Below are 57,419 nucleotides of genomic sequence, written 5' to 3' on the forward strand. Positions count from 1 at the left end.
GGACCGCGGACCTTCCGCCTGCTCGCCGCCGCGGTGCTGCTGCCGATCGGGCTATGGCTGCTGCTCCGTCGGCCCGCGCTGCTGCCACGTGAAACGGCGATGTCACCGCGTACCATCACCGGCCTGGCTCTGGTCGTGGGCCTCATCGGCGGCATCTACGGCATCGGTGGCGGTTCCATCCTGGGGCCGGTGCTGGTGGGCAGCGGGATGTCGGTGGCCGTGGTCGCTCCCGCGGCGCTGGCCTCCACCTTCGTCACGTCGTGCGTCGGCGTCGGGACCTACGCGTTGCTGTCCCTCGGCTCGAGCGACCACGTCGCGCCCGACTGGCCGCTCGGATTGCTGTGCGGGCTCGGCGGTTTGATCGGCGGCAACCTCGGTGCACGTCTGCAGCCACGTTTGCCCGAGGCGACGCTGCGACGGCTACTGGGAACGCTCGCGGTCGCCCTGGCAGTTGCCTACCTGGTGCAGGCCGCCCGATAGGCGCAGTGGACCTACGTGCACAGGGCGGCAAAGTGCCGGCCGCGAGTTGATCGCTTCAGTTTGATGGCTCGGGTGAGAGCAGGTCCTCCTCGAGGAACGCCCGAATCCGCGCGGCAATCACCGGCCAGTCGGGGCCGAGCCAGACGAAGTGGCTGGGGGCGTTGCTGACGATGAGTTCAGCGCGGCGGATCACGTCCGCGAAGGACTGCGAGTGGTGGAAGGGAACGCCGCGGTCGGTGCGGGTGGCGATCACAAGTGTGGGTTGGTCGATTTGGGTGGTCACGTCCGGCGTGGGGCGCAGGTCGTTGCGGAACCCACGCCCGGAGCGCATGTGCGCGAAAAGGGCGAGCAGCACGGCGCGGTCCTGCGCCGACAACGCGGTCGCGACCTCGCCACCCGGTCGGGTGGACAGCCGTCCCAGCATCATCCGCAGCCCGGTGCCGGGTGCGACGCGGATGAGCCCGCGTACCGCTGCCCAGGTGAGGCGTTCGGTCCGGCCGGCGAACGCCAGGTGCGAGCCCAGGCGGGTACAGCGGTCCGGATAGGGCAGCCAGCTCACGGCGCTGATGAGGATCAAGCGCTCGACGAGGTCAGGATGGCGCGCCGCCATCGTCGCGGCGGTCGGCCCGCCCCCGGAAATACCCACGACGGCGGTGACCCGGTCGATGCCCAGCTGGGCACACAGCGCCCGGACCACGTCGGTACAGCCCTGCACCGATCTGCCGGTGGACAGCGGCGTGCGGCCGTAGCCCGGACGCGAGGGCACCAACACCGTGGCGCCGGCTTCGGCGAAGACCTCCTCGCCCAGTGCCAGCCCGGCCCGCACGTGCCCGCCGTGGAACACCAGCACGACCGCTTCACCGCGTCGTTCCAGCCGGTACTCGATCTGGCCGGTGGGCAGGCTCGCCACTGTCGTCGGACGGAGGAGGTCGAGCATCGGGACTGTGCCTCCGGTGGCCGGTGGCCGCAGGGGCGTGGCCGGGCACAATGTTAGTGGCTAACATTGTGCCGTGACCACCGCATCCCCGGCCGGCGGGAAGCGCGAGCGGACCAGCGCCCGCCTGCTGCTCTGTGCCCTGGCGCTGTTCGAGTCCCAAGGCTTCGAGGAGACGACGGTCGCGCAGATCGCGGAGACGGCCGGGGTCGCGCCGATGACGTTCTTCCGCCACTTCGCCGCCAAGGCACAGGTGCTGCTGGACGATCCCTATGACCCGGTCATCGCCGCGTCGATAGCCCGCCAGCCGAGGCGGTTGCGCGCGTTGGCGCGAACCACGGCCGGGCTGCGCCAGGCCTGGGCGGAGTTGCCCGAGCCGATCAGCGAGATCCAGCGCAGGCGGGTCCGGGTCGTCGCGACCACGCCGTCGCTGTGGGGCGAGATGCTCGCCAGCAACGCCAGGACCGAGCAGTTGATCGTCGACCAACTGGTGCGCGACGGCACGGACCGGCTCACCGCCCGGGCCGCGGCGGCGGCCACCCTGGCCGCGGTCGCCGCCGGGCTCGTCGAGTGGTCCCAGCAGGACGACGGTTCCATCGGTGACGCGGTGACGCGCGCGCTGGGCGTGCTTGACGGCGCCGATGGCTGAGTTGGGATGTCGCGAATTGAGCCGGGTCTTTCCGGGTGGCGCCGGGGTGCACAGCATCGACCTGCGGGTGGCGTCCAGGACCGTGCACGCCCTGGTCGGGCTCAACGGTGCGGGCAAGACGACGCTGCTGCGACTGCTGTTGGGCATGCTCCGACCGGACTCCGGCACCGTGGCGTTGAACGGCCGTGAGCTGAGCCGACTGCGACCGGCCGACTGGATGCAGGTGGGACACCTGGTCGGCGCGCCACTCGCCTACCCCGAGCTCGGGGTGCGGATGAACCTGGAGTTGGCGGCCCGGCTGGCCGGCGTCCGGCGAAGCGAGATCCCGGACGTGGTCGATGCCGCCCTGGACGAACTCGAGTTGGGGCCCTACGCCGACAAGCGGGTCGGCGTGCTCTCGCAGGGCAACCTGCAACGAGTCGGCCTCGCGGTCGCGTTGCAGCACTCGCCGCAGGTGATCGTGCTCGACGAACCGTCCAGCGCGCTCGATCCCTCCGGGGTCGTCCTGCTGCGCGAGTTGCTCCTGCGCCGGGTTGCCGCCGGAGCGGCCGTCCTGGTCTCGAGTCACCACCTCGACGAGGTCGCCCGGATCGCCGACGTGATCACTGTGGTGAACGGCGGCGAGGTGGTCGGCGAACTCGAGCCCGGCAGCCCCGACATCGAGCGTGCCTTCTTCGCCCGGGTGCTCGCCCATGACGAGAGCAGGGCGCGATGACACCGGCGCTGTTCGTGGAGTATCGCAAGGTCGCCTCCTCCGTCGTGGTGCGTTCCGCCACCGCGCTGCTGGTGCTCGGCATCGTCGGGATCTCGGCCTCCCTGAGCTTGGCGATTGCCCGAGGTGACGAGCAGGCGCGCGCCAAGCTCGGGCCCCTCGCCGACAAGCAGGGCTGGGATCAACTCACCGGGATGACCGCGATGATCAGCGCTCCCGCGGCGCTGCTCGGCTTCGGCACCGTGCTCAGCTGGATGATCGGACGCGAATTCGCGGACGGAACGATCTGCGGTTTGTTCGCGCTTCCGGTTTCCCGCCGTGCGCTCGCCACGGCGAAGCTCATCGTGTTCGGTTGCTGGACAGCTGCGGTCGCGGTCATCGTGGCCGTCTCGTGCGCCGCCCTCGGGTTGGCCCTCGGCTACGGCCTTCCTCAGGACGCAGACATCGCCGGATTGGTCCGACTCCTGGCGGTCGGACTACTCACCGGCCTGCTCGCCGCGCCGGCCGGCTGGGCGGCGACGCTCGGCCGCGGACTGCTCCCGGGAATCGCCACCACGGTCGTCATGATCGCGCTCGGCCAGATCTTGGTGGCGGCGGGCGTCGGGGCATGGTTCCCGGTCGCGGCCCCCGCACTCTGGGCGGTTTTCCCGGACGACGTCTCCGAGCTTCAGCTGACCCTGGTCCCGATCACCGCACTCGTCGTTGCCGCGATGACTGCCCGGGCCTGGCAGCAACTCCAGCTCGACAAATAACGCCGAGAGGACACCCGCGGAATCCACGAGCGTCTACTGGTGGCGATGAGACGTAAAGCCGTGCCCGGGCGGCGAGGAATGAGACCGCAACTGAGACCGGACGACCGGCGCCTGCGGTCCGCCCGGCCGACCAGCCCTCTTTGTGTGGTGGGACCTGCTGGTATCGCCAATAGGACCGGGCTAAGCTTAGTCTATGCCGACGGTGAACATGCATGAGGCCAAGACGAATCTCTCCAAACTGGTGGAGCGAGCTGCAGCAGGCGAGGACATCGTGATTGCGCGGGCCGGGGTTCCGGTCGCCCGGCTGGTCCCGGTCCGGCATCACCAGCCCGTGACCCTGGGGCTGCTGCAGGGTCGTATCCGCATTGCGGCGGATTTCGACGCCCCGCTTCCCGACGACGTCCAGCGCGCCTTCGACGGCCTCGGCTCGTGAAGCTCCTGCTGGACACCCATGTCGTGCTGTGGGCCTGGGGCGATCCCGACCGAATAAGTGCGCCGGCCCGGCAGGCGATCCTCAACCCCGCCAACGCGAAAGTGGTGAGCGCAGCCAGCGCGTGGGAGGCGTCGGTGAAGTCCGCGGCGGGCCGCCTGAACCTGCCGGAGGATTTCGGCGACTCCCTGCGGGCGAGCGGCTTCGAGCCGTTGGCCATCACGGTCGAGGATGGGTTGGCTGCGGGCGCACTGCCACCGCACCACGGCGACCCTTTCGATCGCATGCTCGTCGCCCAGGCCCAGGGCGGTGGCTTCACCCTCGTCACCCGCGATGAACAACTCACGGCTTATGACGTGGCGATCCTGCGGGCTTAAGCGCGCCACACGCAATCAGCTGGGTGGGCCTAGATGGACTTGAACCATCGACCTCTTCCTTATCAGGGAAGCGCTCTAACCGAGCTGAGCTATAGGCCCCGGGTGCGGCAGGACCATACCCCACCGCGCCGGCCGGGCCGAAATCGCCCGGAACGTCGAACGGGCCCCGACGCTTTCGCGCAGGGGCCCGTTTATCCGCCGACCGGAGGGTCGTTACTCCTCTTCGGCCAGGGTGACCTCGACGCCACCGACCATGTCGGTGGACAGGTTGTACAGGTAGGCGCCCAGGGTGGTCAACGCGGTGATCATGATCGTGTCGACCAGCGCCACGATCGTCGCCATGCCCATGACGCGGGGCAGTGAGAAGAACGCGACGACGTCGAACCCCTTGGAGTTCTGGTTACCGCTGACGTCGCTGACGGTGCTCGCCACGGTGGAGAAGAAGCCCATGAAGTCCAGGGCCAGCCACAGCAGGCCGATCGCCACCAGCAGCACGATGCCCAGCGCCACGGAGAACAGGAAGGAAACCTTCATCACCGACCACGGGTCGATGTTGACGATCTTCAGCCGGGCCCGGCGCACCCGCGGCCCACCGCGGCCGGTGTCGGCGCCGCGCGCGCGGCCCAGCCGCGACTTGGGCACCGGTGCGTCGCTGCTCACCGGCTTGGCCGGGGCGGGCACGGTCATCCGCTCCGGCATGACCGGCGCGTCCATCGGCCTGGTCTCGAACCTCGGCTCGGGCCGGGTCATCGGCGCGGTCTCGGCGAACGTGACCGCCTCCGCCTCCTCGGCCTCTGCCTTCTCGGCGTTGGGCTTACGGCCCCACCGTGCCTTCTTGGGTGCGGCCTCGGCGTCCGCCGTCTCGGCGGACGACTCCGACGCGGCCGTGACGTCGGCAACCGGCTGAGCGCTGCGCGATGCCGCGTAGTCACTCACGCTGTCCGCCACCACGATCGCCACCGCGGCACCCGAGTCGTCGGCGTTCGGCTCCCCCGAGCCGTCGCCGACCTTTCCCAACCCGAAGGCGCGGCCGAATCCCCCGCGCATCTTCTCGTCAGCCACCGCTTGTCAGTCCTCCTCTGGGGCGCCTCCCCCGGAGCCCCCCTGGTCCGTCACGACCGCAGGCGCGTCGCCATCCACGTCCGAACCAGTTCCCCCGGGTTCGGCGTCCGAGTCCTCATCAGCCAAGGCCTCGGCGTTTCGTGCGATCGCTACCACACTGTCGCCATCGGCCACGTCAATCAGCCGTACACCCATGGTGGCACGTCCGGTACGCCGAAGCTCGGTAGTTGTGATAACCGTACGAATGACGCCGCCATTTGAGGTAATTGCGAACAATTGATCACCCTCGACCACGACGAGAGCCCCGATCAGTTCGCCACGATCGTCCGTTGTGCGCGCTGCCCGGGTGCCGAAACCGCCCCGCTGCTGCACGCGGTATTCGTCCACCGCGGTCCGTTTGACATAACCGTTCGCCGTCGCCACAACAAGGTCCGAGTCCGGCCGAACCAGAGCGAGGGACAACACCCGGTCGCCGTCGCGCAGCGCCATCGACCGCACCCCGCCGGTGGCCCGACCCATCGGACGTAGCGCCTCGTCGTCCGCGGTGAACCGGATCGACATGGCCCGGCGGCTGACCAGCAGCACGTCGTCGGTGGGGGCCACCAGCAGCGCGCCGATCACCTCGTCGTCCTCGCGCAGGTTGATCGCGATCACCCCGCCCTGCCGTGGGGAGTCGTACTCGGTCAGCGCGGTCTTCTTGATCTGGCCGCCGCGGGTCGCCAGCACCAGGTACGGCGCCACGGTGTAGTCGCGCAAATACATCACCTGCGCGATGGTCTCGTCGGGTTGGAAGGCCAACAGATTCGCCACGTGCATGCCCTTGGCATCACGTCCGGAATCGGGCAGTTCGTAGGCCTTTGTCCGGTAGACCCGGCCCTTGTTGGTGAAGAAAAGAATCCAGTGGTGGGTTGTCGTGACAAAGAAGTGCTCGACGATGTCGTCCTGGCGCAGCGTCGCCCCGCGAATGCCCTTACCGCCGCGGCGTTGCGACCGATACAGGGTCGCGCTGGTCCGCTTGGCGTAACCGCCACGGGTGATGGTGACGACCACATCCTCCTCGGCAATGAGGTCCTCCATGGAGACCTCACCGTCCCAGGGCACGATCTGCGTGCGCCGCTCGTCGCCGTACTTCTCAACGGTGGCGGCGAGCTCATCGGAGATGATCTGCCGCTGCCGCTCCTCGGAGGCGAGGATCGCGTTGAAGCCGGCGATGCGCTCCATCAAATCGTCGTACTCGTCGATGATCTTCTGGCGCTCCAGGGCGGCGAGCCGACGCAGCTGCATGTCCAGGATCGCGGTGGCCTGCGCCTCGTCGATCTCCAACAGCGCCATCAGGCCGGTGCGGGCCTCCTCGACGGTGGGACTGCGTCGAATCAACGCGATGACCTCGTCGAGCGCGTCGAGCGCTTTGAGGTAGGCCCGCAGGATGTGCGCGCGCTCTTCTGCCTTGCGCAGCCGGTACCGCGTGCGCCGGACGATGACCTCGATCTGGTGGGTCACCCAGTGCCGGACGAACGCGTCCAGCGGCAGCGTGCGTGGCACGCCGTCTACCAGCGCCAGCATGTTGGCGCCGAAGGTGTCCTGCAACTGGGTGTGTTTGTAGAGGTTGTTCAGCACCACCTGCGCGACCGCGTCGCGCTTGAGCACGATCACCAACCGCTGGCCGGTGCGCGCGCTGGTCTCGTCGTTGAGCTCGGCGATGCCCTGGATGCGCCCGTCGTTGACCAGCTCGGCGATCTTTGTCGCCAGGTTGTCCGGATTCACCTGGTAGGGCAGCGCGGTGACCACCAACTGGGTGCGGCCCTTGGCATTCTCCTCGACCTCGACTACCGCCCGCATGGTGATCGAGCCGCGGCCGGTGGTGTACGCATCGCGAATGCCGCGCAGGCCCACGATCAGCGCGCCGGTCGGGAAGTCCGGGCCCTTCACCCGCTCCAGCAGGGCCTCGAGCAGCTCCTGCTTGGACACCTGCGGGTTACTCAGATACCACTGCACACCCTCGGCGATCTCCCGCAGGTTGTGCGGCGGGATGTTGGTCGCCATGCCGACCGCGATGCCGGCCGAGCCGTTGACCAACAGATTCGGGAACCGCGCCGGCAGCACGTTGGGCTCGGACTCGCGCCCGTCGTAGTTCGGCGAAAAGTCGACGGTTTCCTCGTCGATGTCCCGCAGCATCTCCATGGCCAGCGGGGCCAGCCGGCACTCGGTGTACCGCATGGCCGCGGCCGGGTCGTTGCCCGGCGAGCCGAAGTTGCCGTTGCCGTCCACCAGCGGCATGCGCATCGACCACGGCTGGGCCAACCGCACCAGGGCGTCGTAGATCGCCGAGTCACCGTGCGGGTGGTAGGAGCCCATGACGTCGCCGACGATGCGGGCGCACTTGTTGTACCCGCGGTCCGGGCGGTAACCGCCGTCGTACATCGCGTACAACACGCGGCGGTGCACCGGCTTGAGGCCGTCGCGTACATCGGGCAGCGCGCGGCCCACGATCACGCTCATCGCGTAATCGAGGTAGCTGCGCTGCATCTCGACCTCGAGCCCCACCGGCTCGATGCGACCGCCGGGCGGCGGAGCTGACGTCAGGTCAGATGTCAAGGAATCGCACGTCCTTCGCATTGCGCTGGATGAAGTTGCGGCGGGACTCGACGTCCTCGCCCATCAGCACGCTGAACAACTCATCGGCCATCGCCGCCTCGTCCAGAGTGACCTGGAGCAGCACCCGAGTGCCCGGGTCCATGGTGGTGTCCCACAGTTCCTTGGCCGGCATCTCACCCAGACCCTTGAACCGCTGGATGCCGTCGTCCTTGGGGATCTTCCGGCCGGCCTGCACGCCAGCGGCGAGCAGTGCGTCGCGCTCCCGGTCGGAGTAGGCGTACTCCACGTTGTCCTTACCGCCGGGCCATTTCAGCTTGTACAACGGCGGTTGGGCGAGATAGACGTATCCCCCTTCGACCAACGGCTTCATGAACCGGAACAGCAGGGTGAGCAGCAGCGTGCGGATGTGCTGACCGTCGACGTCGGCGTCGGCCATCAGGATGATTTTGTGGTACCGCAGTTTGAGTACGTCGAACTCATCGTGGATGCCGGTGCCCAGCGCGGTGATGATCGCCTGCACCTCGGTGTTCTGCAGCACCCGGTCGATGCGCGACTTCTCGACGTTGAGGATCTTGCCGCGGATCGGCAGGATCGCCTGGGTCATCGGGTCGCGGCCACCGACCGCGGAGCCACCGGCCGAGTCACCCTCGACGATGAAGACCTCGCAGCGCTCCGGCTCATTGGACTGACAGTCCCTCAGTTTGCCGGGCATTCCGCCGCCGGTCAGCAAACCCTTGCGGTTACGGGCCAGATCCCGGGCCTTGCGCGCCGCGATCCGCGCGCTGGCCGCATCGATCGACTTGCGCGCAATCTGCTGGCCCTCTTTGGGATTCTCCTCGAACCAGCGGCCCAGACGTTCGTTGAGGATCGTCTGCACGAAGGTGCGCGCCTCCGTGTTGCCCAGCTTGGTCTTGGTCTGCCCCTCGAACTGAGGCTCACTCAGTTTGACCGACACGATCGCGGTCAGGCCCTCGCGAATGTCCTCGCCGGTGAGGTTCGCGTCCTTCTCCTTGAGCAGGTTCCACTGCCGACCGAACTTGTTCACCAGGGAGGTCAGCGAGGATCGGAAGCCCTCCTCGTGGGTGCCGCCCTCGTGGGTGTTGATGGTGTTCGCGAAGGTGTACACCGACTCGTTGAATGAGTGGTTCCACTGCATCGCGATCTCCACCGCGATGTGCCGATCGGTGTCCTCGGCCTCGAAGGACAGGATCGTCGGGTGCGAGGGCGTCTTGGATTCGTTGAGGTGGCGGACGTAGTCGACGATGCCGCCGTCATAGCAATAGGTGAACGAAAGCGGCGCCCCGGTCTCGGGGTCGGCGTGTTCGGCACGTTCGTCGGTCAGCGTGATGGTCAGGCCCTTGTTGAGGAAGGCCATTTCCTCCAGGCGTCGACGCAAGGTCTCGAAGTCGTAGTCGGTGGTCTCGAAGATCTCCGGGTCCGGCCAGAAGGTGACCACGGTTCCGGTGGCATCGGTTGCCTCGCCCCGGGCGAGCGCGGCCGTCGGGGCGCCGCCGGAGTACGTCTGCCGCCACACGTAACCGTCGCGGCAGATCTCCACATCCAGCCGGATGGACAGCGCGTTGACCACCGAGACGCCCACGCCGTGCAGACCACCGGAGACCGCATACCCGCCGCCGCCGAACTTGCCGCCCGCGTGCAGCGTGGTCAGCACCACCTCAACCGCGGGGCGCTTCTCCGCCGGGTGCTCGTCGACCGGGATCCCGCGGCCGTTGTCCACCACGCGCACCGCGCCGTCGGCCAGGATTGTCACTTCGACGGTGTCGCAGTAGCCGGCCAGCGCCTCGTCCACCGCGTTGTCCACGACCTCGTAGACCAGGTGGTGCAGGCCCCGCTCGCCGGTGGACCCGATGTACATGCCGGGTCGCTTGCGAACGGCCTCCAACCCCTCCAGCACGGTGATCGCGCTGGCGTCGTAGGAATGTCCAACTGCGGGCTTGCCATTGTTCGAAGGTTCGGCGGCCTGTTCCGGCATGACCGCCAGACGCTCCGCGATCTCTTCGCTCACGTAACCCCTAAATAACCCGTTCGACTCGCCGAACGGCGGGTCACGTCGTCAATTCTACTGGTTCTCGGGCAGGCGACCCGGCCTTCCGGGCCTCAAAACGGCGCCGAGCCGCGATCACCCCCCGTCCACGTGTCCCCCCACACGGGTGACGGTCTACCTGCCCATTGTGGCGTGGGCCACAGTTGTCCCCGGGGAACTATCCCCATCTGTGGAAAACCCTGTGGACAACGCCCCTGGTCGAGGCTGACGTCATCCGCGTCGACCACCTGAGGCCCCGAATTGTGGCCAAGGAGGATGACATCAGCGTTGGCCACCGGGCTCAGCCGTAGGTGTCCCGCGGGCCACGCCCGTCGCGTGCCCGCAGCGGCCCGTAATTCCACGACGGGGCGTCCGGGCCGCGCACATCGAGTCGGGTGACGCTGCCGTGCCCGAGTTCGACGTTCAACCGCCGCACGATGTCCGCGGACATCAACCGCAGCTGGGTGGCCCAGGCGGTGGATGCGGCCCGCACGGTGAGCACGCCGTCGGCGAATGCCAGCGGTTCGGTGTGCGCCGCCACGTCCGCCCCGACGATCGCCGACCACCGGTCCAACACACCGACCGCGGCCGCGGGCAGCTGCCAGCCGCGCTCGGTGACCAGCCGATCGAGCGTCGCGCCGAACAACAGCGGATCCCGGTCGGCGGACTCGCGTGCTTCGCGCACCGGCCGGAGCCGGCGACGCGCGCCGCCGGCCGCGCGGGCCTGCTGCTGCGCCCGGGCCAGCGCCGCCCGGGCCAGGTCCACCCCGGGCGCCGGGTCCTCGCGCGGGCCGGGCGCCTCGGTGTCATCCGACACGATTCACCGTCCCGTCGCGCACCTCGTAGCGGGCACCCGTCAACTCAGACGGTACGTCCTCGGGCACCGCGGCGGTGATCAGCACCTGCTCCGCCCCGGCGATCAGCCCGGCCAACCGGGACCGGCGGTGCACGTCCAGTTCGGCGAACACGTCGTCCAGGATCAGCACCGGATCGGTGCCGGTGCCGAGCGTCCCGCGCAGCAACTCATACGAGGCCAGCCGCAGCGCGAGGGCGAACGACCAGGACTCGCCGTGGCTGGCGTAGCCGCGCGTGGGCAACGGACCCAGCGACAGAATCAGGTCGTCGCGGTGCGGTCCGACCAGGGAGATGCCGCGGTCCAGTTCGTTGGATCGCGCCTCCAGCACCGCCGCGGCCAGCGCGGCCTCCAACGTCTCGCGGTCCGCGGCCGGATCGAGCTCGGGCCCCAGCGAGCTGCGATAGACCAACGTCGCGGGACCGCCGCCGGAGGAGACCTCGTCGTAGGCCTTCTCTACCAGCGGTTCCAACGTGCTGACCAGCGACAACCGGTGCGCGAGCAGCTCCGCGCCGGTGCGCGACAGGTGGGCATCCCAGGTCTCCAACGTGCGCAGATCCCCGCGTCCGGACCGGCTGTCGTCGCCACCGCCTCGGCTACCGCCTCGGCTGTCGTCGCCATCGCCTCGGCTACCGCCTCGGCGACCGCCTCGGCGGCCGGCCCCGGCGGTCTTCAACAGGGCGTTGCGTTGCTTGAGCACGCGGTCGTAGTCGGCGCGCACCGCGGCCAGCCGCGGCGTCACCGCCACCAACAGGTCATCGAGGAACCGCCGCCGCTCGCTCGGGTCGCCCTTGACGATGGCGAGATCCTCCGGCGCGAACAACACCGTGTTCAGCACGCCGAGCACCTGGCGCGGCCGCTGCACCGGATTGCGGTTGAGCTTGATGCGATTCGCCCGCCCCGGATTCAGCTCGATCTCCACCAGCGCGCGGCGGTCCTCGCGCACAATCGCGGCCCGGATCACCGCGCGCTCGGCGCCGAGTCTGATCAACGGTGCGTCGGCAGCCACCCGGTGGCTGCCCAACGTGGCCACGTAGCCGAGCGCCTCGATCAGATTGGTCTTGCCCTGGCCGTTCAGGCCGAGCAGCGCGCAGGGCCCCGGCGGTAATTCCAGCGTCGCGCTCGCGTAGGAGCGGAAATCGGTCAGCTCCAGGGATTCGACGCGCACGCCGCCATCGTCTCAGGCTGCGCCGACCGTCTCGGTCAACCCGAGGTGCTCACCGCGTGCCCACCGAACTGATTGCGCAGGGCCGCGATCACCTTCATCGACGGGGAGTCGATCTGCCGCGAGGCGAAGCGGGCGAACAACGCCGCAGAAATCACCGGCATTGGCACGGCGTTGTCGATGCCCTCCTCGAGGGTCCACCGACCCTCACCGGAGTCCTCGGCATACCCCTTCAACTCCGACAGGTCGTCATCGGCGTCCAGCGCACGGTCGAGCAGGTCCAGCAACCAGGACTGGATGACCGTGCCCTTGCGCCACGACTTGATCACCGCGGGCGCATCCTTCACCACGTCGCAGGCGACCATCAGCTCGTAGCCCTCGGCGAAGGCCTGCATCAGCCCGTACTCGATGCCGTTGTGCACCATCTTCGCGAAGTGCCCGGCGCCCACGCCGCCGGCGTGCACGAAGCCGAACTCGCCCTCCGGCTTGAGCGCGTCGAAAATCGGCTGCACCCGGGCCACGTCGGCGTCCGCACCGCCGACCATCAGGGCGTAGCCATTGGTGCGACCCCACACGCCGCCGGACACTCCGGCATCGATGTAGCCGATCTGCTTCGGCGCCAGGTGCGCGGCGTTCTCGACGTCGTCGGTCCACCGCGAATTGCCGCCGTCGATGACGATGTCGCCCGGCTCCAGCAGCTCGCCCAGCTCGTGCACGGTGTCTCGGGTCGGGGCGCCGTGCGGCACCATCACCCAGATCGCCCGCGGCGCCTCCAACGCCTTGACCAACTCCGGCAGCCCGGCGACCTCACTGACCTTGGGGTCCCGGTCGAATCCCACGACCTGGTGTCCGGCGGCCTCCAGCCGCGCCTTCATATTCCCGCCCATTCGGCCCAGGCCGATCAATCCCAGCTGCATCGAGGTCTCCCATCGCTCCGGTGCATCTGGTCTAGCCAGACGTCAGCCGGACAGTCGCACCGGCATCAATAGGTGGCGGTAATCCGACCCGGAGCCGGCCTCCCCGTCGGCGCTGCCCCCGGTGATCACCGCGGGCTTGGTCGAGGTGGTGAAGGCCAGCCGGGCGTGACCGGCGTCCAATGCATTCAACCCGTCCACCAGGTACGTCGGGTTGAACGCAATCGCAATTTCCGGTCCGTCCAACTGGGCCTCGATCGCCTCGGTGGCCGAGGCCTCCTCACCCGATCCCGCCTCCAGCACCAGCTCGCCCGGCGCGAAGTTCAACCGCACCGGGGTATTCCGCTCGGCAACCAGCGATACCCGACGCACCGCGTCCAGGAATGTGGCGGTCTCCACGGTCGCGTAGGACGTGGACTCCGCGGGCAGCAGGGAGCGGTATTTCGGGAACTCACCCTCCAGCAGCCGCGAGGTGGTCCGGCGGCCATTGGCGGACAGGCCGATCATCCCGGCCCCGCCGACGCCCGCGCTCAACGACAACTCAACCTCGCCGGTCATCGACTTGGCCGCGTCGGCCAGCGTCTTGGCCGGCACCAGGGCCTGCAACGCGGCACCGGGCGTCTCCGGTTTCCAGGCGAACTCGCGCACCGCCAACCGGTAGCGGTCGGTGGCCGCCAACGTCACCATGTCGCCCTCGATCTCCACCCGAATGCCAGTGAGGATCGGCAGGGTGTCATCCCGCCCCGCCGCGATCGCCACCTGCCCGACCGCGTGTGCGAGCACATCGGCGGCCACCGTGCCGGACCGGGTCGGCATCTCCGGCAGTGTGGGGTAGTCCTCGACCGGCAGCGTCAACAGGTTGAACCGGGCGCTGCCACAGGCCACCAACACCTTGGTGCCCTCGAGGGTGACGTCGATCGGCTTGGCGGGCAGGCTCTTACAAATGTCGGCGAGCAGTCGTCCGGACACGAGCACCCGCCCGTTGTCGGCGATGTCCGCGGAGACCTCTGCTCGTGCGGAGATCTCGTAATCGAACCCGGACAGGGCCAAACCGTTCTCGTCGGCCTCGACCAGCATTCCGGCCAACACGGCAACCGGGGGGCGGACTGGCAGGGTGCGCGCGGTCCACGCGACCGCCTCGGCCAGGACGTCACGATCCACCCGGAACTTCACCGGTCACCGCCTCCATTCGTCCGACGGGGGTCAGTCTGGCAGGCCCCGCGCGCGGAACCCAGGCAGGTGTGCACCTGTCGGACTTGTAGTGGCATGTCCAGAAATATCGATGTGCAGTCGTAGTACATCGGTGCGGTGGATGCTGTGGACAACGGCGTCCGTGCAGGTCGAGGCGCCGCGGTGAACGGCGATGTTGTGGACGGATCCGGGGACGGAGTCGGGGCCGCGGTGGATGGCAGCCGGCGCGGCGAACTATGCCCGGTTTGATCCCCGGGTCGGACCACACGATCCCCACCGTCGGTGCACAGGCGGCGAGTCTGGGGTATACCCGGCATCGCGAGGAGCGAAACATCGACGGCCCGAAAATCCTCTTAGGAAATTCTCAGTCCACAGGGTTGTTCACACCTGTGGGTATGTGAGATAGGACGAGAATGGGCCCGTCCGGAATTTCGAGAACGGCCGAACAACAAATCTTCAGGCGTTCCGGTTCTGCTGTTTGATCCTTGCCGTTAACTCGGTGACCTGCTGATAGACACTGTGGCGTTGGGCCATCAAATCGCGGATCTTGCGTTCCGCGTGCATGACCGTGGTGTGGTCGCGGCCACCGAATTGCTGGCCGATCTTGGGCAGTGACATGTCGGTCAGCTCCCGGGACAGATACATAGCGATCTGTCGCGCGGTCACCAACACCCGGGACCGGGACTGTCCGCACAGGTCGTCGATGGTCAGCCCGAAGTACAGCGCGGTCTGGGTCATGATCGTGGCCAGCGAGATCTCCGGGCCTGCCGCGTCGGCCAACATGTCCTTCAGCACGATCTCGGCCAGCGACAAATCGATGTCCGTCTTGTTCAGGCTGGCGAACGCCGTCACCCGGATCAGCGCGCCCTCGAGCTCGCGGATATTCGCCGAGACCTTCTTCGCGATGAACTCCAGCACCTCGGGCGGGATCACCGTGCGTTCCTGGGCGGCCTTTTTGCGCAGGATCGCGATACGCGTCTCCAGTTCCGGCGGCAGCACATCGGTGAGCAGGCCCCACTCGAACCGGTTGCGCAGCCGATCCTCCAACGTGATCAGCTGCTTGGGCGGCCGGTCGGAGGAGATCACGATCTGCTTGTTCGCGTTGTGCAGCGTGTTGAACGTGTGGAAGAACTCCTCCTGTGTCTGCTCCTTGTTCTCCAGGAACTGGATGTCGTCCACCAGGAGCACGTCCACCGCGCGGTACCGGGAGCGGAAACCCTCGGCTCGACCGTCACGGATGGAGTTGATGAAGTCGTTGGTGAACTCCTCCGAGCTCACGTAACGCACCCGCGAGCCGGAAAACAAGCTCGAGGTGTAGTGCCCGACCGCGTGTAACAGGTGGGTCTTGCCCAGCCCGGACTCCCCGTAGATGAACAACGGGTTGTACGCCCGGGCCGGTACCTCGGACACCGCGACCGCCGCGGCGTGCGCGAAGCGGTTGCTCTCCCCGGTGACGAAGCTGTCGAAGACGTACTTCGGGTTCAGCCGCGCCTCACGCTCGGTGTTGATCCCGGACAACGCCTTCCCGGTGGGCCAGGCAGCGGGCTCCGGCTCGTCGTCGTCGATGTCGTCGTCCACAACTCCGTACACCGCTGCGGCCGGGTCGAGATCCGTCGGTGCACCGTCCTCCCCCGCCGCGGACGGGCTGTCATCCACCGTCACGGCGATCCGGACGTCCTGCCCGGTGGCCCGGGACAGCGCGGAGGTGAGCTCCTCGCGCACCCGGGTCTCGATGACATCCTTGGCGAAATCGTTCGGGGCGGCGAGCACCGCCGTCCCCTCCACGAACGCAATCGGCCTGGTCAAACGCAGGAACGCGCGGTGGTTCTGGGGCAGGGCCTGTACGGCGTCGTCCACCAGCACCCGATCCCAGACGGCGGTCAGGTCTGGGTCGCGGTCGGTCACGGTGGTCCCCCATATGACGGTGGTTCGCGGCGCTGACTCATCCCTCGCTACCGCTTGCGGATGTGCCGAATTATGTCGGTTCGTCCTGGTTCTGCCGAGGGCGTTCGGCGCGTCGCCCGGGGATCATCCACAACGTCGTCCACAGGTGTGGACGAGCTGTAACACGGGCGTGACGCTGCGCCGCGCGCCAACGGTTTGACCCTGTGCAGCGGGCATGCGTACCGTGGGGCCGCCGCTTGCGCGGCGACCGGCTTGCCATGCGCAGCCGGCCCACCCAAGCCCGCGGAGATTGTCGTGAGCAAGCGCACATTCCAGCCGAACAACCGTCGTCGTGCCAAGACGCACGGGTTCCGGCTGCGTATGCGGACCCGGGCCGGTCGGGCGATCATCACGGCGCGGCGGGCCAAGGGTCGACAGAAGCTCTCGGCCTGATCCGCTGCCGTGCTGGCGGCCGCGAATCGTTTGTGTCAACGCAACGAGTTCGCGTTGGCGGTGCGCCGTGGCCGCCGCGCGGGACGCGGTTGCGTGGTCCTGCACCTGCATGTCGATGACAGCCCTCGCGAGGAACGCCGGGTGGGCTTTGTTGTCGCCCGTTCGGTGGGTCCGGCCGTGGTCCGCAATCGGGTGCGTCGTCGGCTTCGGCACCTCATGCGCGACCGGCTCAGCGCGGTGCCCGCCGGCGCGTTGTTGGTCGTTCGGGCCGCACCCACTGCCGCCACCGTGAGCCGCGCCGGCTTGGCGGCCGATCTGGACCAGGCGTTGACTGCCTTGCGCTCGGCCGAACGGACTCGGACCCCACGATGAAATACGTGTTCATGGGCCTGATCCGGGTCTACCAGGCGACCTTGAGCCTGTGGCTGGGGCCGCGGTGCCGCTTTTATCCCTCGTGCTCGCACTACGGCTACGAGGCTTTCCGTCGGCATGGCACCGCGCGCGGCCTCTGGCTGACCGCCCGCCGACTCCTCCGTTGCCACCCGTGGAATCCGGGCGGCGTCGACGAGGTACCGCCGGCCGCGGACCGGCCGCGTCGGTGGTTCCGAAGGGCGGGTAGATTGGCCCATTCCACTCCGCACGACCACGCGACAGCTGCGGGCTCGTCGACGCGCACACGCGTCCCACCGCCACAGGGAGCACGACGGTGAAGATCTTCGAGCCGCTCTACGACGGTGTTTCGTGGATTATTCTCACGTTACATAAGGCCTTCGACCACATCGGCATGAACGAGGACTGGTCGTGGTGTCTGGCCATCGTCGGCCTGGTGATGTTGATCCGGATCGCGCTCATCCCGCTGTTCGTCAAGCAGATCCGCTCGATGCGCAACATGCAGGTGCTGCAGCCGAAGATCCGGGCCATCCAGGAGCGCTACAAGGGTGACCGGGAGAAGACCTCCCAGGAGTTGATGAAGCTCTACAAGGAGCACAACACCAACCCCCTGTCGAGCTGCTTCCCGGTGCTCGCCCAGTCCCCGTTCTTCTTGGCGCTGTTCCGGGTGCTCAACGGGATCGCGAAGGGCCACGCCGTCGGGGTGCTGACCCAGGCCGATGTGAACAGCGCACGCAAGGCCACGTTCCTCGGTGCCAGCCTGTCGGACAAGTTCGTCGGCGCGAACACCACCCACGTGCAGATCGTGACGATCATCATGATCGTCGCGATGTCGGCGTCGCAGTTCTACACGCAGCGCCAGCTGATGACGAAGAACATGCCGGCCCCGGTACCGGGCCAGCCGCAGAGCCCGTTCATGCAGCAGCAGAAGCTGATGATGTACCTGTTCCCGATCATGTTCGGGGTCTTCGGCATCAACTTCCCGGTCGGCGTGCTGCTGTACTGGCTGGTCTCGAATTTCTGGTCAATGGGCCAGCAGCTGTACGTCATCCGGCGCATGCCCGCGGTGGGTAGCCCGGCGTACGAGGCCATGATGAAGCGCAAGGAGAAGCACGACCCCGGGGCGGATGCGGCCACGACGGCCAAGGCCGGCGGCGGGTCGAACGGCGCGGCACCCGATGGCGGCGGCGATGAGGGCGACGGCGGAACCAAGACCGCACGCCAACAACCGCAGCGCCAGACGCGCAGCCAGCGCAGCCCCAAGAAGCGTTGACGTCGCCGCACCGGCGGCATTGGTCGAGATTAGGGAGTCCCTGCGGTGAGCAAGGCCACTGAGTCGACGGCGCTCGACGACGAAGTCCTCGAGGACGACGACGAGCAATCCGACGCGGAGTCCGGGACAGGCTCGGGCGGACGGTCCCGCAAGCCGTCGCCGGCGCGCCTGGAGCTACTCGAGCAGGAGGGCGAGATCGCGGCGGACTACCTCGAGGGTCTGCTGGACATCGCCGATCTGGACGGCGACATCGACATGGACGTCGAGGGCGACCGGGCCGCGGTGTCCATCGTCGGCGCCGACCTCAAGCAGTTGGTCGGCAAGGGCGGCGCGGTGTTGGACGCGGTCCAGGAACTGACCCGGCTCGCGGTCCTGCGGGCCACCGGCGAACGCAGTCGCTTGATGCTGGACATCGGCGGCTTCCGCGCTGCCCGTCGCACCGAGCTGACCGAGCTGGGCGCCAAGTCCGCAGAGCAGGCCAAGGAGACCGGTGAGCCGGTACGGCTGGCGCCGATGACGCCGTTCGAGCGCAAGGTGGTGCACGACGCCGTCGCCGCCGCCGGCCTGCGCAGCGAATCCGACGGTGAGGAACCCAACCGGCGCGTGGTCGTCTACCCGTCCTGACCCATCCGGGAGCAACACGGTGATGGTCGAGCAGACGGCGGTGACCGTCCCCGCTCCGCCGCGCGGCGCCGTGGAGTTGCTGGGCGACCGCCTGTCGGTGATGGTGCGCTACGCCGAGGCGTTGGCCGGCGCGGGTGTGGTGCGCGGGCTGATCGGCCCGCGGGAGGTGCCGCGGCTGTGGGACCGGCACCTGCTGAACTGCGCGGTGCTCACCGAGGCACTCCCGCCCGGCGAACGGGTGGCCGACGTCGGCTCCGGAGCCGGGTTGCCCGGGCTGGTGCTGGCGATCCTGCGGCCGGACTTGGAGTTGGTGTTGCTCGAACCGCTGCTGCGACGCACTGTCTTCCTCACCGAAATGGCGCAGACGCTGGAGTTGCCCAACGTGACCGTGCGCCGCGCTCGCGCGCAGGACTGCCCCGATCTGCGGGGGGCGTTCGATGTGGTGACCGCCCGAGCGGTGGCGCCGTTGCCCAAGCTTCTTGACTGGTCTCTCCCCCTGGTCCGCGACGGCGGCAGACTGCTCGCGCTGAAGGGCGAGAGCGCGGCCGCCGAGGTGGCCGAGGTGCGCGCCGGCAAGCGCCGGTACGCCATGGCATCGATCGAGGTGCGGTCGCTGGGCGAGCGATTTGTGGACACGCCCACGACGGTGGTGGAGTTGCGCCTGCGCGCCGGCAATGTTTCACGTGAAACAGGTAGGTGACTGTGGTCGCAGGGTGGGTGTTCCGACCTCCGCGGGGTCCGTTGGGCGACACCGCGGACGAGCAGCCGATCGACGAGCCGCCTATCGCGTCCGCGGCGCGGGTGGCAGCGGCGGTGCGCACCGGCATGATGACGCGGCTGCCCCGTCCACCGCGGCGGCGGGTCATGGTGGTCGCCAACCAGAAGGGCGGCGTGGGCAAGACCACCACGACGGTGAACCTGGCCGCGGCCCTCGCACTGCAGGGCCAATCAGTCCTGGTGCTCGATCTGGACCCGCAGGGCAACGCCTCCACGGCGTTGGGGGTTCCGCATTCCGAGGGCACGCCGTCCACCTACGACGTGCTGATTGACGGCGTTCCTATTAAGGACGTGGTCTGCCAGGCCGCACACCTGCCGAACCTGACGTGCGTGCCGGCGAGCATCGACCTGGCCGGCGCCGAGATGCAGATGTTCGGCATGGAGTCCCGCGAGTGGCTGCTCAGTCGGGCGCTCGAGGCCTACGACCTCGAGCAGGTCGACTATGTGTTCATCGACTGCCCGCCGTCGCTCGGTCTGCTGACGCTCAACGCCCTGGTCGCGGCCGGCGAGGTGTTGGTGCCGGTGCAGTGCGAGTACTACGCGCTGGAGGGTCTGACCCAGTTGATGCGGACCATCGAGATGGTGCGCGCCGGCCTGCGTCCCGAGTTGAGGCTGTCCACCATTCTGCTCACCATGTACGACGGCCGCACCCGGCAGGCCGAGCAGGTCGCGACCGAGGTGCGCAACTACTTCGGCGGCCTGGTGCTGCGCAGCACGATCCCCCGATCGGTTCGCGTCTCCGAGGCGCCCAGCCACGGCCAGACCGTGCTCACCTACGACCCGGGCTCGCCGGGCGCGCTGTCCTATTTGGACGCCGCCCGTGAGATTGCCCGCGCCGCGTTCGACCCGCCGGAGTAGATACCGGGATCCGTCGCGATCGACGGTTACGTTTCACGTGAAACATCACCGCACCCAAGGAGCGCGGCATGACGCAGAAGAGTCGGGGCCTGGGTCGGGGCCTCGGGGCGTTGATCCCGACAGGTCCGCTGTCCAATGAGGCCGCCGAGCACCTGGTGGGCAGCCCGGGCGGGACAGCGCTCGCGGTGAAGCCGAGGGGCGCCAAGCGCCTGGACCTGGTGGTCGACGAACCGCCCGCCCCGGCGAGTGTGGACGGCGCGTACTTCGCGGAGCTCCCGGTCACGGCCATCGTGCCGAACCCGCGGCAACCGCGCAGCGTGTTCGATCCCGACGCGATGGCGGAGTTGGTGACCTCGCTGAAGGAGGTTGGCCTGCTCCAGCCGATCGTGGTGCGCAGTACCGGTTCGGGCAGCTACGAGTTGGTGATGGGGGAGCGCCGGTGGCGCGCGTGCCAACTGGCCGGGTTCGACAAGGTGCCCGCGATTGTCCGGCAGACCGAAGACGACTCGATGCTGGTCGACGCCCTGCTGGAGAACCTGCACCGCGCGGCGTTGAATCCCCTGGAGGAGGCGGCCGCCTACGACCAACTGCTGCAGGACTTCGAGTGCACACATGACGTGCTGGCCGCTCGCATCGGCCGCTCCCGCTCCCAGGTGTCCAACACGATCCGACTGTTGAAGCTGCCGCCCGCGGTGCAGCGCCGGGTGGCCGCCGGCGTGCTGTCCGCCGGCCACGCCCGGGCGCTGTTGTCCCTGGACGACGGCGACGCGCAGGAGCACCTGGCCTCGCGAGTGGTGGCGGAAGGCCTGTCTGTCCGCGCGATTGAGGAACTGGTCGCCGTCGGCGACACGGTCAAGCCGAAGAAGGCCAAGCGGGCCGGTGCGGCGAAGCGGGTGTCCGCCGCGATGGACGAGCTGGCCGGTGATCTCGCCGACCGCTGGGACACCCGGGTGAAGATCCAGATGGGCCGCGGCCACGGGAAGCTCATCGTGGAGTTCGCCTCCGCCGAGGATTTGGACCGCATCGTCGGCCTGATGCGGGCCGCGCGTTAGGCCGAATGGGTGAATGGGTCGATTAGGCCGAATGGGTGAACCCCCGGCCGGGCAAGCAAGGTAATGCGTTTGTTGGTGTTTTGTTTGCCTTCTCTTGGGGATGGCTGCGGTCTATCCTCTGCTGGTGACTCGCCGGCTGGTGAACATCACGCTGGACAACCTCGATGAGTTGCCCAGCCGCTGCCGCTCCTGCGTGTTCTGGGAGTTGGACCCGGTAGCCGGTGATCGGGCAGCGCGCGGTGGGGACACCGCGTTCGAGAAGGAGGCCTGGGTCTCCGCGACGCTGTTGGAGTGGGGCTCCTGCGGCAAGCTGGTCCAGGTCGACGGCATCACCGCGGGCTATGTCGGCTATTCACCGCCCGGCTATGTGCCCCGCTCGATCGCCTTCCCGACCAGCCCGGTGAGCCCGGATGCGGTGCTGCTGACCACCGCCTTCATCCTGCCCGAGTTCGCCGGCGGCGGCTTGGGCCGGATGTTGGTCCAGGGCGTGGCCAAGGACCTGACCCGACGCGGGGTCAAGGCCATGGAGGCCTTCGGTGACGCGAAGTGGGAAGCACCGAACTGCTTGGTGCCCGCGGACTACCTGCGCTCGGTGGGCTTCAAGACCGTCCGTCCGCACCCGCGCTTCCCGCGCCTGCGGCTGGAGCTGAAGAGCACCGTCTCCTGGCGCGAGGACGTGGAGGTAGCCCTCGAACGTTTGCTCGGTTCCATGTCCCCGGAGCCAGCCTTCCGGCCAGTCTGAGGCAGCGTCAGTTCAGCCGCCGGACAGCAGCTCGCCGATGCGCAGGACCCCCGTCGGGGCATCCTCATCCGGCGGCAGATAGAGCCGCTGCACGGCGATCACGATGGATTCGGCGACGACGTCCCGGAACGACGGGTCGGCCAACCGGGCCGCGTCGCCGGGATTGGTCAGATAACCCAGATCCACCCGCACCGTGGGCATTCGGGTGCGTCGCAGCAGGTCCCAGGTCTTCCCGTGCACGCCGCAATCGGTCAGGTCGGTGCGGGCCACGATCTCGCTGAGCAGCAGCTCGGCGAAGCGCTCGCCGACCGCGCTGGACTGCCCGTACCGGTCGGTGCCGAAGAAGTAGGTGGCCACTCCGTTGGCCGCCGGGTTCGAATGACCGTCCACGTGCAGCGAGACCACCAGGTCGGCGCGCGCCTCGTTGGCGAACATCGCCCGGGCCTCGTCGTCCAGGTCGACGCGGGCTGCATGCCGGGCGCTGACCGCGCGGGTCAGGTAGGCCTGCACGCCGGTGGCGGTGAGCCGGCCCTCGATGCGCGCGGCCAGATCCTCCACGACGCCGGACTCGGTGAGCCCATTGCCGATGTGTCCGTGGTCCAAGCCACCGTGGCCGGGATCGATCACCACGACCTTGCCGCCCAGGCGGGGGCCGGAGCGCATCACCGCCTCGGCCTCGCGCAGGTGGTGGGCGTGACCGCCGACCACCGTGCGGGTCAACCGCTCCAGCGCCCGGAAGGTCTCCGGGCCGCAGGTGCCATCGGCGTTGACCCCCAGACTCTGCTGCAGCTCGCGCAACGCGCGGGCGCTGTCCGGCCCGAAAATGCCGTCCACCTGGCCGCAGTTGAAGCCGAGATCCAACATGCGCCGCTGCAGCGCGGCCACGTCATCGCCCCGCTGCAGACGGCTGACCTGGTGGGACAGGATCCGGTCGCCCAGCCGCCAGCGGGCTTCCTCCAGCGCGTCGTAGGTCTCCCGCCCGACCAAGCCGTCGACGTTCAGCCCGCGTTGCTGCTGAAAGTGCCGAACGGCCCGGTCGCAGGCCTCGTCGAAGACGGCGTCGTTGGGGTCCTCGACGACGTCGGGGGAGTCGGGCAACAGCGCAAGGATGGCCAGCTTGCGGCGGACCTCGGCCACCGTGGGCCCGCGGTCACCCTTGCGGTGCACGGGGTACGGCCGCCGCTGACTGTCCACGCCGACCTCACCCCCCAGCTCGGGACGACGCCCACCACCGTCCGCCCAAACCGGAGCTTAGACGTACTCGGCGAGATCCTTCAGGATCAACGGCTTCGGCTTCGCGCCGATGATCTGCTTGACCACCTCACCGCCGCGGTACAGGTTCATGGTCGGAATCGAGACCACCCCGTACTTGGCCGCGGTGCGCGGGTTCTCGTCCACGTTGAGCTTGAGGATGCGGATTTTGCCCTCGCTCTCGGCGGCGATTTCCTCCAGGATCGGGGCGACCTGGCGACACGGTCCGCACCACGGCGCCCAGAAGTCGACCAATACCAGCACGTCGGCGTCGAGGACGTCGGCCTGGAAGGTCTGGTCGGTGGTGGCTGCAATCGAGCCCATGGTGTTTCTCCTCCTGATGGTCCGCCGCCGGCGGACCGGTGTTGGAACTTACGTGGGTTGGTTGGTCAGTGGTGACCGAGCGCGGCCAGGTAGCGCTCCGCGTCCAGAGCGGCGGCGCACCCGGTGCCCGCCGCGGTGATCGCCTGCCGGTAGATGTGGTCGACCACGTCGCCGCAGGCGAACACCCCGGCGAGGTTGGTACGTGTGCTGGGGCTGTCCACCAGCACATACCCCTCGGGGTCGGTGTTCACCTGCCCGGCCAGCAGCTCCGAGCGCGGCTCATGCCCGATGGCCACGAACAGCCCGGTCACGTCCAGCTTGGACTCCTCGCCGGTCTTCAGGTTGCGCACGACGAGCCCGGCGAGCTTGTCCTCGCCGATGATGTCAATCGGCTCGGTGTCCCACAGGAACGAGATCTTCGGGTTGTCGAACGCGCGCTGCTGCATGATCTTGCTGGCGCGCAGCTCGTCCCGACGGTGGATCACCGTGACGCTGCGGGCGAAGCGAGCCAGGAAGGTGGCCTCCTCCATCGCCGAGTCGCCACCGCCGACCACGGCGATGTCCTGGTCGCGGAAGAAGAAACCGTCGCAGGTGGCGCACCAGGAAACCCCGTGGCCGGACAGCCGCTTCTCGTGGGCCAGGCCCAGCTCCTTGTACTTCGACCCGGTGGCCAGGATCACCGTGTGGGCGGTGTATTCCACACCCGAGGCAACCACCTTCTTGATCTCGCCGGTGAGGTCCACCGCGGTGACGTCGTCACCGACCAGCTCGGCGCCGAAGCGCTCGGCCTGGGCACGCATCGCGAACATCAGGTCCGGGCCCTGGACTCCCTCGGCGAAGCCGGGGAAGTTCTCCACCTCGGTGGTGTTCATCAGTGCGCCGCCCATAGTGACGGCGCCCTCGAACATCAGCGGCTTGAGGTCCGCGCGGGCCGCGTAGACAGCAGCGGTGTAGCCGGCCGGACCCGAGCCGATCACGATCACGTTGCGTGGGTCGGTCACTGTTCCTCGCTACCCCTTCAGCGTCCTGGCAGGTATTTCGCCCTGCGTGCAAGCCAACCGATCCTAGGGGCCGGTTGTTCCCGAGCAATGCTCGCACCACGGGGCCGGAACGACGAAGGCCCCGCCCGGCGGGCGAGGCCTTTCGTGCAGGTGAGGGGGCTCAGCGCTCGACGGACTCGCTGCGCGAACTGGAGGCGCTGGGCGACGTGCCACCGACGCGCGGCACCGGAGTGGAATCAGTGTTCGACTGCGGAGCGGGCTTGTTCACCCGCTGCTCCCACTGGGCGGTGTCCTCGGTGGCCGGGCTGCTGTTCGAGCAGTTGCCGTAGAAGACGTAGCCGATCACCTGGTTGGCGTTGTCCTGGGCCGCGACGACCACGATGGTCGCCTTGTGCCCGGCCCACATGCCCTCGTCACCGGCCAGCGCGGGCTGGCCCAGTTGCCGCGCGCAGCGTTGCACCCGGTATTTGACCTCCGGCGCGGCGGGGCCGCGGCCGGGGGCTGAGGGGGCCATGTCGAACCGCTGGTAGCTGAGCGCCATGTTCTGCGGGTAGATCGACGGCGACGGGCCCGTGGTGGGACCGGCCGTGGGGCCCGCGTTCGGGTCGGTCTGCGGACCGCCGGCGGAGGTGGAGGTGTAGCTGCCCGACGGGGAGTCGTGCGAGGCCTGGGTGAGCAGGTCCATCACCTTGTTGGCGAAGTTGTCCTGGGTGTACTCGCTGCCCGACTGCGAGACGTAGGTGTTCTTGGCGTCTTGCGTAGTGACCTTGTTGTTGTCGGGGTTGCTCGACCCCGACACATTGCTGGGGGCCTTGGTGGTGGCCGGGCGCACCTGCTGCGCGGGCGCGGCGGTGGCCTCCGGCGCGTTCACCGCGGCCGGATCCTGGACCGGGGCCGGCTGCGCGGTGGCTGCGGGCTGGGCCGGCTTGGGGTTGGACTTCGACCCGTTGTCCTTCTTGCCGTTGTCCTTGGGCTGCTTGATCGTCGGCGGGACACCGGTGGACTTCTGCTGCGGCTTGGGCGCGATCACCGTCGGCGGGTCGCTCTTGTTCGCACCGGGCAGCACCACCGTGCCGTCGGGCAGCAGGACCTTGCCGTTCGGCATGTAGATCCAGCCGCTCTTCTCGTCGACCTTGATGCCGTGCTTGCGCTTGACGGCATCCTTCGGCGGCGTGGGCAGCGTGTCGAACGAGCGCGCCGGGGCGATGGCCTCCTGAGAGGGCCCGGGGGACACCAGGTCGGTGTGGTTACCGAGGGTCTGCACGCCCAGCGCGGCGCCGCCGATCAGCAGCACCACACCAGCGGCAACGGTGCCCACCCGACGCAGGCCGGTCACCATCACCTTGCGTCGAGTCGCCAGGTCGATGACCTTGGCGCCGCCGGCCTCGGCCTCGGCCGGGGCATTCAGGATCGGAACGGCCTCGGGATTCGGTAGGCCCCCGGGTTGAAGACGCACCGGAGGTTCGGCGGCGACCAGCTCGGCCAGCACGGCGTCGATCCGGGTTGCGTACTCGGCGGGCATTGGGCCCACCTCATCGGCGCGCAGAATCTCCTGCAGGGAGACCAGCAGCATGGCCTCGGACCGGCAGGGTTCGCAGTCATCGAGGTGGGCCTGTACCCGCCCGGCCTCGGACTCGCCAAGAAGACCCTCGGCGTGGTCCGCCAGGGTCTCTGTACTTACATGGTCACGGTAAGTCATGTCCGCTGGTCCGCTCCTTCCGCCTGCCCACTCGGTGGGCTTGGCGGTCCCCCAGTCGCCGATGTCGGGCCCCGGTGCAGAGGCACAACGTTGGCGCTCACTCCAGGTTCGACGCAGGCAGCGGCAATCTCGTTCCCTTGCCTTAAATGCGACAACAACGGAAGAAGTCGGGCCCGGCCACGGGCGCACCGACTCTTCACGGTCCCGGTCGGGACGCCAAGAATCTTGCCCGCCTCCTCGACCGGATAACCTTGGAGATCTACCAGGACCAGCGCCGCCCGTTGGTCCATGGGCAGCGTGGCGAGCGCAGCCGCGACATCCATGGACAAATCGGCGTCCTCGGTGGGGTCCTCGGAAATTGCCAGGTCCCGGCCGGCGCGGTCCTCCTCGGTGTCCTGCTCGGGCAGCGGCACCGTGCGCCGGATGCTCTTGCGTCGAGCCCGGTCCAGGCAGGCGTTGACCACGATGCGGTGCAGCCACGTGGTGATCGCGGCGTCGCCGCGGAAACCGGCGGCGGCCCGGTAGGCCGAGACCAGGGCGTCCTGGACGGCGTCCGCGGCCTCCTCCGGGTCACCCAACGTGCGCAACGCGACCGCCCACATGCGGTCCCGGTGGCGCCGGACGATCTCCCCGAACGCGTCGGGATCACCCTCGCGGTGCAAATCCAGCAGCGCGCGGTCGGTGGCCTCGATGAGGTCAGGCACGGCACCGCATCCCGGCGCCGCGCTGGGTTACGCAGGGCATACCGGGGACGAATGCGTGCGACATCGCAGCTGTCTCCCGGCGCTCGACGGACGGATCAGAAAATACGGTACTCGGCGGTTACCGCCGCGGTCCCCACCTAGCCCGGCCGGGTGCGCCGGGCACAGCAGCCTCTCAACCGCTCACCGACACCTCGGAAATGCCCCCGCGGTAGCCGCCGGCCGGGTCCTTCGGGAGCTTGGTCAGCCAGATCAGCAGGAACCGGGTACGGGTGGCGAACGACAGCCGCAGCGTCTGCTCGGTCCCCAGGTCCTCCTCGGCGTCCGCCACCAGGTAGGCGTTCAGGCCCGCCGGTGCGGTGATGGCGTTGGCGTTCACCGCGCGGACCTCCACCGAGGTGCCCTCCCGCGGGAAGATCAACTTGACCTGGCGCACGGTCTGCACCCGGCCCAGGTCCAACACCAGGCCGACGCCCGGCTTGAGCTTGCCGAAGGTGGCCGAGGTGTACCGGTCGGTGCGCCAAACGGTGTCGGGGTTGCCGTCGACCGCGAGGGAGACCTGGTCGCCGTTCTCCTGGCCGTCGCCGCCGGGAGGTGGGTCGAAGTCACGCACGTCGGCGATCCGGACGGCCTGCAACGGGCCGGTGGACGGGATCGCGTCCGCATCGCCGTTGGACCCGACCGCGCGCACGATCTGCCAACTGAGCAGCACCAGCCCCAGCACCAGCATGCCGATCACGCCGATCTGCACCCCGCGGGTGGCCGCGGACGGCTTCCAACCGCCGTCGGAGCCCGGGAACGGCGCCAGGATCTGGTTCACCGCGGCCATCGGGCCGGTCGCGTCGGGCGCCGGGCCGGGACCGGACGGCGGGCGGGGCCTGGGCAACTGACGCAGTTCCGCGGCCAACTCGCCGGGGCTGCGCAACGGGGTGCCCTCCCGGGGGTGTGCATTGAGCACCCGGTCCACGATCGCATCGACCCCGTCCGGCACCCCGGCCCGCACCTGACGGGGGGTGCAGATAGCACCGTTCTCGTACGGCGCCGCGGACAACCCGAACGCCTCACCCTCCGGCCACTTCGCGGTCAGCGCCGCATGCAGCACCCGACCCAGCGCGCGGGTGTCCGCGCGGGCGGGATCAGTGGCCGAGGTGGAGTGCAGCGCGGCCTCCACGCACAGGCCGAAGATCTTCACCTGGCCCTCGGGGGTCAGCAGCACGGTGTCCGGCTGCAGCCGCAGGTGCGCCAACCCGGCCGCATGCGCGAGCGCCAGCGCATCGGCCGCGTCGGTGATCATCCGTTGGGCGTCCATCGGATCCAGCGGACCCTCGCGGGTGAGCACGTCGCTGAGCGCACGGGCCTCGGGCAGCCATTCGTAGACGATGTGCACGGTGCCGCCGCGGTGCACCGCGTCGAGGATGCGGACAAAGCGGGCATCCTCGAAGGTGGCCGCCGCCCGGGCGGCGCCGATGGCGGCCTCGGCGAGTTCGTGGTCTTCGGGGATGAGGTACATGCCGACCGGGCGGGCCAACATCTCATCGGTCGCGTGCCAGATGGAAATGCCGTCGGCGTCGCTGATGCACTCCGAGAGCCGGTACCGGTCGGCCAGCCGAGCACCGACCTCCGGCGTGGCTCGCAGCACTTGACTATTTCCTTCCGCACCGGGCGCGCGACGTCCTCCGTGCCGTCGGCTGCCCGTGCTACTTGCCGGCCATACTAGGCACGGTTCGGTCCCGTCGCCGGGCTATTCCGACGGTGCGTTCCGCATCGATTCAGCGACCGAGCCGCGCCCGTAGCGTGGAGATCAGATCGGCCACCTCACAGATCCCCATCCGGGCCGCGATCACCAGGTAGGCGACGAGCAGCGACAGGCCGCCGACGACCACAGTGACCATGGACCCGGTGGCGCTGTTCCCCCAGTGCCGGTAGCAGATCTCACTGATGAGCAGGGTGGGCACGGCAGCTCCGACACCGGCCACGATCAACCGGTCGTAGGCGCGCAGCACCTCGGCGCCCAGGGGGCCGATGCGCCGGGACAGCTTGCGCGCGGAGATGCCGACGCCGACCAGATAGGACAAGGAGTAGCTCGCCGCCAACGCGACGGAGATCCAGCGATCCGGCAGCAGTGCATTCGCGCCGAGGGCCAGCGCGATGTTGCTGCCCGCGATCCACACGTTGATGGTCACCGGGGTGCGGGTGTCCTCGAACGCGTAGAACCCGCGCAGCAGTTGGTAGTGCACGGTGAACGGCACCAGGCCGAGCGCGAAGGCGGACAGCACGAACCCGATGTACTGCGCGTTGTCCACGGTGGTGTTGCCGTGCGCGAACATCGCAATGCACAGGCTGGGGCCCAGCACGCCGAAGCCGATGGCCGCGGGCACGATCGCGGCGCCGGTCAGCCGCAGCCCGGAGATCATGTCCGCGCGTACTTCGTCCAACCGCGCGTCGTGCACCGAGCGACTCATCTTCGGCAGCAGCGCGGTGACCACCGAGACGGTGACCACGGCGTGCGGCAGCAGCATGATCAGGTAGGCCTTGGTGTACGGGGTGAAGCCGCGGCCGGGGTAACCGGCGTCGGCGGCGTGCAGGCCCGCGGCGGTGGAAAGCTGCACCACCACGATGTAGGCGACCTGGTTGACCAGGACGAACAGCAATGTCCACTTCGCCAACGCGTAGGAGTGGCCCAGGCCCTTGCCGCGCAGGTCGAAGCGCGGCCGGTAGCGGTAGTCGGTGGTCTTCAGCGCGGGCAGCAGGGCGAGCGCCTGCACCACCACGCCGAGGGTGGTGCCGATGCCCAGCAGCCGCACCTGTCCGGCGCTGACGGTGTCCGGCGTGACGCTATGCCCGTGGGTGGCAACCAGGAACATGATCCCGGTGACGATCACCACCAGGTTGTTCAGGATCGGGGTGACCATCATCGGCCCGAACCGGCCGCGGGCGTTGAGCACCTGACCGAACATCACGTGCAGGCCGTAGAAGAAGATCTGTGGCAGGAAATAGCGGGCGAAGGTGACCGCTACGTCGTAGTCGGCCTTCGAGTCCGAATGCGAGAACGTGTACGCGTAGGACCGGATCACCAGTGGCGCGAAGATCACCGTGAGCACAGTGACGACCAACAGCACGAGTCCGATCGCAGTGATCAGCCGGTCGGCGAAGGCCTGGCCGCCGTCCGCGTCATTGCGCAACGCCCGGACCAACTGCGGCACGAACACCGCGTTCAGGGCGCCGCCGGCGAGCAGGATGTAGACGATGTTCGGGATCGTGTTCGCGACGTTGTAGGTCTCGGCGAACACCGTGGTGCCGATCGCCCAGATCATCACCAGGTCCCGGAAGAACCCGGTGATCCGGGAGCCGACCGTGCCCAGCGCCATGACCGCGCCGGCGCGCGTGACGGCGGCGTCGACCCGGGGGGCGTCGCTCACAGCTGCACTTTCTGTTCGGTGGCCCGTCGGTTCTGCCGGGCCGCCCGGACCCGGCGGATGTTGCGCAGCACGGCGATGGTGAACAGCAGGCCGCCGCCGCCGATGACCACGATCAGGCCGACGCTGCCGTAGTTGGTCACGTTCACGCGCAGCGGCAGGGGCGTGGTGAACGAGTTGCCCGCGGCGTCCAGAAGTTCCACCTCCAACCGCGCGATGCCGTTCGCGGTGGCCTCGGCCGGAATCTGCACACTCTTCTTCCGGCCGGCCGGGATGGTGACCAGGTCGGGCGCGCCGGTGCGCAATCGGCCGGGCACCAATGACCGGATCTCCGGTCGAACCGCAATGGCCTGGCTCAGCCCGTTGGAGATGGTGATCGGGATGGTGCCGTGGCTGCTGGACAGGGTCACCAGGCTGCGGCCGATGATGCGCACCTTGCCCTGGTCGCCGCGCACGTCATCACGCAGCTCCTGCAGGTAGTCCCGAGCACCGGAGGGGTCGGGTATCCACGCCGAGGACGCGGCGCGCAATGCGGCGGCCGTGTAGTTGTCGATGAGCTTGCCCGGGCTGACCATCACGTTCGCCAGTCGGTCCAGCTCCGCGGTGGTGCGCCGCAGCCGCAGCACCTGGAAGCTGCGCAGGCCGTCGGTGGGCACCGGCGCGGGATTGGTGAAGGCGGTGGCGGCCAGTTCCGGTGGCACCGGCGTGCTGCTCAACGTGGCCAGGCTGACCGTGCGCAGCCACGGGGCGGCGGCGGCCGCGGCCAGTAGCCGTTGCGCGGTACCCGGGGCCGGCGCCCATCGTCGGGGTGGGGAGATCAGCACGGATCGGCCGGCGTTGGGCCGCTCCAGGGTGATCATGGCGGTGTCCGCCAACATCTCCTGCTGGGCCAGCGTGGTCGCCCCGCGGGCGGCCAGGTCGCCGGCGAAAATCGTGGCCAGGCCGGTATCGGCGATCAACACCTCCAGCGGGCCCGCCGAGGTCGCCACCGTGGCCCGTCCGGTCGGGGTGTAGGTGAGTGTGGCCAGCGCGGGGATCTGACTGCCCGCCAGGACCACCGTGCGCGCGCCGACCCGGCGCAGCGTGGCCAGCGTGGTGGCGTCGGTGGTGGCCTGTACCGGCCAGGCCACCGTGGTGTCCGATTCCCGGCCGAGTTGCCGCGCGGTCACGGTCCGGGCCCGGGCCAGCGCGCGGGTGATCGCGTCGCTGTCCGTGCCGATGCTCAACGCGGCGGTGTCCGGGTCGGCGTAGGGCAGGGCAGCTACCGGGCGACCGTTGAGTTGGGCGCGCAGGGTGCTCAGCCAGCGTGCCGCGTTCGGATCGGCCGCGGCGTCGGAGACCGCGGTGCCGGTGCGGCGCTCGTGCGTGGCACCGAGCGCGGCGGCGGCTTCCAGTACCTCGGGGTCGACCATCCAGGTGACCGGCAGGGCGCCGGGCGCGGCGGCCAGGTCCGCGAGCCGACCGCCCGGCGCCACCTCGGTGGCCAGGGTGTCGTTGACGAACGCCCCGCGGGCATCCCGGCCGGGTTGGTCCACCAGCGGCCAGATCCAACTGACCCGGGTGGGCTGGTAGGTCTTGGTCTCCGGCAGGTAGGGCAGGAACGTGGTCAACGTCGCGGCCGTGGCACCCGTCCCGTCGCGGTCTCCGTGGGCTGCCACCTGCAACGCGTACACGCCGTTGCCGGCCAACTTGAGGGACTCCATGGGGACAGAGATCTTCCAGGTCACGCTCGACCCGGGCGCGACATCGGCCAGCGGTCGGGCGCCGCCGGGCACGGCGGCGGCGCCCTTCAACGGCGTGACCTCGGCGGCCAGCGAGTGCAGTTCCCCGCGGGTGGCCACCGGTCGATGCCGCACCGCCACCGACACGGTGGGCGTGTGCCACACGCCGGGGCCGGGGTTGATGACCGCGCCGCGAAAGACGAGCTTCCCGTCTGGCTTGACCGCGGCCGGACCGACGGTGTCCAGCACCACCTGCACCGCGCCGGCAGGCTCGACGGCGTGCGAGGGCGTCGGGCCGAGCAGGCTCAGCAGCGGGGCGAACGCACACGCCGCGGCGGCGAGGCCCACCGTCGCGCCGGGTCGCGAGTCGAGCGTCACCCGCCGTCCGCGGCCGGGTTGTCGGACGGCGGGTCCGCGGCCGAGTGCCCCGCGCCGTATTGCTCGGGCAGCGCGGAGAGCAACTTGCGTTCGGTGTCGTAGGACAGTCGTCGGGACAGGTCGTCCAGCGGTACCCAGGCCACCTCGTCCACCTCGACGTCGGCGTCGGACAGCTCGCCGGACTGCGCCTCGAGCAGGAAGTGGTGCACGGTCTTGTGCACGCGCTGTCCGTCGGCCACGAACCAGAAGTCGATCACACCCAGCTTCTGCAGGACTTGGCCGAGGATGCCGGTTTCCTCCTGCACCTCGCGCACCGCCGCGTCCTGCGGACTCTCCCCGGCCTCCAGGTGACCCTTGGGCAGCGACCACAGCAGACGCCCGCGTCGATCCAGCCGACCGATCAGGGCGGCCTGCACGATCGGGCCGGCGCGATCCAGCACCAGACCGCCGGCGGAGACCTCCGATACCGTGCGCAGCCGCCGCGAGGGCGTCGGCGAGCGCGGCGTGGAGGGCATTCGTCGATGCTATTCCCGAGCCGGCGCGGGCAGTGGGCTCGACGCTTCGGGTTAGGGTGGCCGATCGTGCCGCGTCAGACCCCGCCTGCGATCCCCGAGTCCGTCGACCCGGCGGGGCTGACCGCAGCCCAGGGTCGGGCGGTGGTGGAACTGCTGCGCATCTCACCGGTGGCCGTCGAACTCGGTCGACGCTTCGCGGCGGCCGGGGAGGAAATCGCGCTGGTCGGCGGGACGGTGCGGGATGCCCTGCTCGGGCGGCTGGGCGAGGACCTGGACTTCGCCACCTCGGCCCGCCCGGATTCCACGGCAGCCATCCTCAAGGGCTGGGCCGAGTCGATCTGGGACGTCGGGGCGGCGTTCGGCACTGTCGGGGCGGCCCGCAGCGGCTACAAGCTGGAGATCACCACCTATCGGGCGGACGCCTACGACCGTGAATCGCGCAAACCCGAGGTGGCCTTCGGCGAGGACCTGGTCGCGGATTTGGCCCGCCGCGACTTCGCGGTGAACGCGATGGCGGTGCGGTTGCCCGACGTCGAGTTCGTCGACCCGTACGGCGGGCTGCGTGACCTCCGCGATCGCGTCCTGCGGACACCGAGAGGCCCGGTGGAGTCGTTCTCCGACGATCCGTTGCGGATGATGCGGGCGGCCCGCTTCGCCGCGCAGCTGGACTTCAGCGTGGCCGAGCCGGAACGGGCCGCGATGGCGGAGATGGCCGAGCGGATCGGCATCGTCTCCGCGGAGCGGGTGCGGGAGGAACTGGTACGGCTGATCAACAGCTCGAGCCCGCGGCGTGGCCTGGAGCTGTTGGTGAGCAGCGGCCTGGCCGCCCTGGTGCTTCCGGAATTGCCCGCGCTGCGGCTGGAGATCGACGAGCACCACCGGCACAAGGACGTCTACGAGCACACGTTGACCGTGCTCGAGCAGGGGATGGCGCTGGAGGAGGACGGTCCGGACTTCGTGCTGCGCTTCGCTGCGCTCATGCACGACGTGGGCAAGCCACGGACGCGGCGCAACGAGCCCGGCGGGCGGGTCAGCTTTCACCATCACGAGGTGGTCGGGGCGCACCTGACCAAGGCCCGGATGAAGGCGTTGCGCTTCGACAAGGTGACCACCGAGGACGTGGCCCGGTTGGTCGAGCTGCACCTGCGGTTCCACGGCTTCGCCGGCGGGGAGTGGACGGACTCTGCGGTGCGCCGCTACGTCCGCGACGCCGGGCACCTGCTGGCCCGGCTGCACAAGCTCACCCGGGCGGACTGCACCACCCGCAACAAGCGCAAGGCCGCCGCGCTGGCCCGGTCCTATGACGCCTTCGAGCAGCGCATCGCGGCGTTGGCCGCGCAGGAGGAACTGGACGCGTTGCGTCCGGCGCTGGACGGCAACGAGATCATGGCCGAACTGGGCGTGGCGCCGGGTCCGGTGGTCGGCGAGGCCTACCGCTATCTGCTCGACCTACGCATCGAGCAGGGGCCGATGAGCCGCGCGGACGGCGCGGCCGCGTTGCGCTCCTGGTGGGCAAGCCGTGAAGCGGAGCAGACCAAGTGACTCCGTTCGAGGGACGGCCCCGCATCGAAGCGGTAACGACCCTTGATCCGGGCTGTGAGCCGCCCCGTACCGTGCTGAGCAACCCCGGCCGGAGCTGAGGGTCACTCGCTTGTGAGGGAGCGTCGGAATATGCGGCTCGAGCAGATGCGCGGCTACCGCGCCGTTGCTGTCGGCGTCGCCGGCATGTTGGTGCTGGCGGGCTGCGGCGGTGGGGGCGGGAAAAGCTCGGCGCAACCCAGTTCGGGCGCCAGCTCGGCCTCCGGCCAGTCCGGCTCGATCACCGTGTCCGGGTGTCGACCGCAGAACCCGCTGATCCCCTCGGACACCAACGAGACCTGCGGCGGCAACATCCTGGACCAGATCACCGCCAAGCTCGTCCGCTACGACGCGGAGACCGGCGAGCCGAGCAACGACATCGCCGAGTCCATCGACACCAAGGACGCAAAGACCTACACGATCAAGCTCAAGCAGGGCGTCAAGTTCCACGACGGCACCGACGTCAAGGCCAAGAATTTCGTCGATGCCTGGAACTTCGGCGCATACGCGGGCAACGCGCAGGTGGACGCCTCGTTCTTCGAGCCCATCAAGGGCTACAAGGACGTCTCGGCCAAGGACTCGAAGGTCGACACGATGTCCGGGCTGAAGGTGGTGGACGACTACACCTTCACCGCCACCATGGAGCGCAAGTACGCGATCTTCCCGTTGATCGTGGGCTACACCGCGTTCGCGCCGCTGCCCGACTCCTTCTTCGCCGATAAGGGCGCGGCGTTCCAGAAGCACCCGATCGGGGCGGGCCCGTTCAAGTTCGTCTCCGGCGACCCGGACAACGGTTACGTGCTCGAGGCCGACCCTGCCTATGACCGGGCCGGCAAGCCGCACATCCAGAAGGTGACCTACAAGGTCTACACGTCGGCGCAGGCGGCCTACAACGACATCATCAGCAACTCCCTGGACATGCTCGACGTGCTGCCCACCTCGGTGCTGGTCGGCAACGTCTACCAGAAGGACATCCCCGGCCGTTCGTTCGAGAAGACCGTCGGTCAGTTCCAGGCGATCGACTTCCCGCCGTCGAACGTGGACTCCTCCTACGACAACCCGAAGCTGCGGCACGCGATCTCCATGGCCGTCGACCGGCAGGCGATCATCGACGCGGTGTTCGGCGGCACCAAGACCATTGCCACCGGCTGGGTCTCACCGGTGGTGAGCGGTTACAAGGAGGGTGCCTGCGGCGAGTGGTGCACTTACAACCCGACCCGGGCCAAGCAGCTGTACGACGAGGCCGGCGGGCACAAGGGCCCGATCACCATCTCCTACAACACCGGGGAGGGTGCCGACCACGGGCCGTGGATCACCGCGGTGTGCAACAGCATTCACCAGGTGCTCAACGCCGAGTGCGACCCGACCCCGGTCGCCACCTTCAAGGCGTACCGGGACCAGATCCAGAGCCGCAAGATGCACGGCATGTTCCGGGCCGGTTGGCAGATGGACTACCCGTCGATCGAGGACTTCCTGACCCCGCTGTACTCCACCAAGGCCTCCTCGAACGACAACGACTACTCCAACGCCGCCTTCGACGCCAAGCTGAAGGACGCCGGGGCGAAGACCTCGCTGGACGAGGCCAACCTGGCCTACGAAATGGCGGAGCAGATGCTGGGCAATGACATGCCCTCGCTGCCCATGTGGAGTTCCAAGCTCATCGGTGGCTTCTCCAACCGGGTGGCCAACGCCGGTCTGACCGTGTTCGGCACCTACAACCTCGCCGCCGTCACCTTGAAATAACCCCGCGGTGCGGGGTGTGGGCAGCGGGGCCGGCGCTCTCTAGGCTGGCCCCGCACGCCGCGCTCGTCCCGACCGGCGGGCGCTCGGTGAGGAGTCCGCGTGGGTCGGTACGTGCTGCGGCGGATGCTGCAGATGATCCCCGTGCTGCTCGGTGCCACGTTCCTTATCTTCGCGATGGTGTTCGCGCTGCCCGGCGACCCGTTGGCGGGCAAGTGCGGTGACCGGCCCTGCCCCGAGGCCTACGCGCAGGCCTACCGGGCCAAGTTCCACCTCGACGACCCGCTGCCGGTGCGTTACGTGAAGTACCTCGGCAACCTGGCCAAGGGCGACCTGGGTGACGACAGCTCCGGGACACCGATCGCGCCGCAGATCAAGCGCGCCTATCCGCACACCATCAAGCTGGCCGCGATGGCCATCGCTCTGGAGATCGGCATCGGCATCGGCATCGGTGTGCTCACCGCGATCCGACGACGCGGGATCCTGGACAAGGCCGTGCTGGTGATCACCCTGATCCTGATCGGGTTACCGGTGTTCGTCACCGGCGTGGTGCTGCAGTACTTCTTGGGCATCAAGTGGAGCGTGCTGCCGGCCACGGCCGGTGACAGCAGTGTGCACGAGTTGCTGATGCCGGCCTTCGTGCTGGCCAGCCTCTCGCTGGCCTATGCCAGCCGGATCACCCGCACCAGCCTGGCCGAGGTGCTGCGCGCGGACTACGTGCGCACGGCCCGCGCCAAGGGCCTGACCCGCCGCCGGGTCATCGGGGTGCACGCGCTGCGAAACGGGCTGATCCCGGTGATCACGTTCATCGGCGCGGACTTCGGCGCCTTGATCGGCGGCGCCATCGTCACCGAGGGCATCTTCAATGTGCACGGCGTGGGCAACCTGGTGTTCCGCGCGATCGGTCAGAAGGAGGGCAACACCGTCACCAGCGTGGTGGCCATCCTGGTGTTGGTGTTCCTGCTGATGAGCCTGCTGGTGGACCTGCTCTACGCGGTGATCGATCCGAGGATTCGTTATGAGTAGCGTCGACGCGACGTTGGCGGTGCCGCCGGAGGCGGCCGCCCCGGAGCCGGGCGACCGACCCCGCTCTCTCGGCCGGGACGCCTGGGAGGATCTGCGCAAGAACCCGGTCGTGCTGGTCTGCGTCGCGGTGATCTTCGTCCTGGTGTTGATGGCGGTCTTGCCCGGGCTGTTCACGCACTCCGACCCGCACCTGTGCAAGCTGTCCAACACCCGCAAGGGACCGAGTTCGCAGGCCTGGTTCGGCTTCGACCAGCAGGGCTGCGACATCTACTCGCGCACCATCCACGGGGCGCGCGCCTCGATCGCCGTCGGGGTGCTGTCCACTGTCGGGGTGACGCTGATCGGCGGCACCGTCGGCATGCTGGCGGGGTTCTACGGGGGCATCTGGGACACGATCGTCTCGCGTACCGCGGACGTGTTTTTCGCGATCCCGTTCCTGCTCGGCGCGATCATCGTGCTGACCACGTTCCCATCCGGCAACGCGCACAGCTTCTGGCTACCCGTCAGCAAGGTGGTGTTGGCGTTGACCCTGTTCGGTTGGCCGAGCCTGGCGCGCATCATGCGGGCGACCACCCTGCAGGTGAAGGAGGCCGACTATGTGGCCGCGGCCCGTGCGCTGGGTGCAAGCACGCCGCGGATCCTGCGGGTGCACGTGCTGCCCAACGCCGTGCAGCCGGTCATCGTCTACGCGACCATCGCGCTCGGCGGCTTCGTGGGTGCCGAGGCGACGCTGTCCTTCCTCGGTGTCGGCCTGCAGCCGCCCTCTATCTCGTGGGGCATCGACATCAGCGCGGCCGAGCCACTGGTCCGCGTCTCGCCGCACATCATGATGTTCCCGGTGCTGTTCCTGTCGGTGACCGTGCTCGCCTTCATCCTGCTCGGCGATGCCGTGCGGGACGCCCTGGACCCGAAGCAACGATGAGTAGTACCGGGACGGAGAACGCCGCCTCGTTCGAGCTGGTGCACGACGACGCGCCGCTGCTCGAGGTCGACGACCTGCATGTCGAGTTCCGCACCCGGGAGGGCATCGCCCGCGCGGTCAACGGCGTTTCCTACTCGGTGCGCGCTTCAGAGACGCTGGCCGTGCTCGGTGAATCCGGGTCGGGCAAGAGCGTCACCGCGCAGGCGATCATGGGCATCCTGGACACCCCGCCGGGCTTCATCACCGGCGGCTCGGTGCGCTTCCGGGGCGAGGACATCCTCACGCTGCCGGAGGAGAAGCGCCGGGCGCTGCGCGGGGCCTCGATGGCGATGATCTTCCAGGACGCGCTGTCCGCGTTGAACCCGGTGTTCTCCGTGGGCTGGCAGATCGGCGAGATGTTCCGGGTGCACCAGGGCATGTCCCGCAAGGAGGCGAAGCTCAAGGCCATCGAGCTGATGGACCGGGTGGGCATCCCGTCGGCCAAGCAGCGGGTCAACGACTACCCGCACCAGTTCTCCGGCGGCATGCGGCAGCGGGTGATGATCGCGATGTCCATCGCGCTGAACCCGGCGCTGCTCATCGCCGATGAGCCGACCACGGCGTTGGACGTCACCGTGCAGGCGCAGGTGATGGACCTGCTCGCCGAACTGCAACGCGAGTCCGGCATGGGCCTGATCCTGATCACCCACGACCTTGGCGTGGTCGCCGACGTGGCCGACCGCATCGCGGTCATGTATGCCGGGCGCATCGTGGAGGCCGCGGACGCCAACGACCTGTACGCCCGGCCCGCGCACCCGTACACCAAGGGCCTGCTCGGCTCGATCCCCCGGTTGGACGCCAAGGGCCAGGACATCGCGGTCATCGGCGGGCTGCCGCCGACGCTGACCAAGTTGCCGAGCGGGTGTTCCTTCCACCCGCGCTGCCCGTACATGCGGCCGGAACCCTGTCAGACCGAGGTGCCGCCACTGGTGAGGTTCGACGGCAACCGGGGCAGTGCATGCCACTTCTGGCAGGAGGTGCTCGATGGCACCGACAACTGAAGTGGTCCTCGACGTCCAGGACCTGGTGAAGTATTTCCCGCTGACCCGGGGAGTGGTGTTGCGCCGTCAGGTCGGCGCGGTGCAGGCGGTCGACGGAGTCAGCTTCCAGCTGCACCGGGGCGAGACGCTGGGCCTGGTCGGCGAGTCCGGCTGCGGCAAGTCCACCGTGGCGAAACTGCTGATGGGCCTGGAGTCCCCGACCGGTGGCCACGCCTACTACAAGGGCAACGACATCTTCACCCTGGACGCCGGGAGCCGGCGCAAGCTGCGCCGGCAGATCCAGTTGGTCATGCAGGACCCGTACTCATCGCTGAACCCGCGGATGACCGTCGCGGACATTGTCGGTGAACCGTTCGAGATCCATCCCGAGGTGGCGCCCAAGGGCGACCGGGAGCGCAAGGTCAAGGACCTGCTCGACGTGGTCGGGCTCAACCCGGAGCACATCAACCGCTACCCGCACCAGTTCTCCGGCGGCCAGCGTCAACGCATCGGCATCGCCCGGGCGCTGGCGCTGCGTCCGGAGATCATCATCTGCGACGAGCCGGTGTCCGCGCTGGACGTATCCATCCAGGCGCAGGTGATGAACCTGCTCGAACAGCTGCAGGACGAGTTCGGGCTGTCCTACCTGTTCATCGCGCACGACCTGTCGGTGGTCCGCCATCTCTCCGACCGGGTCGCGGTGATGTACCTGGGGCGGATCGCCGAGATCGGTACCGACGTGCAGATCTACGAGCACCCCACCCACCCGTACACCCAGGCCCTGCTGTCGGCGGTGCCGGTGCCGGACCCGACAGTGCGCGGGCGGCGGGACATCATCCGGCTGCAGGGCGACGTGCCCAGCCCGGCCGACCCGCCGTCCGGCTGCCGGTTCCGCACTCGGTGTTGGAAGGCGCAGCAGAAATGCGCCGACCAGGTGCCCGAGTTGGTGGAGCGCTCAGTGACGGACACCGCCTTCGTGCACCCCAGCGCGTGTCACTTCGCTGAGGAGCGCGAGGTCATTCCGACGTAGGGTGCGACTGCTCGACCGGCACCGGCACCGGGATGAGATTGCCCGCGCTGTCCACCGGTAGCTGCGGCACCGGCCGGGCCACGCCGACCGCGCGCAGGTAGAGCACCGCGGCGACGGCGTAGCCGAGGCTGACCGCGGACAGGATCGCGTAGGACTTGCCGGACTCCGGCATGGTCAGCGAGGCCACCGCGGCCGCGGACACGAACGCCGAGTTGAACAGCACGTCGTAAACGGAGAACACGCGACCGCGGAACTCGTCGTCGATGCTCTCCTGCACGATGGTGTCCACGCAGATCTTCACCGCCTGCGCGGCCAGGCCGAGCAGGAACGCCCCGAGCACCAGCGGCGGCGGCTGATAGGGCACCACCAGCGCGAAGCCGAACACCGATGCGGCCAGCATGGACACGACGATCCAACCCGACTTACCGATCCGCGGGGTCACCTCGGGGGTGATCACCGCGGCCACGAAGTAACCCAGCCCGGCGGCGGCGAACACCGCGCCCAACCCGGCCATCGCGGCGTCGCCGTTGGACGTCGGGTCGTGGAAGTAGTTCCGATAGAGCAACAGGGTGGCGATGGTGCCGGTGCCGTAGCAGAACCGTTGCGCGGTGATCAGCGTCAGCGCGTAGCGGGCAGCGGGCCGAGCGCAGACGTGGCGGCCGCCCTCGACCAAGCCGACGGCCACCGCGCGGAAGGCGTGCCGGGCCGACGGCGGAGGCACCTCGTGGTGCGGACCGAGCCGATCCGGGTGCATCCGGGCGGCCAGGCAGGCGGCGAGCAGGTAACCCACGCCGGTCATCGCCATCAGCAGGGTCGGGGTGTGCAGCGTTTGATGCAGTGCCAGGCCCAGACCACCACCGGTCAGGGTGGCCAACGAACCGGAGGTGGCCATCACCGAGTTGGCCATCACCAACTCGCGGCGCGCCACCACGTGGGGCAGCGAGGCGGACATCGCGGTGAGGAAAAACCGGCCGCCGGAAAGGGCGAGCAACGCGGTGAGGAAGATCGCCGGGCCCCGCACGCCGCTGCTGATCAGGACGGCGATCAGCGCGACCAGGACCATCCGGACGAGGTTGGTGCGGACCAGCACGTGGCGGCGACGCCAGCGATCCAGCACGATCCCGGCGAACGGCCCGACGAACGTGTACGGGAGCAGCAGCGTGGCGAACGTCGCCGCCGCCGCACCGGCGGTCGCCTGCTTCTCCGGGGTGAAGAACACATAGGAGGCCAGGGCGACCTGGAACAGTCCGTCAGCGGCCTGGGAAGCCAACCGGGGCGCGTACAACTTCCGAAAGTCGGCATGGGCGACAACAGCCCTGAAGTCGGAAGTGAACGACACGCTTTCGAGGCTAGGTCGGTGCATCGTGGCCCGCAGGGCGAACGCGGAAGCTCGTTCCCCGGCCGGCCGAATCGTGACGGCTGCATGCCATGTCGGTGACATTTGCCGGTGCAAAACAGAGCCCGACCCCGGTAAGGGGTCGGGCCGTGTCCGGTGATCAGGGGTGCGGCCTAGCGGTCGACCTGACCGGCGATGAACGCCTCGACCGCGCGGTGGCACACGTCGTCGGCGTACTGCTCCGGCGGGGACTTCATGAAGTAGCTGGACGCCGACAGCAGCGGCCCGCCGATGCCGCGGTCCAGTGCGATCTTGGCCGCGCGGATGGCGTCGATGATCACACCCGCGGAGTTGGGGGAGTCCCAGACCTCGAGCTTGTACTCCAGGTTCAGCGGGGTGTCACCGAAGGAGCGACCCTCCAGCCGCACGTACGCCCACTTGCGGTCGTCCAGCCACGGCACGTGGTCACTCGGGCCGATGTGCACGTCGGCGTTGCGCATCTCGTGCGGGATCTGCGAGGTCACCGACTGGGTCTTGGAGATCTTCTTCGACTTCAGCCGCTTGCGCTCCAGCATGTTCATGAAGTCCATGTTGCCGCCGAAGTTGAGCTGGTAGGTGCGCAGCAGTTCGACGCCACGGTCCTCGAACAGCTTGGCCATGACGCGGTGCGTGATGGTCGCGCCGACCTGGGACTTGATGTCATCGCCGACGATCGGCACGCCGGCGTCGGTGAACTTCTGCGCCCACTCCGGATTCGAGGCGATGAACACCGGCAGGGCGTTCACGAAGGCAACCTTCGCGTCCAGGCAGCACTGGGCATAGAACTTGTCGGCCGCCTCGGAACCCACCGGCAGGTAGGAGACCAGCACGTCGACCCGGGCATCCTTGAGCACCCTGACCACGTCGACCGGCTGCTCGTCGGACTCCTCGATCATCTCGCGGTAGTACTCGCCGAGGCCGTCCAAGGTGTGACCGCGCTGGACGGTAATGCCGGTGGGCGGCACATCGGCGAACTTGATGGTGTTGTTCTCGCTGGCACCGATCGCGTCGGCGAGGTCCATGCCGACCTTTTTGGCGTCCACGTCGAAAGCAGCGACGAACTCCACGTCTCGAACGTGGTAGTCGCCGAACTGCACGTGCATCAGCCCCGGCACCCGCAGGCTCGGGTCGGCGTCCTTGTAGAACTCGACCCCCTGGACGAGGGAGGCGGCGCAGTTACCAACGCCGACGATGGCTACACGAACGGAACCCATAACTGGGTGCTCCTTACTCGGCGGATCAGTGTTGGGGAAGGTGGGTTTGCGCTTCGACGTCTGTGCTGCGCTCGGTCGCGATGAGCTCGTTGAGCCACCGGACCTCGCGCTCCACGGATTCCAAACCGTGCCGTTGCAGTTCGAGGGTGTAGGCGTCCACCCGCTCCGCGGTGCGCCGGCCGGCGCCCGCGCGGAAGGTGTCCGCGCGCTCCTCCAGGCGCCGGCGGCGGCCCTCGAGGATGCGCAGTCGCACCGGGGCGTCGGTGCGGCCGAAGAATGCGAAGCGGATGCCGAACGAGTCGTCGTCCCACTCCTCGGGCCCGCAGGCGCTCATCAGTTCGGCGAAGTGCTCCTTGCCGTCCGCGGTGAGCTTGTAGACGATCTTGGCCCGCTTGCCGGCCAGCGCCGGAACCCTGGCTTCGGGGGTCTCCTCGATGATCCAGCCGGTGCCCACCAGGGACTTCAAGCAGGGGTACAGCGAGCCGTAGGAGATCGCGCGCAGCGTGCCCAATAGGCTGTTCAACCGCTTGCGCAGCTCGTAGCCGTGCATGGGCGACTCGTGCAACAGACCGAGCACCGCGAGTTCGAGCACGCCGCTGCGCTTGCTCATACTCGCTCCCTTCGCCCGGCTTGGGTGTGATTGCTCGATGTATCGGCTCGATATATCGAAGCCTGTAGCGCACCCTAGGGGGTCAGGGCGCTCGCCGGCAAACTCCGGGTTCGGTGTGTTGTCTGGAGTGACTCACCTGCCGGAAGTAACCAGAGTGTTTCCCAGCGGCTCTGGTGACCGGCCGGTAGGACTACTCTGCTGCGCCATGTGGTCCCAACGGTTGCACGTCGACTACGCGCTGCAGCGGCGCGCGACGTTGCAGGCGTTGTTCTACGGCGGGGCGCTGACCAGCATCGATGTCTGCGACGCAGATCCGTACCTGTTGCGCGCTGCCCGCCATCACGGCGAGCTGACCGAATCGCGGTGCCCGGTGTGTCGGCGTGGCCCGCTGACCCACGTCACCTACGTGTTCGGCGACGAGCTGGGGTCCTATTCGGGCCGAATCAGGGCCACTGTCGAGCTGGAACCGATGGCCCACGAGTATGGCGAGTTCCGGGTGTACGTGGTCGAGGTATGCCAGACGTGTTCCTGGAATCATTTGAGTTCGTCGTTCGTCCTCGGCGATGGGATGCCACGAAGTCGGCCCCGTCGTCGGGTCGCCGAGGAGTAGCCACCGCATGAATCTCTTCCGTCGCGGGCGCAAGCAACAGGCGCCGGCCAGCGGACCGCTGCACCCCGACGACAATCAGTGGTTCCGGCCGGCCGAGCCGACCAACCGGGGTGCCAAGAAGCGGAAGTCCGCCGCCAAGCGCCCGGTACAGCTGATGCAGCAGACCCAGCCCGTGCCGCGTCCGGTCACCCCGGACGACGAGACGCAGACCATCACCCCGCCGCCGGACTGGCTGGACGACACCACCCAGATTCCCCGGGTCGACGGGTCCGCGCCCGCGGCAGCGGGCGGTGCGGGGGGCACCCGGGCCGCGGCGAAGAAGGCCGCGCCGCGGCCGCCACGGCGCAAGCGCAGCAAGCTGCGCCGGGTGGCCTGGGGCACGCTCACCCTGCTCACGCTCGGCTTCATCGTGGTCCTGGTGGCCTACGCGCGCATCACCATCCCGGACGCGAACGCGGCTGCGGTGCGCCAGACCACCCGGGTCTACTACGCGGGCGGCAGCGAGGAGATCGGCCGTTTCGGTGACGTCAACCGCACCGAAGTAACGCTGGACAAGATGCCGCAGTCGTTGCGGGATGCGGTATTGGCCGCGGAGAACCGCAACTTCTATTCCGACAGCGGCATCTCGCCCAAGGGCATCACCCGCGCGCTGTGGGTGAACTTGCGGGGCGGCAGTGCCCAGCAGGGTGGCTCGACGATCACCCAGCAGTACGTGAAGAACTACTACCTGACGCCGGCGCGCACGCTCAAGCGGAAGGTCCGCGAGGCGCTGCTGTCGATCAAGATCGACCAGAAGCTGTCCAAGGACCAGATCCTCGAGGACTACCTCAACACCATTTACCTGGGCCGTGGCGCGTATGGGGTGCAGGCCGCGGCCAAGGCCTACTTCGGCGTCGACGTCAGCCAACTGACGCCGGGTCAATCGGTGCTGCTGGCCTCGATCATTCGCGCCCCCAGCCGGTACGACCCAAGTGACAAAGAGGGTCTGGGGCTGCTCAAGGCGCGGTGGGCCTACGTGGCCGACGCGATGGTGGCGACCCACACCCTCAACCCGCAACAACGGGCCGCGCTGGTGTTCCCGAAGTTCCCCAAGCAGGCGCAGTCGCAGAGCCGTTACGGCGGACAGCGCGGCTACATCCTCACCACGGTGCGCAACGAGTTGCTGGCCCGCGGGCTGAGCAGGGAACAGATCGACAACGGCGGCTACCGGGTGGTCACCACGCTGGACAAGCAGGCGCAGGAGTCCGCGCTGGCCGCGGTGGCCAAGGAGTTCCCGAAGACCAAGAACAAGGGCCTGCGGGTCGGCCTGGTCGCCGTGCAGCCGAAGACCGGCAACGTCATGGCGATGTACGGCGGCAAGGACTTCCTCGGCAAGGACCGGTACGCCCAGGTGAATGCCGCGTACTACCCGATCCAGCCGGGTTCCACGTTGAAGATCTTCACCACCGCGGCGCTGCTGGAGAACGGCTACACCATGGACAGCGTGTTCACCGGGAATTCCCCGCTGCACCTGCCCGGCTCCAAACCGGTGCGCAACGAGTTCAACAAGAGCTACGGCTCGGTCACCCTGCAGCGGGCGCTGGACGAGTCGATCAACACCGCGTTCGTCCAGGCCACCTTCAAGCTCGGCTCGGCCAAGGTGCGCGACGCCATCGAGGCGGCGGGCATTCCGCACGACACCCCTGGTCTGGAGACCAACGCCCGCATCACCCTGGGTATCGCCTCGGTGCGTCCGGTGCTGGTCGCCGACGCGGTGGCCACGTTGTGCGGCGGTGGCATCCACGCCGAGCAGCACATCGTGGACAAGGTCTACGCCACCAATGGCGGCGAGGCGCCGCTGCGCAAGCCGGTGATCTCGCCGAACCCGGTGTTCCCGCCCGAGGTGGTGTCGAAGACCATCGCGGCGATGGAGGACGTGGTCAAGCACGGCACCGGCACCGCGGCGCTGAAGCTGCATCGCCCGGTGGCCGGCAAGACCGGGACGCACCAGAGCCTGACCGCGTGGTTCTCGGGCTGCACCCCGCAGTTGGCCGGGTCGGTCGTCTACTTCAAGGGCGACGGCACGAAATCCCTGGACGGCGTCGCCGGCCTGCCCACGTTCTTCGGTGCGGTGTATCCGGCGGCGACCTGGACCACATTCATGAAGGGCGCCCTGCGCGGGCAACAGGTGGAGAAGTTCCCGGTGGCCACCGCGGACGGTCAGGGACAACCGACGGCCAACCCGAACCAGATCAGCGGCTCGCAGCCGGTAGCGCCGCCCGAGGGCGGCACCGTGCTGCAGTTCCCGGGCTTCGACAACGGCCCGAGCAGCTACACGCCGGCGCCGAAGGTCACCCCGACCCCGACGGCCACCGGGAAGTCGACCGCGAAGCCGAGTGCGAAACCGGTCACGGTGACCAGCGCGGTCTGCACCAACGACCGCAAGAAGGCGACGCAGTCCGTGCCGTACGACGCGCGATGTAGCGCGGACGGCCGGCTCGGAAAGACCGGTGGCGGGGCACCGGCGGCGCGCGGGGGCGCGCCACCACCGACCTGACCTCCTCCATGCGACACGATGGGACCCGTGCCCGGCCAGCTCGTGTTCCCGACCCGGGACGACCCGACGATCGCCGCCGGCTGCGAGGTACTCGGCGGGCCCATGGGTCGCCGGGCGACGTCGAGCAGAAGCTGGTGGACGCCACTGCGGGTGGTGCTCGCGCTGGCCGTCGTCGCTCTGGCGCTGGGCGTGGTGGAGCGCGAGCCGTGCCGGGCGCACGCGTGGAGTCGCGCGGACGGACAGCAGTACGCGCACGCCTGTTACTCCGACATCCCGCACCTGTATCGGGAACGCGGCTTCGCCAGCGGTGACGTGCCCTACTTCGACCACGGTGACCACCAGCCGTTGGAGTACCCGGTGCTCACCGGGGCCTTCATGCAGGTGGCCGCGGAAATCGTGAAGCCGTTGGCCGGCACCGGGGTCGACGTACGGGCGGTGCGCTTCTATGACGTCAACGCCGTGCTGCTGGGGTTGGCCGCGTTGGTCGCGATCGCGGCCACCGTGGGCCTGGCCGGGCGAAGACCGTGGGACGCCGCGCTGGTCGCGGTGTCCCCGGTGCTCGCGCTGGACGCCACCATCAACTGGGACCTGTTCGCGGTGGCGTTGACCATGCTGTCGATGCTCGCCTGGGCCCGTCGACGACCCGGAGTTGCCGGCCTGCTGTTGGGTCTGGCGGTCTCCGCGAAGTTCTATCCGGTGGTGCTGCTGGTCCCGTTCGCCGCGCTGTGCCTGCGGGCCCGACGGCTGCGCGAGTTCGGCGCGCTGCTCGGCGGTGGTGTGGTGGCCTGGCTGGTGGTGAACCTGCCGGTGGCCTTCGCGGCCACCGACGGGTGGAGGGAGTTCTACACGTTCAGCGCGCACCGCGGCGCGGACTTCGGGTCGGTTTGGTACGTGCTGCAGCAGGCCGGGCATCCGGTGGCCGCGCTGAACACGGTCACCTCGGCGTTGACCATCGCGGGGCTGGCCGGGGTGGCGGCGCTGGCCTGGCTCGCCCCCGCGCCGCCGCGGTTGGCCCAGTTGTGCTTCCTCGCGGTGGCCGTGTTCGTTCTGGTCAACAAGGTCTGGTCGCCGCAGTACGCGCTGTGGTTGCTGCCGCTGGCCGCGCTGGCCCGTCCGCGCTGGCGTGACCTGTTGATCTGGCAGACCGGGGAGACGATCTACTTTCTCGGGGTCTGGTTGTACCTGCTCGGTGGCTATGACCGTGGTCTGTCGCAGAACGGGTACGGGGCGCTGGTCATCCTGCGGTTGGCGTCACTGCTCTACCTGGTCGTGCTGGTCGTTCGGGACTGCTTGGAACCGCGCCACGACCCGGTGCGGGCACAGGACTGGTCCGACCCGGCCGGCGGGGTGTTGGAGCCGGCGCGGTGAGTGTGTCGGTGGCGGGCCGGTCGGTGCGGGCACGGCCGGGTGACGTCATCGCGCTACGGCTGTGGTTGCTCAGCCGGGTGGCGGTGTTCGCGTTGGTGTCCGCGGCCGGGTGGTTGTTCGCCGACCGGGCCGCGCGCAGCCCGGTGCACTACCTGGACCGGTGGACGCAGTGGGACACTGTCCACTACGTGACCATCGCGCACTGGGGTTACGGCGGGGACCCGCGCACCGGCCCCCAAGTGCCGCTGGAGGCGTTCTTCCCGGGCTTCCCGCTGACGATGCGCGCCGTGCACGAAGTGCTGGGCATCGGGTACGTGGCCGCCGGGCTGTTCATTTCGTTGGTGGCGAGTGGCATCGCCATCGTCGCGTTGGCCCGGCTGGCCGCGGACGAGGCGGGCGGCGGCGCCCTCGGGGATCTGCTCGCCGAACGCACCGTGCTGCTGTTCCTGCTCGCGCCATCGGCGATCTTCCTGGCCGCTGCCTACACCGAGGCGCTGTTCCTGGCCTTCGCGTTGCCCGCCTGGCTGGCGGCGCGGCGCGGCCGGTGGTTGATCGCCGGGTTGTGCACGGCGGGTGCGAGCAGTGTGCGGGTCACCGGGTTGTTCCTCGCGGTGGCCCTGGTTGTGGAGTTCCTCACCGCGCGCGACGGGCGCCGGCGTTGGCTGCAGGCGCCATGGTTGCTGCTCGGCTTCGCGCCGGTCGCCGCGTACTTCGCCTACCTGCACCACCGCACCGGGGACTGGCACGCCTGGCAGCACGCGCAGGAACGCGGCTGGTACCGCGACTTCCACTGGCCCTGGCAGGCGCTGCGGATCACCTGGCACAACGCGCACGGCGGCAACCAGACCACCGACTTCGAGTGGATGTTCCGCGCCGAGATCCTCGCCGTCGCCATCGGGATCGCGTTGCTGGTCTGGTTGCTCCGGCACCGGCGGTGGGGGGAGTCCACCTACATCGCGTTGCAGCTCTACGCGTTCACCACCGGCATGTGGTTCTTCTCGGTGCCGCGGGCGACGTTGCTCTGGTGGCCGTTGTGGACCGGCCTTGCCGCCTGGTCGCTGCGTCGACCGGCCGTGCTGCAGGGGTATCTGACGGTGTTCGCGCCGTTCTCGGTGGTGCTCACCCTGTTGTTCTGCACCGGGAGATGGGCGGGCTGAGTTGCCGTGGCATGCTCGCCGCATGGAGCACCGGGAGTACCTGGACGGCCTGCATACGCAGATCACCGGCATGGCCGCGGACCTGCAGGGCAAGGACCCGAGCACGACGGTGTCAACCTGTCCGGACTGGGATCTCGCCGAGTTGATTCGGCACACCGGTCGGGTGCATCGCTGGGTTACCGAGATCGCGCGCACCCGATCTCTGGAATACGTCAACTGGAAGAAGCTCGAGCTCGGGCTACCCGAGGACCCGTCGGGGTTGTCGGAATGGTTGGCGGCGGGTGCGGACCCGCTGATCGAGGTGCTCTCCGCGGCGGACCCGGCGACGCCACTGTGGTCGTTCGCGCCGGACGCCGGCGTTGGCTGGTGGACGCGACGACAGCTGCACGAGACGACCGTGCACCGCACGGACGGGCAGTTGACGGTCGGGGAGTCGCCGGAGATCCCCGCCGCGGTGGCGCTGGACGGCGTTGAGGAATTGCTCGGCGTGATGTTCCCGGCGGTCGGGTCGGCCAAGCGCGCCGCGGAGCTGGGCCGGGCCGGGGATTCGGTGCACCTGCACGCCACCGATGCGCCCGGCGAGTGGACGATCACGCTGACCGAGGACGGGTTCAACTGGGACCGCGGGCACAGCAAGGCCACCGTCGCGGTGCGCGGTGCGGCCGAGGATCTGTATCTGCTGATGTGGAATCGCCGCCGGTTGGCCGATGCGGAGCGCTTCGAGACGTTCGGCGACGCGGCATTGATGGACGCCTGGTTGGCCGCGACCGGCTTCTAGCGAAGGAGACACCGATGCAAGGTCCCGGTCAGATTCTGCCCGCGGCGGCGGCGAGGTGGCCCGCCAAGACCGCGCTGATCACCGCGACGCGGTCGCTGACCTACGCCGAACTCGACGACGCCTCAAGCCGGTTGGCCTGTGGCTTGTTGCGCCGGGGCGTGCAGCCGGGGCGGGTCGTCTCGCTGTACGGGCCGAACTCGTGGCAGTGGGTGGTCGCCTACCACGGCATCGTCAAGGCCGGCGCAGGGTCCTGGCTGACGTAGCGTCAGTTACAGGTGGCGGTCAAGACTCCGGACGAGAACTGGCAGCTGCGGCTCGTCGTGGAAGCCCAACCGCCGACGTAGGTCTTGATCGTGACACCGATGCTCGCGGCGATGATTGTGCGGCGCTTCACGGCGCGGCTCCAGTCGGATGATCTTCAGGACTTGCCGGAATCGATAACGGCCGAGCCCCGTTAGTACCCGCCCAACGGTGCCGGGCTCAGCCCGGCGCCATGTCCACGAACCGGGAGTAGTGCCCCTGGAATGCGACGGTGACCGTCGCGCACGGACCGTTGCGGTGCTTGGCCACGATCAGGTCGGCCTCTCCCGCCCGCGGCGACTCGCGCTCGTGCATGTCCTCGCGGTGCAGCAGCACCACGATGTCCGCGTCCTGCTCCAGGGAGTTGTGCACGTTGACGCCGTCGGCGACGAAGTTGTGCGTGCCGAGCACGGTGGCGTCGTAGACGGTCTGCTCGCCGAGACTCTCCACCGATTCCACGGTGTCCCAGGAGACGTCGTTGGTGGCGAGCACGTCGAGGTCCGCGTCGTCGAGGATGTCCGCGACCCGGGCGAGTCGTTCCCGACCGGGCGCCTGCTTGACCATCGTCGATCCGCAGGGCTGGGTACTCCCGTCCGCCGCGAACGGACCGTCGATTCCCGGTTCGACCAGGGCCTGGCGGACCTGCCCCCAGACCGCCTGCGGCACGCTGTCCACGTTGCCGTTTCCACACACTTCGGCCAGCGCGGTGCGCAGTTCGGCCACGGCGGCACCCGCAGTGCCGTGCACGCCGATGTCCGAGCAGAACCGCAGTTGGTTCTCGGCGCCGTGAATGTGTAGGCGATAGCTATCCCGGCGGCCGGGCCTGTGCATGGCCTCGATCCGAGAAAAGATGTTGAACCGCAGCAGCAAGCGGGCGAGGTCATCGACCAGGCGCCGCGACGTCGAGCTGTAGTAGATCCGCGATTGTTCGGGGCGGGCGTCCGGGCGCACTGAGCAGTCGGTCGCCCAGAGGTGCCGCAGGAAGGTGCGGACCTGGCGCTTGGGCAGTCGGAATACGTCCGCCGGGACGAACTTGTCGTGGCTGCGCGAGCGCCCGAGGAGGTGGGCCAGCAGCAGCACCTCCTCCTCGTCCCGGGCCACCGGCTGCAGCGGTGGCGGCACGTGCCGGAGCACGCCGATCCGAGTGCCCGCGGCCAGATCCCCCAGTGCCCGCCAGCCGTCGTAGGTGAGGAAGGGGTGGTTCGCGGTGGCGCTGATCTGGCGACCGGAGGCGAGCTTGAGGCGGTAGACCTCCTTCACCCCGCTGGGGAAGACGTGGGTCATCGTGCGCGGTACCAACTTGAGTCGGTCGTCCAGCGACCAAACCGGGATGTCCCGGCTGCCGGCGACGAGCAGGTCGCCGAGGGAGACCTCGGCACCGGTGTCGGCCCGCATGAGCCGGGTGTCGGCGGTCAGGCATCCGGATTCGCGTAGGTCGGAGAGCAGCGGCTTCTTGTCGGTGCGTTGTTCGGGGCCACGGTTGAGCTGGGAGAGCGCCACCACCGGCACCTCGAGCTCCTTGGCCAACAGCTTCAGCGACCGGGAGAACTCCGAGACCTCCTGCTGGCGGGACTCGACCTTCTTGCCCGAGCTCATCAGCTGCAGGTAGTCCACGATCACCAGCGACAGGTCGTGGCGCTGCTTGAGCCGGCGGGCCTTGGCGCGGATCTCCATCATGGTCATGTTCGGCGAGTCGTCGATGAACAGCGGCGCCGAGGACACCTCTCCCATCCGCCGGGCCAGCCGCGTCCAGTCGTCGTCGGACAGCGTGCCGGAGCGGATGTTCTGCAGCGACACCCGTGCCTCGGCGGAAAGCAGCCGCATGGTGATCTCGTTGCGGCCCATTTCCAGGGAGAAGATCACCGCGGTGCGCCCGTGCTTGATCGACGCCGCGCGGGCGACGTCCAGGGCCAGGGTTGAGTTGTGCGTCGGGATCATCGAGCGCCCGGCGATGAACAACCCGTCCGGTGCGGCGACCTGGATGCACCGCACGGGCACACTCGCCACTGGGCGGACGTCGACGATGAAACGGGAACCGGCCCGCGGCGGGGTCTTGGAGCCGTACCGGTCCTTGTGCGTGCGTTGCTTGCGCTCCAGCCGGAACACCACATCCGGCGTGGTGAAGGTCAGGGTGTAGGCGATCGACGAGCGCTCCGTTGCTCCGCGGACCCGCCGGGTAGACATGCCGCAGCGGTAGCCCAGGCTGACGATCAACTCGCGCACGTCCGCGGCCAGGCGGGGACTCGTGCTGGTGAACTGAGGTGATCCCCCGGCGCTGACCGTTCCGTCGGTGTCCAGCAACCCGGCCAGCAACGCGCGCCGTTGCGACTCGGAGGCCCGCAGATAGAGATCCGGGATGTGCTTGTTGTCGAGCACGCCCATGGTGCGCAGCAGCGCCTGCGGGGTGCCGGTCTGACGCCAGCACAGCTCGCACTGGCTTCGCCGGACGGTCCGGAGCCGACGCCCGCAGATGCAGATGGGCGGCCTTACCGGAGCGGTCGATCGTGCCCGAGCACCGCAAGTGCGTCCGCAGGTGCGGACCTCGGGTTGCTTCGGGACGAACGAGGCGCCGCAGACCACGCACTCCCGTGCCGCCGTAGCGGGCGGCTCGGGCCAGCGCAGCCCGTAGCCGTACTTCCCGGATCCGGGGCGGACCATCATGCCCTCGGCCTCGAGGTGCATGACGAGCTCGACATCCGCGGTGGTGATCCGGGCGCCGGCGCTGTGCCCGTCACCCAGCCAGACGCCGAGCACGTAGGGCGGCAGCGGTAGGTCCCGCTCGGGCAGGGCCAAGGGGCGGGCGTTGTGGATACTGTGGTTGAGCCGTCGGTCCGTCGTCGCGCAACGCAGCGTGGTCGCGATGGTGGCGGTGGTGCGGACCTCGGCGAACGTGCGCTGGTTGCGGTACCGGTGGTAACCGATGGCAGCCGCCTGACGCGATTTGCGGGAGGCGCGGGTTTCGGTCAGCCACAGGTGCTCGGCATCGGCGGTGATCACCGAACCGTCGTCGAACTCCACCTCGTAGCACGGCCTGCCGCGCATCACGTCCGTTGCCGCGACCACCCGGGTGGGCTGCCCATCGGCCCCGATCACGTCGTCGCCGACCGCGAGCTGCCCCATCGTGGTCCAGCCATCGACTGTGGGCACCGGTGTGTCCAGCGCCAGCGCCTTTCCGACGGCCGGTCTCGCCGCGACGATCACCATCTGGCCGCCGTGCAGACCGTTGGTAAGTTCGTCCAGGCCGGCGAAGCCGGTGGGCACGCCGGTCATGCCGCCGCCGCTGTTGCCGATCGACTCGATCTCGTCGAGGGTGCCCTCCATGATCGCGGACAGCGGCAGGTAGTCCTCGCTGGAGCGGCGCTCGGTGACCGCATAGATCTCCGCCTGCGCGGCGTCGACGATGTCGTCGACCTCGCCGTCCGCGGAAAAGCCCATCTGGGTGATCCGGGTGCCGGCCTCGACCAGGCGGCGCAGCACGGCGCGGTCCCGCACGATGCGGGCGTAGTAGCCGGCATTGGCCGCGGTGGGCACGGTGGAGATCAGCGAGGCCAGGTAGTGCGCGCCGCCGACCCGGGCGATCTCTCCGCGCTTGGTCAGCTCCGCGGCGACGGTGACTGCGTCCACCGGCTCGCCGCGGCCGTACAGATCGAGGACGGCGTCGTAGACCAGTTGGTGCGCGGGCCGGTAGAAGTCGGCGCCGCGCACCGTCTCCACCACATCGGCGATGGCGTCCTTGCTGAGCATCATGCCGCCGAGCACGCACTGTTCGGCGACCACGTCCTGCGGCGGCGTGCGCTCGAACTCGGCCGGACCCGAATGGGCCGGCGGCGGCAGTTCGATGATGCTGATGGTCCCGACCCTCCCCGGTTGTGCAGCGCGGCGCCCGTGGTGGGGACGGGCGCCGCGCCCGTGTGCGTAGGTCTAGCCCGCGGGTCCGACAAAAACCGGCGGGTTGACCGTCGTGCGGGCCCGCTTTGGCCCACCGGAGCCCCTACCTGCCGGGAGTCGCCCGTGTTGCCGGGAGAGCACCGGAGTGCTGCGGGTCGGACCTGCTCGGGTACGGGTGCGGTGGGTGGTTCACCGTAGGAGCCGCGGACCGTGTGCGCCAAGCCCACCGTGCACAGCCGATGTGGACGTCCTGTGGATCACCACGGGTGGCGCGGGGTGCTTCGTGTGCACAACGTGTGGAGCCGAGCGCAGGGCAGGCGTGTTCACCTGCGTGGACGTCCGCAGTGCCCTGTGGAGGAAGAAAGTCGGGATGCGGATCGGATTGGTCGTGCGACACGCCGCTGGGTTCGCTAGTTGTTCACCATGTGAGAAAACCGAGGGCCCGCAGCGTTTCCACAGCGGGCCCTGAGTTCTGACGATGGGTCAGGCGGCAACCACATTCACCGTGACGGTGGCGGCCACCTCGGGATGCAGCCGCACCGACACCTGGTGCGCGCCGAGGGACTTGATCGGGTTGCCGATCTCCACCCGACGACGGTCCAGCTTCGGGCCGCCGGCCGCGCTGACCGCCGCCACGACCTCGGCCAGGGTGACCGCGCCGAACAGTCGACCGGAGTCCCCGGCACGCGCCTTCAGGTCCACCTTCAGCGACTCCAACTGCTGCCGCACAACCTTGGCCTGGTCCTGGTCCGCGATCTCGCGGATCTGCCGAGCCCGACGGATCGTGGAGACCTGCTTCTCACCGCCGCGGGTCCAGCGCAGCGCGAACCCGCGCGGCACCAGGTAGTTACGGCCGTAGCCGTCCTTGACCTCAACGACGTCGCCGGGCGAACCGAGCCCGGAGACCTCCTGAGTGAGAATCAGCTTCATTCCTGCCACCCCTCTCAGCGGGCCGTGCTGGTGTAGGGCAGCAGCGCCATCTCGCGGCTGTTCTTCACCGCCACAGCGATGTCGCGCTGGTGCTGAGTGCAGTTGCCGGTCACTCGCCGTGCGCGGATCTTGCCGCGGTCGGAGATGAACCGGCGCAGCAGTGGGGTGTCCTTGTAGTCGACGTACTTCACCTTGTCCTTGCAGAACATGCAAACCTTCTTCTTCGGTTTGCGGATCGGTGGCTTGGCCACTGTGGTGCCTCTCGTTCAGGCCCCGCCGTCGCGGGCGGGAATGGTCAATGTCTTAGAAAGGAGGTTCGTTGCTGTAGTCGTCGCCGCCGGAGCCCCAATTGCCGCCGCCGCCGCCGCCGCCGCCGCTAGCCCCGCCGGCCGGTGTCGCACTGGCCCACGGATCCTCGGCAGCCCCGCCGCCGTAACCGCCGCCGCCGCCTCCGCCACCCCGGTTGGCCCGGTTGACCTTGGCGGTGGCGTTGCGCAGGCTCGGGCCGACCTCGTCGACCTCGATCTCGTACACGGTGCGCTTCTCCCCCTCCTTGGTCTCATACGAGCGCTGCCGCAGCCGGCCGGACACGATCACCCGGGTGCCCTTGGTCAGCGACTCGGCCACGTTCTCGGCCGCCTGACGCCACACGTTGCAGGTCAGGAACAGGCTGTCGCCGTCCTTCCACTCGTTGGTGGCACGGTCCATGACCCGGGGGGTGGACGCGATGCGGAACTTGGCGACCGCGGCACCGCTGGGCGTGAAGCGCAGCTCCGGGTCGTCGACGAGATTGCCGATGATCGTGATGACGGTGTCGCCTGCGGCCATGTCCTTCGGCTTCCGGTGTCGGCGGGTGGGTGAGGGTCAGCGAATGTCGGGGCGCATGACCTTGGTACGCAGCACGCTCTCGTTGAGGTTGAGCTGCCGGTCGAGCTCGGCGACCACCGCGGGCTCGGCGGCCAGTTCGACCACCGCGTAGAACCCGTCGGCCTTCTTGCGGATCTCGTAGGCCAGCCGGCGCTTGCCCCACACATCGACCTTGTCGACGGTGCCGCCGCCATTGCGGATCACGGAGAGGAACTGTTCGAGCGAGGGTGCGATGGTCCTCTCGTCGAGATCGGGGTCGAGGATGACCATCAATTCGTATCGACGCATGAGGCGCCGACCTCCTCTGGACTCAATCGGTCGCGGTCTCTCCGCGACAGGAGGGTGCTGAACGCGGTACAGACTAGTGGGCCGGCCCGACAGTTTCCGAATCGCCTGTGGATGACTGACCGGGCCTAGCCCGGCAGTCGGGCGCGCAACCACGCGATGTCCGCGGCCTGACCCTGTGTGCCGCCCGGCGTCTCGCACACCACCGGGGCGCCCGCGGCGAGCACCACGGCCACCAGATCGGCCGGGTCCACGTTGCCCGCGCCGAAATTCTCGTGCCGGTCCCGGCCGGAGTCGAAGGAGTCCTTGGAGTCGTTGGCGTGCACCAGGTCGATGCGCCCGGTGATCGCCTTCACCCGGTCGGCGACGCCCGCCAACTCCTCACCGCCCGCGTGCGCGTGGCAGGTGTCCAGGCAGAACCCGGGGTCGAACTCGCCGATGACGTCCCACAGTCGGCCGATGGCGTCGAGCTTGCGGGCCATGGCCAAATCGCCGCCCGCGGTGTTCTCGATGAGCACCGGGATCGGGCAGTCCATGCGCTGGAAGGTCTTGCGCCAGTTCTCCACGCCGATCTCGGGCTCGTCGCCCTTGAGCACGTGGCCGCCGTGCACGATCAGCCCGGCCGCGCCCAGTTCGGCCGCGGCCTGCAGGTGTTGGGCGAGCAGCTTGCGGCTCGGGATACGGATGCGGTTATTCGTGGTGGCCACATTGATCACGTACGGCGCGTGTACGTAGAGGGTGAGTCCGGCCGCCGCGGCGGCCTCGCGCAACGCGGCCGGCCCGCCGGGGTAATCGACCCGCGGCCCCTTCCACCCCTGCGGATCACCCAGGAAGAACTGCACCAGATCCGCGCGGCGGGCCGCCGCCTCGGCGATTGGATCGCAGGAATCGACGTGCGCACCGATGCCAAGCATCTACCGACCCTACGACGGGTGACGCGCGTCCTGACCACCATCGGCGCCGACCGGG

At 68.8% G+C, this 57,419-nt stretch carries 54 protein-coding genes and 1 tRNA gene; 27 read left to right on the top strand and 28 right to left on the bottom strand.

Annotated elements, in window-relative coordinates; genetic code table 11:
- Window positions 1-480: TSUP family transporter (locus tag VGJ14_02555; protein ID HEY2831279.1), on the top strand; the 480-nt coding region annotated here is incomplete at its 5' end.
- 55 nt (window positions 481-535) lie between these two features.
- Here VGJ14_02555 and VGJ14_02560 read toward each other — a convergent pair.
- Window positions 536-1,417, bottom strand: a complete 882-nt coding sequence (locus tag VGJ14_02560) for an alpha/beta fold hydrolase (protein HEY2831280.1) — start codon at window positions 1,415-1,417, stop codon at window positions 536-538.
- A 73-nt stretch (window positions 1,418-1,490) separates the two neighbouring features.
- Between VGJ14_02560 and VGJ14_02565 the strand changes: the two genes are divergently transcribed.
- The 5 genes from VGJ14_02565 (at window position 1,491) to VGJ14_02585 (ending at window position 4,334) form a co-directional block, all read left to right on the top strand.
- A complete protein-coding gene (locus tag VGJ14_02565) occupies window positions 1,491-2,063 on the top strand; it encodes a helix-turn-helix domain-containing protein (protein HEY2831281.1) in 573 nt (190 codons plus the stop codon).
- 16 nt (window positions 2,064-2,079) lie between these two features.
- Window positions 2,080-2,778: an ABC transporter ATP-binding protein gene (locus tag VGJ14_02570; GenBank protein HEY2831282.1), complete on the top strand. Its 699-nt coding sequence runs from the start codon at window positions 2,080-2,082 to the stop codon at window positions 2,776-2,778.
- Window positions 2,775-3,527: an ABC transporter permease gene (locus VGJ14_02575; GenBank protein HEY2831283.1), complete on the top strand. Its 753-nt coding sequence runs from the start codon at window positions 2,775-2,777 to the stop codon at window positions 3,525-3,527. Before VGJ14_02570 ends, VGJ14_02575 begins: the two co-directional genes overlap by 4 nt.
- 193 nt (window positions 3,528-3,720) lie before the next feature.
- A complete protein-coding gene (locus VGJ14_02580) occupies window positions 3,721-3,960 on the top strand; it encodes a type II toxin-antitoxin system Phd/YefM family antitoxin (GenBank protein HEY2831284.1) in 240 nt (79 codons plus the stop codon).
- Entirely contained in the window at window positions 3,957-4,334 is a 378-nt protein-coding gene (locus tag VGJ14_02585; protein ID HEY2831285.1) for a type II toxin-antitoxin system VapC family toxin, read from the top strand. Before VGJ14_02580 ends, VGJ14_02585 begins: the two co-directional genes overlap by 4 nt.
- 24 nt (window positions 4,335-4,358) lie before the next feature.
- Here the strand turns inward: VGJ14_02585 and VGJ14_02590 are convergent.
- The 9 genes from VGJ14_02590 to dnaA all read right to left on the bottom strand — a co-directional run bounded on the left by VGJ14_02590 (window position 4,359) and on the right by dnaA (window position 16,063).
- A tRNA-Ile gene (locus VGJ14_02590) sits at window positions 4,359-4,433 on the bottom strand.
- A 114-nt stretch (window positions 4,434-4,547) separates the two neighbouring features.
- The gene (locus VGJ14_02595) at window positions 4,548-5,396 is read right to left on the bottom strand and encodes a DUF3566 domain-containing protein (GenBank protein ID HEY2831286.1); all 849 of its coding nucleotides are present in this window, start codon (window positions 5,394-5,396) and stop codon (window positions 4,548-4,550) included.
- 6 nt (window positions 5,397-5,402) lie between these two features.
- Window positions 5,403-7,940 (bottom strand): DNA gyrase subunit A, encoded by a 2,538-nt coding sequence (gene gyrA, locus VGJ14_02600; GenBank protein ID HEY2831287.1) that lies wholly within the window; start codon window positions 7,938-7,940, stop codon window positions 5,403-5,405.
- A 40-nt stretch (window positions 7,941-7,980) separates the two neighbouring features.
- Window positions 7,981-9,984 (bottom strand): DNA topoisomerase (ATP-hydrolyzing) subunit B, encoded by a 2,004-nt coding sequence (gyrB, locus tag VGJ14_02605; GenBank protein ID HEY2831288.1) that lies wholly within the window; start codon window positions 9,982-9,984, stop codon window positions 7,981-7,983.
- Between the two features lie 352 nt (window positions 9,985-10,336).
- Complete coding sequence (locus VGJ14_02610) at window positions 10,337-10,852, bottom strand: DciA family protein (protein ID HEY2831289.1); 516 nt, start codon at window positions 10,850-10,852, stop codon at window positions 10,337-10,339.
- Window positions 10,842-12,056 carry a DNA replication/repair protein RecF gene (gene recF, locus VGJ14_02615; GenBank protein ID HEY2831290.1) on the bottom strand — a complete coding sequence of 405 codons (1,215 nt, stop codon included), beginning with the start codon at window positions 12,054-12,056 and terminating at the stop codon, window positions 10,842-10,844. Before recF ends, VGJ14_02610 begins: the two co-directional genes overlap by 11 nt.
- Before the next feature lie 35 nt (window positions 12,057-12,091).
- On the bottom strand, window positions 12,092-12,970 hold the full coding sequence (gene gnd, locus VGJ14_02620) for a decarboxylating 6-phosphogluconate dehydrogenase (GenBank protein HEY2831291.1): 879 nt from the start codon (window positions 12,968-12,970) through the stop codon (window positions 12,092-12,094).
- Between the two features lie 42 nt (window positions 12,971-13,012).
- Window positions 13,013-14,128, bottom strand: coding sequence for a DNA polymerase III subunit beta (gene dnaN, locus VGJ14_02625; protein ID HEY2831292.1), 1,116 nt, complete (start codon window positions 14,126-14,128; stop codon window positions 13,013-13,015).
- Between the two features lie 486 nt (window positions 14,129-14,614).
- Window positions 14,615-16,063, bottom strand: coding sequence for a chromosomal replication initiator protein DnaA (gene dnaA / locus VGJ14_02630; protein HEY2831293.1), 1,449 nt, complete (start codon window positions 16,061-16,063; stop codon window positions 14,615-14,617).
- A gap of 294 nt (window positions 16,064-16,357) precedes the next feature.
- Between dnaA and rpmH the strand changes: the two genes are divergently transcribed.
- The 9 genes from rpmH to VGJ14_02675 all read left to right on the top strand — a co-directional run bounded on the left by rpmH (window position 16,358) and on the right by VGJ14_02675 (window position 22,211).
- The gene (gene rpmH, locus VGJ14_02635; protein ID HEY2831294.1) at window positions 16,358-16,495 is read left to right on the top strand and encodes a 50S ribosomal protein L34; all 138 of its coding nucleotides are present in this window, start codon (window positions 16,358-16,360) and stop codon (window positions 16,493-16,495) included.
- A 9-nt stretch (window positions 16,496-16,504) separates the two neighbouring features.
- Window positions 16,505-16,867 (top strand): ribonuclease P protein component, encoded by a 363-nt coding sequence (gene rnpA / locus VGJ14_02640; GenBank protein ID HEY2831295.1) that lies wholly within the window; start codon window positions 16,505-16,507, stop codon window positions 16,865-16,867.
- A gap of 11 nt (window positions 16,868-16,878) precedes the next feature.
- Entirely contained in the window at window positions 16,879-17,205 is a 327-nt protein-coding gene (yidD, locus tag VGJ14_02645) for a membrane protein insertion efficiency factor YidD (GenBank protein ID HEY2831296.1), read from the top strand.
- Window positions 17,202-18,158 carry a membrane protein insertase YidC gene (gene yidC, locus VGJ14_02650; protein ID HEY2831297.1) on the top strand — a complete coding sequence of 319 codons (957 nt, stop codon included), beginning with the start codon at window positions 17,202-17,204 and terminating at the stop codon, window positions 18,156-18,158. The genes yidD and yidC overlap by 4 nt, the downstream gene beginning before the upstream one ends.
- A gap of 45 nt (window positions 18,159-18,203) precedes the next feature.
- Window positions 18,204-18,782 (top strand): R3H domain-containing nucleic acid-binding protein, encoded by a 579-nt coding sequence (locus VGJ14_02655; GenBank protein HEY2831298.1) that lies wholly within the window; start codon window positions 18,204-18,206, stop codon window positions 18,780-18,782.
- Window positions 18,783-18,804: 22 nt separating this feature from the next.
- Window positions 18,805-19,482, top strand: a complete 678-nt coding sequence (gene rsmG, locus VGJ14_02660) for a 16S rRNA (guanine(527)-N(7))-methyltransferase RsmG (GenBank protein HEY2831299.1) — start codon at window positions 18,805-18,807, stop codon at window positions 19,480-19,482.
- A complete protein-coding gene (locus VGJ14_02665; GenBank protein ID HEY2831300.1) occupies window positions 19,479-20,417 on the top strand; it encodes a ParA family protein in 939 nt (312 codons plus the stop codon). Before rsmG ends, VGJ14_02665 begins: the two co-directional genes overlap by 4 nt.
- A 68-nt stretch (window positions 20,418-20,485) precedes the next feature.
- Complete coding sequence (locus VGJ14_02670) at window positions 20,486-21,469, top strand: ParB/RepB/Spo0J family partition protein (GenBank protein ID HEY2831301.1); 984 nt, start codon at window positions 20,486-20,488, stop codon at window positions 21,467-21,469.
- 124 nt (window positions 21,470-21,593) lie between these two features.
- Entirely contained in the window at window positions 21,594-22,211 is a 618-nt protein-coding gene (locus tag VGJ14_02675) for a GNAT family N-acetyltransferase (protein ID HEY2831302.1), read from the top strand.
- Between the two features lie 12 nt (window positions 22,212-22,223).
- On the opposite strand, the gene VGJ14_02680 is transcribed toward VGJ14_02675, so the two are convergent.
- The 9 genes from VGJ14_02680 to VGJ14_02720 all read right to left on the bottom strand — a co-directional run bounded on the left by VGJ14_02680 (window position 22,224) and on the right by VGJ14_02720 (window position 33,217).
- Window positions 22,224-23,405, bottom strand: coding sequence for an N-acetylmuramoyl-L-alanine amidase (locus tag VGJ14_02680; GenBank protein HEY2831303.1), 1,182 nt, complete (start codon window positions 23,403-23,405; stop codon window positions 22,224-22,226).
- Between the two features lie 57 nt (window positions 23,406-23,462).
- Entirely contained in the window at window positions 23,463-23,786 is a 324-nt protein-coding gene (gene trxA, locus VGJ14_02685) for a thioredoxin (protein HEY2831304.1), read from the bottom strand.
- 65 nt (window positions 23,787-23,851) lie between these two features.
- A complete protein-coding gene (gene trxB / locus VGJ14_02690; GenBank protein HEY2831305.1) occupies window positions 23,852-24,787 on the bottom strand; it encodes a thioredoxin-disulfide reductase in 936 nt (311 codons plus the stop codon).
- Between the two features lie 160 nt (window positions 24,788-24,947).
- Complete coding sequence (locus VGJ14_02695; protein HEY2831306.1) at window positions 24,948-26,486, bottom strand: zf-HC2 domain-containing protein; 1,539 nt, start codon at window positions 26,484-26,486, stop codon at window positions 24,948-24,950.
- Window positions 26,483-27,190 carry an RNA polymerase sigma factor SigM gene (sigM, locus tag VGJ14_02700; protein HEY2831307.1) on the bottom strand — a complete coding sequence of 236 codons (708 nt, stop codon included), beginning with the start codon at window positions 27,188-27,190 and terminating at the stop codon, window positions 26,483-26,485. Before sigM ends, VGJ14_02695 begins: the two co-directional genes overlap by 4 nt.
- A gap of 172 nt (window positions 27,191-27,362) precedes the next feature.
- Window positions 27,363-28,826, bottom strand: a complete 1,464-nt coding sequence (locus VGJ14_02705; protein HEY2831308.1) for a hypothetical protein — start codon at window positions 28,824-28,826, stop codon at window positions 27,363-27,365.
- Window positions 28,827-28,956: 130 nt separating this feature from the next.
- Window positions 28,957-30,606: a murein biosynthesis integral membrane protein MurJ gene (gene murJ, locus VGJ14_02710; GenBank protein HEY2831309.1), complete on the bottom strand. Its 1,650-nt coding sequence runs from the start codon at window positions 30,604-30,606 to the stop codon at window positions 28,957-28,959.
- Entirely contained in the window at window positions 30,603-32,702 is a 2,100-nt protein-coding gene (locus tag VGJ14_02715; GenBank protein HEY2831310.1) for a DUF6049 family protein, read from the bottom strand. The genes murJ and VGJ14_02715 overlap by 4 nt, the downstream gene beginning before the upstream one ends.
- On the bottom strand, window positions 32,699-33,217 hold the full coding sequence (locus VGJ14_02720; protein ID HEY2831311.1) for an NUDIX hydrolase: 519 nt from the start codon (window positions 33,215-33,217) through the stop codon (window positions 32,699-32,701). The genes VGJ14_02715 and VGJ14_02720 overlap by 4 nt, the downstream gene beginning before the upstream one ends.
- Window positions 33,218-33,283: 66 nt before the next feature.
- On the opposite strand from VGJ14_02720, the gene VGJ14_02725 reads away from it, so the two are divergent.
- The 6 genes from VGJ14_02725 to VGJ14_02750 all read left to right on the top strand — a co-directional run bounded on the left by VGJ14_02725 (window position 33,284) and on the right by VGJ14_02750 (window position 40,532).
- Complete coding sequence (locus VGJ14_02725) at window positions 33,284-34,759, top strand: CCA tRNA nucleotidyltransferase (GenBank protein ID HEY2831312.1); 1,476 nt, start codon at window positions 33,284-33,286, stop codon at window positions 34,757-34,759.
- A 129-nt stretch (window positions 34,760-34,888) separates the two neighbouring features.
- Window positions 34,889-36,538, top strand: coding sequence for an ABC transporter substrate-binding protein (locus VGJ14_02730; GenBank protein ID HEY2831313.1), 1,650 nt, complete (start codon window positions 34,889-34,891; stop codon window positions 36,536-36,538).
- Between the two features lie 99 nt (window positions 36,539-36,637).
- On the top strand, window positions 36,638-37,561 hold the full coding sequence (locus VGJ14_02735; GenBank protein ID HEY2831314.1) for an ABC transporter permease: 924 nt from the start codon (window positions 36,638-36,640) through the stop codon (window positions 37,559-37,561).
- Window positions 37,554-38,483 (top strand): ABC transporter permease, encoded by a 930-nt coding sequence (locus VGJ14_02740; GenBank protein HEY2831315.1) that lies wholly within the window; start codon window positions 37,554-37,556, stop codon window positions 38,481-38,483. Before VGJ14_02735 ends, VGJ14_02740 begins: the two co-directional genes overlap by 8 nt.
- Window positions 38,480-39,523 carry an ABC transporter ATP-binding protein gene (locus tag VGJ14_02745; protein ID HEY2831316.1) on the top strand — a complete coding sequence of 348 codons (1,044 nt, stop codon included), beginning with the start codon at window positions 38,480-38,482 and terminating at the stop codon, window positions 39,521-39,523. Before VGJ14_02740 ends, VGJ14_02745 begins: the two co-directional genes overlap by 4 nt.
- Window positions 39,507-40,532 carry a dipeptide ABC transporter ATP-binding protein gene (locus VGJ14_02750; GenBank protein HEY2831317.1) on the top strand — a complete coding sequence of 342 codons (1,026 nt, stop codon included), beginning with the start codon at window positions 39,507-39,509 and terminating at the stop codon, window positions 40,530-40,532. The genes VGJ14_02745 and VGJ14_02750 overlap by 17 nt, the downstream gene beginning before the upstream one ends.
- Here the strand turns inward: VGJ14_02750 and VGJ14_02755 are convergent.
- The 3 genes from VGJ14_02755 to VGJ14_02765 form a co-directional block, all read right to left on the bottom strand.
- On the bottom strand, window positions 40,519-41,871 hold the full coding sequence (locus tag VGJ14_02755) for an MFS transporter (GenBank protein HEY2831318.1): 1,353 nt from the start codon (window positions 41,869-41,871) through the stop codon (window positions 40,519-40,521). The genes VGJ14_02750 and VGJ14_02755 overlap by 14 nt on opposite strands.
- Window positions 41,872-42,041: 170 nt before the next feature.
- On the bottom strand, window positions 42,042-43,121 hold the full coding sequence (locus tag VGJ14_02760) for an inositol-3-phosphate synthase (protein ID HEY2831319.1): 1,080 nt from the start codon (window positions 43,119-43,121) through the stop codon (window positions 42,042-42,044).
- Between the two features lie 25 nt (window positions 43,122-43,146).
- Window positions 43,147-43,731 (bottom strand): PadR family transcriptional regulator, encoded by a 585-nt coding sequence (locus VGJ14_02765; GenBank protein ID HEY2831320.1) that lies wholly within the window; start codon window positions 43,729-43,731, stop codon window positions 43,147-43,149.
- A gap of 205 nt (window positions 43,732-43,936) precedes the next feature.
- Between VGJ14_02765 and VGJ14_02770 the strand changes: the two genes are divergently transcribed.
- Genes VGJ14_02770 through VGJ14_02795 form a run of 6 tightly spaced genes read left to right on the top strand, consistent with a single transcriptional unit; the run spans window position 43,937 to window position 50,443 of the window.
- Window positions 43,937-44,341, top strand: coding sequence for a DUF5318 family protein (locus VGJ14_02770; protein ID HEY2831321.1), 405 nt, complete (start codon window positions 43,937-43,939; stop codon window positions 44,339-44,341).
- A 7-nt stretch (window positions 44,342-44,348) separates the two neighbouring features.
- Window positions 44,349-46,877, top strand: coding sequence for a transglycosylase domain-containing protein (locus VGJ14_02775; protein ID HEY2831322.1), 2,529 nt, complete (start codon window positions 44,349-44,351; stop codon window positions 46,875-46,877).
- Between the two features lie 27 nt (window positions 46,878-46,904).
- On the top strand, window positions 46,905-48,245 hold the full coding sequence (locus tag VGJ14_02780) for a glycosyltransferase 87 family protein (protein ID HEY2831323.1): 1,341 nt from the start codon (window positions 46,905-46,907) through the stop codon (window positions 48,243-48,245).
- The gene (locus VGJ14_02785) at window positions 48,242-49,402 is read left to right on the top strand and encodes a mannosyltransferase family protein (GenBank protein HEY2831324.1); all 1,161 of its coding nucleotides are present in this window, start codon (window positions 48,242-48,244) and stop codon (window positions 49,400-49,402) included. The genes VGJ14_02780 and VGJ14_02785 overlap by 4 nt, the downstream gene beginning before the upstream one ends.
- A gap of 22 nt (window positions 49,403-49,424) precedes the next feature.
- Window positions 49,425-50,180 carry a maleylpyruvate isomerase family mycothiol-dependent enzyme gene (locus tag VGJ14_02790; protein HEY2831325.1) on the top strand — a complete coding sequence of 252 codons (756 nt, stop codon included), beginning with the start codon at window positions 49,425-49,427 and terminating at the stop codon, window positions 50,178-50,180.
- Window positions 50,181-50,194: 14 nt separating this feature from the next.
- On the top strand, window positions 50,195-50,443 hold the full coding sequence (locus VGJ14_02795; protein ID HEY2831326.1) for an AMP-binding protein: 249 nt from the start codon (window positions 50,195-50,197) through the stop codon (window positions 50,441-50,443).
- Window positions 50,444-50,660: 217 nt separating this feature from the next.
- Here VGJ14_02795 and dnaB read toward each other — a convergent pair whose 3' ends face one another.
- The 6 genes from dnaB to VGJ14_02825 all read right to left on the bottom strand — a co-directional run bounded on the left by dnaB (window position 50,661) and on the right by VGJ14_02825 (window position 57,364).
- Window positions 50,661-54,257 carry a replicative DNA helicase gene (gene dnaB, locus VGJ14_02800; protein ID HEY2831327.1) on the bottom strand — a complete coding sequence of 1,199 codons (3,597 nt, stop codon included), beginning with the start codon at window positions 54,255-54,257 and terminating at the stop codon, window positions 50,661-50,663.
- 594 nt (window positions 54,258-54,851) lie between these two features.
- On the bottom strand, window positions 54,852-55,298 hold the full coding sequence (gene rplI / locus VGJ14_02805; protein ID HEY2831328.1) for a 50S ribosomal protein L9: 447 nt from the start codon (window positions 55,296-55,298) through the stop codon (window positions 54,852-54,854).
- Between the two features lie 14 nt (window positions 55,299-55,312).
- Window positions 55,313-55,549 carry a 30S ribosomal protein S18 gene (gene rpsR, locus VGJ14_02810; GenBank protein ID HEY2831329.1) on the bottom strand — a complete coding sequence of 79 codons (237 nt, stop codon included), beginning with the start codon at window positions 55,547-55,549 and terminating at the stop codon, window positions 55,313-55,315.
- A 52-nt stretch (window positions 55,550-55,601) separates the two neighbouring features.
- Window positions 55,602-56,126, bottom strand: coding sequence for a single-stranded DNA-binding protein (locus tag VGJ14_02815; protein ID HEY2831330.1), 525 nt, complete (start codon window positions 56,124-56,126; stop codon window positions 55,602-55,604).
- A gap of 36 nt (window positions 56,127-56,162) precedes the next feature.
- Window positions 56,163-56,453, bottom strand: a complete 291-nt coding sequence (rpsF, locus tag VGJ14_02820) for a 30S ribosomal protein S6 (GenBank protein HEY2831331.1) — start codon at window positions 56,451-56,453, stop codon at window positions 56,163-56,165.
- Window positions 56,454-56,578: 125 nt separating this feature from the next.
- Window positions 56,579-57,364: a deoxyribonuclease IV gene (locus tag VGJ14_02825; GenBank protein ID HEY2831332.1), complete on the bottom strand. Its 786-nt coding sequence runs from the start codon at window positions 57,362-57,364 to the stop codon at window positions 56,579-56,581.
- Window positions 57,365-57,419 lie beyond the last annotated feature (55 nt).

Source organism: Sporichthyaceae bacterium (assembly GCA_036493475.1).
Lineage (GTDB): Bacteria > Actinomycetota > Actinomycetes > Sporichthyales > Sporichthyaceae > DASQPJ01.

Bases quoted from the DNA above. Each gene is read 5' to 3' on its own strand.
- VGJ14_02560 (HEY2831280.1), bottom strand. From the start codon at position 1,417: ATGCTCGACCTCCTCCGTCCGACGACAGTGGCGAGCCTGCCCACCGGC.
- VGJ14_02575 (HEY2831283.1), top strand. From the start codon at position 2,775: ATGACACCGGCGCTGTTCGTGGAGTATCGCAAGGTCGCCTCCTCCGTC.
- VGJ14_02580 (HEY2831284.1), top strand. From the start codon at position 3,721: ATGCCGACGGTGAACATGCATGAGGCCAAGACGAATCTCTCCAAACTG.
- gyrB (HEY2831288.1), bottom strand. From the start codon at position 9,984: ATGCCGGAACAGGCCGCCGAACCTTCGAACAATGGCAAGCCCGCAGTT.
- gnd (HEY2831291.1), bottom strand. From the start codon at position 12,970: ATGCAGCTGGGATTGATCGGCCTGGGCCGAATGGGCGGGAATATGAAG.
- yidD (HEY2831296.1), top strand. From the start codon at position 16,879: ATGGGCCTGATCCGGGTCTACCAGGCGACCTTGAGCCTGTGGCTGGGG.
- rsmG (HEY2831299.1), top strand. From the start codon at position 18,805: ATGGTCGAGCAGACGGCGGTGACCGTCCCCGCTCCGCCGCGCGGCGCC.
- VGJ14_02670 (HEY2831301.1), top strand. From the start codon at position 20,486: ATGACGCAGAAGAGTCGGGGCCTGGGTCGGGGCCTCGGGGCGTTGATC.
- trxA (HEY2831304.1), bottom strand. From the start codon at position 23,786: ATGGGCTCGATTGCAGCCACCACCGACCAGACCTTCCAGGCCGACGTC.
- VGJ14_02695 (HEY2831306.1), bottom strand. From the start codon at position 26,486: ATGACTTACCGTGACCATGTAAGTACAGAGACCCTGGCGGACCACGCC.
- VGJ14_02720 (HEY2831311.1), bottom strand. From the start codon at position 33,217: ATGCCCTCCACGCCGCGCTCGCCGACGCCCTCGCGGCGGCTGCGCACG.
- VGJ14_02730 (HEY2831313.1), top strand. From the start codon at position 34,889: ATGCGGCTCGAGCAGATGCGCGGCTACCGCGCCGTTGCTGTCGGCGTC.
- VGJ14_02740 (HEY2831315.1), top strand. From the start codon at position 37,554: ATGAGTAGCGTCGACGCGACGTTGGCGGTGCCGCCGGAGGCGGCCGCC.
- VGJ14_02745 (HEY2831316.1), top strand. From the start codon at position 38,480: ATGAGTAGTACCGGGACGGAGAACGCCGCCTCGTTCGAGCTGGTGCAC.
- VGJ14_02750 (HEY2831317.1), top strand. From the start codon at position 39,507: ATGGCACCGACAACTGAAGTGGTCCTCGACGTCCAGGACCTGGTGAAG.
- VGJ14_02760 (HEY2831319.1), bottom strand. From the start codon at position 43,121: ATGGGTTCCGTTCGTGTAGCCATCGTCGGCGTTGGTAACTGCGCCGCC.
- VGJ14_02765 (HEY2831320.1), bottom strand. From the start codon at position 43,731: ATGAGCAAGCGCAGCGGCGTGCTCGAACTCGCGGTGCTCGGTCTGTTG.
- VGJ14_02770 (HEY2831321.1), top strand. From the start codon at position 43,937: ATGTGGTCCCAACGGTTGCACGTCGACTACGCGCTGCAGCGGCGCGCG.
- VGJ14_02775 (HEY2831322.1), top strand. From the start codon at position 44,349: ATGAATCTCTTCCGTCGCGGGCGCAAGCAACAGGCGCCGGCCAGCGGA.
- VGJ14_02790 (HEY2831325.1), top strand. From the start codon at position 49,425: ATGGAGCACCGGGAGTACCTGGACGGCCTGCATACGCAGATCACCGGC.
- VGJ14_02795 (HEY2831326.1), top strand. From the start codon at position 50,195: ATGCAAGGTCCCGGTCAGATTCTGCCCGCGGCGGCGGCGAGGTGGCCC.
- rplI (HEY2831328.1), bottom strand. From the start codon at position 55,298: ATGAAGCTGATTCTCACTCAGGAGGTCTCCGGGCTCGGTTCGCCCGGC.
- VGJ14_02815 (HEY2831330.1), bottom strand. From the start codon at position 56,126: ATGGCCGCAGGCGACACCGTCATCACGATCATCGGCAATCTCGTCGAC.
- rpsF (HEY2831331.1), bottom strand. From the start codon at position 56,453: ATGCGTCGATACGAATTGATGGTCATCCTCGACCCCGATCTCGACGAG.
- VGJ14_02825 (HEY2831332.1), bottom strand. From the start codon at position 57,364: ATGCTTGGCATCGGTGCGCACGTCGATTCCTGCGATCCAATCGCCGAG.